Below are 57,225 nucleotides of genomic sequence, written 5' to 3' on the forward strand. Positions count from 1 at the left end.
CAGGCTCGCTCCCACTTCTGATTTCTGTTGATTGAAAGAATCAGCGATCCGAACGCATCAGCTCGGCAAAACCCTCTTCAGCTGTAAACACCGCCGCGCGATTGCGTCCGGCGTTTTTCGCCTGATACAACGCCGCGTCCGCGCGCTGGATAAACACTTGCGGGCTGTCGTTGCCATGCGGAATAAACGCATAACAGCCCAGGCTCACGGTGAGATAACCGGTCGGCGACCCACTGTGGATGATGTGCTTGTCGATCACGCTACGGCGAATCTGCCCGGCTATCGCCAGCGCGCCGTTGATGTCCGTGTCTGGCAACAGCACGGCAAATTCTTCGCCGCCATAACGCACCGCCAGATCCGACTTGCGCTGGCAGCAGGCCTTCACCACTTGCGCCACCTGCGCCAGGCATTGATCGCCGGCGACATGGCCGTAAGCATCGTTGTAACGCTTGAAGAAATCGATATCGAGCATGATCAGGCTGACCGGGCTGACCTGGCGCGCACCACGAGCAAACTCGATGTCCAGCGAGCGCTCGAACAAGCGCCGATTGGCCAATCCGGTGAGGCTGTCGTGGGTGGCGATCTGCTCCAGCGCCCGTTGCGCCTTGCGCAGATTTTTCTCGATACGCTCGCCGTCGCGCACTTGATGAATGAACACCCAGCCGAACAGGCCAACCCCGAGAATCACCAGCGCGACAATCACGCTGGACTGAAATGCGCGGTCATACCAGCCCTGCAGAATCGTGTCTTGCGACGTCGCAGCAGAGACCACCAGCGGATACGCGGCGAGCTGTCGATAGCCATACAAGCGGGTCACGCCGTCGACCACGGAGTTGAGCATCGCGGTGCCAGCGTTAGCGTTCGGCAGCAAGGTTTGATAGATCTCGCCGTGGGCCACCGAGGTATTGATCAACGACTCATCAAAGGGCCGTCGCGCCAGCAAGGTGCCGTCGGTCAGCGCCAGAAACATGATGCCGCTGTCATCGAGGCTGAAGCTTTTGAAGAACTGATCGAAGTAGGACATGCGGATGCCCGCCATCAGCACGCCCTGAAAGTTGCCGAGCTGGTCGTTGACGCGTCTGGAAATCGGAATGATCCACTCGCCGTTTTCGCGGCTGCGAATCGCTGGGCCGATGTGCGCAACCGTCGAAGCATTCTGCTGATGGAACTTGAAATATTCGCGATCGGCCACACCGTTGCCACGAGGCAGATCGGCAAACGAGGTGATGATCCACTGCCCTTCGCGATCAAAGAGAAAGATGCCATGCAGCTGATCCAGTTGCTGCGCGCGGCGGGCAAAAATCCGCTGCAACCGAGGTCGCTGCGCCGCTCCATAACCATCGTCCTGAATCCAGTCGACCAGGCTGGTCATCACCAGATCCGCCGCCCGCACGGTGTCCTCGGCCTGCTGCGCCATGGCCCGGGTCAGGTTGCCCGAAGCCATTTTCGCCACCGCCAGATCCTGACGCCGCGACTGCTCCAATTGCAGGTACAGCAGACCGCACAGGCACAGGCTCACCGCAACGATAAACAGCACCGCCGCTTTGCGAAGCGGCAACCGTTTGAGCGTGCCGGGGGCCTGATGCGGATCGTGAATGGGGATTGGCAAAAGCATTTCCTGGGCAGGTACGACAGGGGCGCGAGCCCGAAACCCTTGTATGTGTGAGCGTAGCCCACCGGGATGTACCGGGCAAACGCCCGCCTCCCGCCCAGTTATCGGCGTGTCGCGAGTTTGGATGATCGCTTTTCGTCGATTTATTTACGATTGCTTCTTTACGGTTAATCAGTTGTGCAGGGCCAGCCGCCGCATCGCGCTGGTCAGGTGCGCGCGAGCACTTTGCGCATCGCCTTCGCGCATTTGTTCATAGGCGCGCTGCGCAATCGCATGAGGCACCGGTTTCAATTCGCGCTGAGTGGCCATCGCCAGCAGTTGCACCTGCGCGGCGCGTTCCAGGTAATACAGGTCGTCCCAGGCTTCGGCGATGGTCGGCGCAGCGACAATCACACCGTGGTTTTTCAGAAAGAGAATGTCGGCGTCGCCCATAACGCTGGCGATGCGATCGCCTTCGGATGCGTCAAGTGCGAGGCCGTTGTAATCCTCGTCCACCGCTGTGCGTCCGTAAAACTTCAGCGCAGTCTGCCCCAGCCACAGCAGCGGCGGGCCTTGCAACAGGCACAACGCGGTGGCGTGCGGCATGTGCGTATGGAACGCGACTTTTATCCGTGGCAGTTGTTTGTGCAGGCGCGCGTGGATATAGAACGCGGTCGCTTCGGGCTCGCCATCGCCATCGACCACATTGCCGGCGAAGTCACAGACCAGCAGATTTTGCGCGGTCACTTCCGAAAAAGCGTAGCCGTATGGATTGACCAGAAACAGATCATCATGCCCCGGCAGCATCGCCGAAAAATGATTGCAGATGCCCTCCTCCAGCCCATGCAGCGCGGCCAGTTGAAAGCACGCGGCGAGTTCGTTGCGGGCGGTGATGATCGCCTCGGTGTCCAGGTTCAGCGTTGCGCTTGGTCTGGCTTTGCCAGTGCCGCTCAAGATATGAGCCATGGCAATTCTCCTTAGGTCCAGCCGAGGGATTTGAACAGCGGCAGCACTTGATCGAGGCTGGACAGGATCGCGTCGGGGCGATAGTCCGGCAACAACTGACGACCCGTGCCGCGATCGATCCACACGCAACGAAAAACCATGTCCCGCGCCGCCGTGTGATCGAGCATGGGGCTGGCGCAGATGTGCACCACTTCATCCCGGGTCACGCCCAATTGCTCATGAGCGTAGTCGAACAGGCGCGGCGCCGGTTTGTAGGCACCGGCCTGTTGCGCGGTGATCACCCGGTCGATATGGCCGCCGAGTTGCGCGACGTTGCCTGCAATGATCGCGTCGTCGGTGTTGGAGACGATGCACAGCTTGAATCCCATTGCTTTGAGCTGCGCGAGGGTGTCGACCACTTCGGCAAATGGCGGCATGTTCGGGATGGCCGCCGCCAGACGCTGACTGTCCTCGGGCTGGCTCGGCAAGCTCAATTCTTCCAGCGCCAGTTGCAGGCCAAGGGTGCTGAGTTCGCGAAAGGAACGGTGCGGCGGTGTTTGTTCCAGACGATGCTCGTGACGGTCGTAGACTTCGATCAACTTAGTGGCGTCGACTGCGTGCTCGCCCTTGTCGCTGAGCATTTTCTCGACCACGGCTTTCAGTCCTTCATCCCACTGAATCAGCGTGCCGTAGCAATCGAAGGTCAGCCAGTGCGGGCGTGGCGTGTTGTTCAAGGTCATCGGTCGATTCCTCCAGAGTGAGGACTTCAGCTTATGAGCGTGCGGTGATAGTGTGAAATTAAATAAATGCGTGATCGTCATTCGCAAATCAACTATCAGGAACGCCGCCATGCTGGATCTGGAATTGCTGAAAACCTTTGTCTGCGTAGTCGACGAAGGCAGCTTCACCCGCGCAGCCGAACGTGTGCACCGCACGCAATCGACGGTCAGCCAGCAGGTGCGCAAACTCGAAGATCTGGTCGGCCACCCGCTACTCCTGCGCGACCGCAGCGGAGTGAACGTCGCGGTCACCGAACACGGCGAACTGCTGATCCACTATGCGCGCCGGTTACTGGCGCTGTCCGCCGAAGCCACGCAAGCGCTGGCCAGTGACGTCGACCTGGAAGTGCTGCGCATCGGCATGCCGGAAGACTTCGACGCCCGGCGCATGGCACTGATCCTCGCCGGTTTCACCCGCAACCATCCGCAGGCGCGCCTGGAAACCATCAGTGGCATGAGCCTCGACCTGCGCCAACGCCTCGACGCCGGCGACATCGACATTGCCCTGATCAAACGCGAACCCGACAGCGGCCCGGCATGGGCCACCTGGCCGGAACGACTGGTATGGGTCAAAGGCACCGACTTCGACACCTCCAGCGGTGTGCTGCCGCTGGCACTGTTTCCGCAGGGCTGCCTGTACCGACAGCGGGCGATTCGCTTGCTCGATGTGGCGCAGCGACCGTGGCGAGTGGCGTTCGGCAGCCACAGCCTGACCGGGATCCAAGCGGCGGTGGCGTCTGGGTTAGGTGTTTCGGTGTTGCCGGTTTCGGCGCTATTGCCAGAGCATGAGGTGTGTACGGATCTGCCGGAGTTGGCGCCGACGGAACTGGCGCTGGTCAGCCGCGAGGGAGTGTTGAGCGGGTTGCAGCGGGGGCTGGTGGAGTTTTTGCGTGGGGAATTGGGGGTGGATGCGGGGGGATATGCCTGAATCCCCCGAGGATCTTTATTCGGGTTTGTTGATTTCGCGGAGCAGGTCGGCGGTGGGGATGTTCATGGTGTTTGAGTAGTAGCGTGGTTCGTATTCATATTCACATTTCCAAATCCTCAGGCCAAAAAAACAGGCGCTCACGGGAGCGCCTGTTTTCCCTGGCTCATTACGGATGGTTCACCGTACCGGCGGCACCCGAATATCCCCCGCCCGGCACTGCGTCTTCACCCCTTTGCCACACGCGCCGAACTGCAAATCCTTGTCCATGCACACCCGCACTTCCGACAGCTGCGGGCCGCTGCAAACCACCGCAATTCCGTCTTCGGGAATACCCGGATTGGCCTTGCGAAACAGATCGACAATCTCCTGCGCTTCGAAGTAGTACGACGTCGAGCCGAACGGCTGTAACGCCTGCGGAATCTTCACCGCGCCGAGGGCCTGATCGGACTTGTCCAGATAGCCCACCGCGCCAAGACCGCTGCAGGTACCGTGCTTGGACCATTCGTGATCGAGGAGTTTTTTCGTCGGGTACATCGTCAGGCCCTTGCTGGTTTCTGCCGCCGATAGCCTGGTCAGCGGCGGGCAGGATTCTGGCCAGCCGCCTTTGGCGTATTGCGGCCACAAACCGTGCAGGACAAAACCATAACCCTTGCCGGTGCACTGCGCGTCGTCCTTGTGCGACAGACAAAAAGTCGGGGACCAGGACAGCGCCAGCAGGTAGTAGTCGAACACCCCCGCCACCGATTTCGCCTGCGCTTTGTTCGACGCCGGCTGACGCGCCGAACTCATGCCGATGCTACCGGCCGTCAGCGCGATCAGCGCCAGAATTGTAAACAGCTTTTTCATTAACCCGTTCCTTGGGACGCCTGCGTCCGTGGTTTTCGTTGTTGGCCAGACCTGGCCAGTGCTGATTTCGACACGCTTGTATTGCAAGCGCATGACGCAAGGCAAGGCCCTGCGCCGTGCGAAGGTCTACGCTGAACAGGCAGACATCCAACAAGGGAACCGACATGAGTAAAGCAGACGAACTCGCCGCCAGACTCAAGCAGACACGGCATACCCAGGCTGATGCGGCGCTGGAAATCGATTGCTGGCCTGCTCAGGTGTACGACTTGTACCACCGCATCGAAGCCTGGCTACAGCCAGTCACCGAAGTAGGACTGAAGATTCGGCGCAATCCTACGCACGTTTGCGAAAGTTCGCCGGACGGCGAAAGCCACGACTACGCCATCGACCAGTTGGTGATCGAAGCGAACAATCACAGTCTGATTTTCGATCCGATTGCGCGGTTCACCGAGGACGGTTGCGGACGTGTCGAGATCAAGGTGCCGGGGCGCGATCAGTCGTTGCTGCGCACGGTTGACGAGCATGGCGAAAGCCATTGGTGGTTGCAGACTATCGAGACCGGCCAGGAGCTGGATGCGATCGCGCTGACGGAAAACAATCTGCTGCAGGTGGTGCAGCAAGGGTTAAGCCTGTAAGCCGCCCGGGTTAACTGACAAAACTGTAATGTTTGCCTCAGCCAACTGAAAGCCGGGGCTGGCTAGTCTCTCTGTCATGAGCCAGACGGGGATTTCCAGCGCATGCCTTCCATTCTCACAAGACGCACTTTTGTCAAAGGCCTGGCCGCCGGTAGCTTGCTCGGTGGCCTCGGGCTCTGGCGGACACCGGTCTGGGCGCTGAACGGCGCCGCGCCCGTCAACGAACTGAGCGGCAACGAATTCGAGTTGTTCATCGGCGAAACTCCGGTCAATTTCACGGGTTCGGCACGCACAGCGATGACCATCAACGGCAGCCTGCCCGGCCCGCTGTTGCGCTGGCGCGAAGGCGATACCGTGACGCTGCGCGTGCGTAACCGGCTCGCGGCAGACACCTCGATTCACTGGCACGGCATTCTGCTGCCGGCGAACATGGACGGCGTGCCGGGCCTGAGCTTCCACGGCATTGAACCGGGCGGCGTGTACGTCTACCAATTCAAGGTTCGGCAACACGGCACCTACTGGTATCACAGCCATTCCGGGTTACAGGAGCAGGCCGGCGTCTACGGGCCGCTGGTCATTGAGGCCAAGGAGCCGGAACCGTTCCAGTACGATCGCGACTACGTGGTGATGCTCAGCGATTGGACCGACGAAGACCCGGCCAGACTGATGAAGACGCTGAAAAAACAGTCCGACTACTACAACTTCCACAAACGCACCGTCGGCGACTTTATCAACGATGTCGGTGAGAAAGGCTGGGGCGCCACGGTTGCCGATCGCACGATGTGGGCGCAAATGAACATGAACCCCACCGACATCGCCGACGTCAGTGGCGCCACGTACACCTTCTTGATCAACGGCCAGGCCCCCGATAGCAACTTCACCTGGCTGTTCCGTCCCGGCGAAAAACTGCGCCTGCGCCTGATCAACGGCTCGGCCATGACCTATTTCGATGTGCGTATTCCGGGATTGAAAATGACGGTGGTGGCTGCCGATGGCCTGCACGTCAAACCGGTCAGCGTCGATGAACTGCGCATCGCAGTGGCCGAGACCTATGACGTGATCGTTGAACCTGAAACCGAGGCCTACACCCTCTTCGCTCAGGCGATGGATCGCAGCGGTTACGCCCGTGGCACTCTCGCCACACGCGCCGGCATGTCGGCAGCAGTGCCGGCGCTGGATCCGCGTCCGTTGGTGAGCATGGACGACATGGGCATGGGCGGCATGGATCACGGCAGCATGGACATGAGCGCCATGGATCACTCCACCATGGGCCCGATGCAAGCCCATCCCGACAGTGAAAACAATAATCCGCTGGTGGACATGCAGGCCATGATCACCGCGCCAAAGCTCGACGACCCAGGCCTCGGCCTGCGCAACAACGGCCGCCGAGTGCTGACCTACGCCGACCTGCGCAGCACCTTCGAGGACCCGGACGGCCGCGATCCGAGCCGCACGATAGAGCTGCACCTGACCGGCCACATGGAGAAATTCGCCTGGTCGTTCAACGGCATCAAATTCTCCGATGCCGAGCCTCTACGGCTGAAATACGGCGAGCGCATCCGCCTGGTGCTGGTCAACGACACCATGATGACCCACCCGATCCACCTGCACGGGATGTGGAGCGATCTGGAAGACGAAAACGGCAACTTTCAGGTGCGCAAACACACCATCGACATGCCGCCCGGCAGCCGCCGCAGCTATCGCGTCACCGCCGACGCCCTCGGCCGCTGGGCCTATCACTGTCATCTGCTTTATCACATGGAAACGGGCATGTTCCGCGAAGTGCGGGTGGAAGAATGAAGAGGCCGATCATGACTCGACTCAGCGTGTTTTCGCTGCTGCTCGCCGGCACCTCTGCCATGGCTGCCGACGCCATGCACGGCATGGACCACAGCCAGATGCCCGGGATGGATCATTCGGCAATGCAAAGCATGGACGACGGCATGATGCAGCCCGCCGCGCCCAGCGAAAGCCGCACGCCGATTCCGCCCGTGACCGACGCCGACCGCGCTGCGGTGTTCACCAGCCCCGGCGGTCATCAGGTGCATGACAGCGTCATAAACAGCTACTTTCTTGCCGACAAACTCGAATGGCAGAACGCCGATGACGGCAGCGCTTTGGCTTGGGATCTGTCCGGCTGGATCGGCGGGGATACCGATCGGCTGTGGCTGCGCTCTGAAGGCGAGCGCAACAACGGCAAGACTGAAGACGCGGAAATTCAAGCGCTATGGGGCCACGCGATTTCACCATGGTGGGACGTGGTCAGCGGCGTGCGTCAGGACTTCAAACCCGGCGCACCGCAAACCTGGGCCGCGTTCGGCGTGCAAGGCATGGCGCTGTACAACTTCGAGGCCGAAGCCACGGCTTTCCTCGGCGAGGGCGGCCAGAGCGCGGTACGTCTGGAGGGCGACTACGACATCCTGCTGACCAATCGACTGATCCTGCAGCCGACCGCTGAACTGAATATCTACGGCAAAAACGATCCGCAGCGAGGCATCGGCTCAGGGTTGTCCAATACCGAGGCGGGCTTGCGGTTGCGCTATGAAATCCGCCGCGAATTCGCGCCTTACATCGGCGTGACGTGGAATCGCACTTACGGCAACACCGCCGACTACGCCCGCGAAGAAGACGAGGATCGCAGTGAGGCGCGCCTGGTCCTCGGGGTCAGGCTGTGGTTCTGAATTCTTCTAAAAAACAAATCGGAGACCTTGCATGCGCACATTGACCCTGCCCCTGATATTCGCCAGCGGATTGCTCCTGAGCACCCTCGCCCAGGCCCACCCGAAACTGCTTTCGTCAACGCCGGCCGAAGGCGCGGAAGGTGCCGCGCCGAACAGGATCGAGCTGCACTTTTCCGAGAATCTGGTCACGCAATTCTCCGGGGCCAAACTGGTAATGACCGAAATGGGCGGCATGGCTCACTCGCCGATGCCGATGAAAGCCAAGGTCAGCGCCAGCAGCGATCCGAAAACCATGCTGATCACCCCGCTCGCCCCGCTGCCTGCCGGCACCTATCAGGTGCAGTGGCGCGCGGTGTCCGCCGACACGCACCCGATCACCGGTAACGTCACGTTCAAAGTGAAGTGAACAATGGCGGACCTGCTCAACATCATCCTGCGGTTCGCCTTGTATGTGGATTTGCTGCTGTTGTTCGGGCTGGCGTTGTTTGGCTTGTACAGCTTCAACGCGCTGCTGCGGTTCCGTCCGTTGTTGCGCGGCATGGCAGTGACAGGGGCATTGCTGTCAGTGGCCGGGCTGGTGCTGATGACCCGCGCCATGAGTGGCGAAACACAGCTCGCGGCATTGTGGCCACACCTGCAGATGATGCTGCTGGACACGGACGTCGGCCTGGCGTGGGTGCTGCGGATGACAGCGTTGGCCATCGTGGTGATCCGACCGGGTCTTTGGCCAGCGTCGTTGGCAGGCGCCATTGCCCTCGCTTCGCTGGCGTGGAGCGGGCATGGCGCGATGGACGAAGGATGGCTGCGGTTCTGGCACTTTCTCAGCGACATCTTGCACCTGCTTGCGGCGGGAGCGTGGTTGGGTGCCTTGCTGGCGCTGGTGTTGATGGCGAGCGGGCGGATCGGTGACACACGCCTTCGCCTGCTCGCCGGTGCAGTGAAACGCTTCGAATGGGTGGGCGCGGTGATCGTGCTGACGGTGTCGGTCACCGGCGTGATGAATTATCTTTTCATCGTCGGCCCAAGGCTCGACGGAGTGCTGTTCGGTACCTACGGGCAGCTGCTGGCGATCAAGGTGCTGGCGTTTGCCGTGATGCTGGTGCTCGCTGCGTTGAACCGCTTTCATCTTGGACCGTCACTGCAACAATCGCTGCGCGACGGCCAGCACCTCATCGCCGCGAACGCGCTGCGGCGCAGTGTCGTAATGGAGTTGGCCCTTGCCCTGCTGATCGTGGCGCTGGTGGCGTGGCTGGGCACATTGAGTCCGGACCCGGGATGACACCCGTGGAAGGCTTTCACTACACTGGGCCACCTTCCCTTTCAGAAGCCCGATCTCAATGACAACACTAAAAAGCACGATGATCCTCGGCGGCCTGCTGACCCTGGCGACTGGCGCTCACGCCGACCCCGCCACGTCCCACCTCGACAGCATTCAGCAACAAGGCCAGTTGCGCGTCTGCACTACCGGCGACTACAAGCCCTACACCTTCAAGCGCAGCGACGGCGACTTCGAAGGCATCGACATCAGCATGGCCCGCTCTCTGGCCGACAGCCTCGGCGTCAAGGTGCAATGGGTGCAGACCACTTGGAAAACCCTGATGCCCGACATGCAGGCCGGCAAATGCGACATCGGCATGGGCGGCATCTCGGTCACACTGGAACGGCAGAAAAAAGCCTACTTCAGCAACACCCTCGACACTGACGGCAAGATCCCGCTGGTGCGCTGCGCCGACCAGTCCAAATACCAGACCATCGACCAGATCAACCAGGCCAACGTGCGCCTGGTGGAACCTGCCGGCGGCACCAACGAAGCCTTCGTCCACGCCTTCCTGCCCAAGGCGCAACTGGCCTTGCACGACAACGTGACGATCTTCCAGCAACTGCTCGACAACAAAGCCGACGTGATGATCACCGACGCCTCGGAAGCGCTGTATCAGCAGAAACTCAAACCGGGGTTGTGCGCTGTGAATCCGCATAAGTACATGCAGTACGGGGAGAAGGCTTACTTGCTGCCGCGCGATGACATGAGTTGGAAACTGTATGTCGATCAGTGGCTGCACTTGAGCAAGGTCACTGGCAAGTATCAGCAGACGTTGGGTGAGTGGATTGCGGTGCCGCAATAAGCCACTGAACCCGGCCACCGCGCGCGTTTAGGGAACGGTTCGCTCAATGCACGCGGTGTCGGGAATCTGAACGTGCTCAAACTGAATGCATTCCTGGCCGGCCTGCTGTTCGGCGTCGGTTGGGGGATAGCCGGCATCTGCCCTGGCCCGGCAGTGACCATCCTGTTGACGGGCCACTGGCAGGCAATGGTTTTCGTATTGGCGATGCTCGCAGGCATGGGTTTATTTACGCTGCTGGAAACCCGACGCAACCCGTGACCGCAGAACAACCGGCATTCAGGCGCATGGCACCGACGGCAGTCAGTGTCGGTGGCGGTCAATGTTTTGCATAAGAGCGCGGATTGGATGATCTCCCCAGCCACGCACTCGTCGAGATCTGCGCCAACGATTTGAACGAGGGCCTGGCAAACCAGTAGCCCTGCATCAGATAAATGCCGCAATCGGCGAGAAAGTCTCTTTCCTCGGCATTTTCTATGCCCTCGGCGATCACTTCCACGCCCAACTCTCTGCACATGTTGACCACGTTGCGCACGATGGTCTGGCGTACGCGGTCACGGTGAATATTGCGGATCAGCGCCATATCCAGCTTGATCAGGTCCGGTTGAAAATCCGCCAACAAGTTAAGGCCGGAATAGCCTGCGCCAAAGTCGTCGATGGCCGTCTTGAAACCAAACTCACGATACTCACGCAAGATATTCATCAAGTGTTTGTTGCTTTCAACGTGCTCGCCTTCCACGGCTTCGAAGATCAGCCGCTCCAGCGGAAAGCCGTATGTGCGCGCCGCTTCCAATGTGCTGCGAATACACATCTCCGGCCGGTAAACGGCATTCGGCAGAAAGTTGATCGACAGGTACTGCGTCATGCCTAAGTCAGCCGCGGTGGAAATTGCCCGCACTCGACACAGTTGATCGAATCGGTAACGGTTCTGATCGTCCACCTGCTCGAGGACAGACAAGGCGCCTTCGCCGTTCACGCCGCGAACCAACGCTTCATGGGCAAACGTCGTTTGATCGCGCAGGTCCACAATGGGCTGGAAAGCGAAGGCGAAATCCATCTCTGGCACACCTTTGTTTCTACAGCCCTGGCAGCCACCGGGAGACGCGAATGATTTTGGAAAGTCGGTCATGACACCCCTGATAACGGGTTGTAACCTTCCATGGTGATAAATGATCAGTTGCAGGATTGCGTCATCTGCAAACCAGGCAACAACTGCAGCCCTGCGGCGCCTGAATATGCAAAGGCGCCGCGTGCTCGACGTTAAATGGTCAGGTGCGGAAATGCGCGGTCATTCGCTGCAGGTCCTGCCCCAGTGACGCCAACTCAATCGTCGCCGCCGCACTTTCTTCGCTGGCGACAGCCGACTGGTCAGCCACATCACGCACACTGACAATGCTGCGGTTGATTTCGTCGGCCACGGCACTTTGCTGCTCGGCGGCGGCCGAGATCTGCAGACTCATTTCCTGAATCGTACCGATGGACTGATTGATCTCGGTAATCGCCAATTCGGCCTTCTGCGCCAGTACCACCGTATCGAGGGTGCGTTCGCGGCTTGAGGTCATCAGCGTCGCGGCCGCTTGCGTGCCTTGTTGCAGAGTGACGATCAGCGCTTCGATTTCCTTGGTCGAGTCCTGCGTGCGCTGTGCCAGCGAGCGCACTTCGTCTGCCACCACAGCAAAACCACGACCCTGCTCACCCGCCCGCGCGGCCTCAATAGCGGCGTTCAACGCGAGCAGATTGGTCTGCTCGGCGACGGCTTTGATCACATCGATGACTTTGCCGATCTGCTCGCTGTCCTGAGTCAGCACGTTCATCGCACCGCCCAACTCCTCAATGGCCATGGCAAGTTCGCTGATCTGCACCGTCGCCTGCTTGACCACCGTGCTGCCGTGGCGCGCCTGCTGATCGGCGAGGGTCGCGGCAGCGGAGGCATCGGTGGTGTTACGCGCAACTTCCTGCACCGTCGAAGCCATTTCGTGCATCGCCGTGGCAACTTGATCCACTTCACTTTTTTGCTGACGTACACCTGCGCTGGTCTGCTCGCTCATAGCCGAGAGCTTTTCCGCAGAGGTGGAAATCTGCGTGACGCCATTGCCGATACCTTGCACCAGCGTGTTCAGGTTCTGCGCCATCTCCTGCATCGCATTTTGCAGATCGCCCAACTCATCTTTGCGCGCAGACCTGGCCTGGACCGTCAGGTCGCCTTTGGCAATCCGTCGCGCCAGATCAACCGTCAGCGCCAGCGGCGCAGTAATCTGGCGCGAGATGACCACCGAAGCCAACAGCCCGATCACCAGCGCCAGCGCAGTCAATACCGCCATCTGAATAAAAGCCGAATGCTGATCCTCATGTGCAAGGCGCTGCTGGGTGTCCATCAGGCCACTCATGATCTTGTCCATCGCCTTGCTTTCCTGGTCGACCTGCTCGCGCATGTTCTGCTTCTGCTCAAACAGCCCGGCCACTTCCACCAGTACTTCGCGATAACGCCGCATGCCGGCGTGGGCTTCTTCCAGTTGGCTCGACAGCGCCGTCGGCAGGCTGGTGCGCGCCTTGCTGATATCACTCAAGAAGGTATCGATGGTTTCCATCAGCAGTTTTTTGTTCACGTCGTTGGGCACCGCAATGTAACGACGCAACATCAGGCGAAACGTGGTCATGCCATTGCGCAAGTCGGCCACCGTACGCAGCTCCCGAACGCGTTCACCATCGGCAGACGCCAGTGCACTGGTCGTGGTGCCTTCAAGCATGCCGGCAAAAGTTTGCGCGTACTTGTCCGACAGCGCCGTCAGCGGTTTCAACGCATCCGTGGTCGACTGGTCGGCAGCGATCAGCCGTTTGACCTTCTGGTCGTAGGCAACAATCGTGGTTTGCAACGCCTTCAGGGCTTGCTGGTTTTCAGCGCGGGTCAAGGTGTCCAGCGCCTTGCCCACAAGGCCCTGCAAGACATTCAACTGCGCGTTATAGGACTCGGCGAACGCTGCGTCAGCGGCGGCTTCGTACTGTTTCTCGGACAGACGCATATTTTGCGTAGCGTCATTCAACGTGCCGATCAGACGCGTCGTACTCAAGCGATCAACCAGCACGCTGTTGCTGTTATAGCCAATGAAGGCAACCGCCAAAACGGCCAGCAGAAGAATGCCGAAGCCGGTTCCCAGCTTGCGGGAAACTTTGATGTCACCGAGGAAATTCGATGCTACTGCCATATTCAGCCTCAAACGTCCTGACGCGAACCGCCAGGCATAAAAATTGATCTCCGGTAACCACAGTCACCGTCCAGACATTCGGGGGTCGTCATCCAGGGCGGAATACGGGACGCTCCAGCTGTCCCGGAAATGCAAATGCCGATGCTGTTGAAGCGTCGAAAAGAGACCCGACGCGAGCACCGGCAGACAAATCCATCACGTCGCAACAGAGCATATGCAGGCTGGATTTATCGTTTCAGCAAAGGTGTCTGGAGGGATGCTATTAATTTTGCGAAAACTTGTACAACTTTATATTTTTGTATAATCGTTGAACTTTTTGCGCGGCGTGATGACGCATTGCCATCATGATTTGTGGCACATCGCTACTGCCGTGAAACGGGGGCTGAAAATGCGCATTCAAATGCTTGGCGACTCAATCCTTTACCAGGTGGGAATGGCAATACGCCTACCAGTCGTGGCCTCGCGCAAGCACGGGACTCAATAGAGACAATCCCCATCTGACGCCGGAGCACCTGCTCGATAAAGTTGCTGGAGCTATCAAGATCCTCGGCCAGCAATCCAGATCGCGTAGTCCGTTTCCGGGGCGAAAATGTGGCTGTCTTGGTAGACTTGCACTCCATTCCGCCGGATGCGATGTAGCGCATAGCTGCCATCGCCAGTTTTCATGTCCTGACAGCTGCCATAACCGAAAGTGGTACGCATTGGCTTCGAATGGGTACATCGTACCAACCAGATCTCGAAAACCCTTGAAAACGCCCAAAAGCACGCCGAAAACACGTTGAGTAAAATGGTCCAGAATCAGAGCTTCAGCCCGGTAAACTCCATGCCTGAGCCGTCCCGACGCTTCAGTGTGGCCCCCATGATGGATTGGCACGGCTAATTCTACAGGCCTGCAAACACGTGGCTTTCAGCGCAATCAAATAAACCTCGTACCAATTTCGTACCAACCGTCTGCCGTTTACTGCCCTGGCGGAGCGAGCAGCGTTCCTCCCGCATCAATCGCAAGCATGCCTGTCGCACCAATCCCCAGCACTTCCTACAAACGTCTCCGTACGGGCGGAAAAGACCTGCGTGAGAGCGTTTGTTCATCATCTGCGTAAGTGAGCTGCGCGGCCATCGGCTGACCCGCCTTATAGGTGATGCCCTTTTTCGGGTAAGGCATCGGAAAAAGGTAATTTTGGTAAGCCTAACGATCAATCGGGCTGAGAGCCTTGATTTTACTGGACGGCAAAGGATCGGCATGAAGTAATTTTTGAGTAATGTAGAAGTAAGGTAATTACCTTTAGAAGTAATATCTGTTTTTATGAATCTCTCATAAATCAACCACTTACAGCCACATTACCTTTTTCATTACTCAAAATTACTTTTCGAAGTAAGCCAGCAAAGCCAATGAATACGGGGCTTTCGCCGGTGCCCCGATATTCGAATTACCACATTACTTTTTTCCGATGGCGTTCCTGAAAAAACCCGCATAGAAAGATTTCGTCGACCTGCCTTCCGCTTCGCCAGGTCCGTCCTGTCAGACACCCACCCTTCGCAGGGATCCGCAGGCTTTTTAACCTTCGACGCCACTACTACAGCGCCCGGCTGTGGGGGCGCTTGGCCGGGTGCAGGACTGCGGAAAAAAAGACCCATTTAGCCCGCAGGCGAGGTGGGGGGACGACAGCGCGCGCCAAGGAGAGGATCACTAATCCGAGAAAATCAGATGAGAGGCCAGTGAACAGGAATGAAATCAAAAGGCCACTTCGTATATAGTCGGACGCTTTGCTGGACGGCTCTAGATCCGTTAGGCCGGTGGACTCGCTCATGGATAGCTTCGATGCCAAAAAATCCTTATAAGAAAATCGCTTTACAAGCCAAACATATTCCAGACTGCTTAGCGCGAAATGGAGCAACTGTAGTTGGTATTGATAAAGCCAAGGAAAGTCCACACATTTACGAGTACTCATTCAATGAAAAGACCCACAAATTCAGTCTTTTCATACTTGGCAATGGTGCATATACCATTGGCGAATGCACTGGTTATTGCAAAGACACCTTCAAGCACTTCGCTGACAAAATAGCTAACGAATGTGCTGCAGATGACACCCCATTTAATTACTCAAAATCCAACCTCTCCGATAGAGCGGATGAAATAATTGGATTTCTTGAGAATGGAGGCGCGATAATTGAAGAGGACGTGACAGATGCAACCGGCAGAAGAATTCGTTTACGCGGCCCTGAAAAAGACACTCTAACAATAAAAATACATACAAATAAAACCGTCCAATTTCAGGGCAAGCGCTTAGATCTTTCGACGAAACTGTCGGACTATTTGAGCAACATTTTGGCTCTTGATGATGTGCTTCAAAGCCAAATAGAAATTTTCTCCATTTCGCTAACTGTTAAACAAGTAAAAGATGAGCTTTCGGAAAAAATACCAGCCGCGTGCTCCTATATAAACGAAGCGGTCAGAATTCAGATGTCCTCCTCGCTCACACTTACCAAAGTTGACGTGGAAATTGAAGACCATTCTTATATCGCCTTTCCTGCTCTACGCGGACTAGAAGGCTTTATAAAATGCGTGCTAAAAGAAGTGGGCTACACTATAAAAGCCAAAGATGGGTTTGGAGAATACTTTGATCACGCAGCGCTGCGAAAAGACCATGCCAGCCACGTCGGTACCGTAAAAGCGAAAATTCTGAACCAATGCTATGCTTACTGGTCACATCAACGGCATAGGCTTTTTCACATGGATAATGTCGACACGCAGACCACACGTCGATTGAATGCTCAGGAAGCACGAGATATCGTAAATCATGTATTCGAGCTTATTGAAGAGTCATCAAAAACCTTACTTCGCGAGAAAGCATGAACAACTATCTTTGCACATTCGCCGAGACCCCAACCCCAGACGTGAGGGCAGTTGTATTTGCAATCTGCCCGCAAAACCCGTTTGATGAATTAAAAAAAATCGAACGAACGTTATGCAAGAGCAAAATAAAAGGAAAAATTCTTTTCGACATGTTACTCGCGAACGGATCGAGGACAAATAGATTTTTTATAGCCGACTTCGACGGGCAGCATATAGCCTTAAAAACTCTTAAAAATGCAGACGACAATTACTCTTCGTTTTCTGAGTACTGCACCTTAACTCTAAGCAAAAACACTAATCACTTGGATGACTCACTTTTGAGTAACGCAATGAAGTACGCACTTAGAATCGGCACACCTTTCTAAAATATTCCAAACTCGAAAACGGTACATCAAAAGCCCACTGACTGTAGGCTTCGTCAATATACGCCCCTGCAAGCTCACTCAGTTCCGAATACCTACTTCACTCTCCCAAAATACTTTCATATTTTTTGAAAGCTATGATTTCATCTCCGACCAGCTCATTCAATTGGCACATACGTGCTTGGATGGGTTCCAACTCGTTGCACGCATAAATCTGCGCGGCTTCACGTATTGATCCGAACCCCCCAGCATTGTGAGGGACGATGCCCATCAACTGCGGCGGAATGCGCAGACTCGCCAGCACATCATCCCGCGTCTGATTCTTGATCGAGTTAAATTCGTCCTTCGCCGCCACCTCGCTGACGGGGATCAGTTGAATCCCATCCTTCTTGCCTGTCGGCGAGTAGACGAACAAATTGCGGAAATTGCCTGGCCCCTTCGATTCCTTCAGAGCCTTGCGCAACGCGTCAATGTCCGCCTCGGTCTGCGCCGCATCTGTCATGTACAAGATGAACCCGGCATGACTTCCGTTCTCGTAATATTTGCGCCGAAACAACGTCGCCGATTCGTTCAGTAGCGCCGACTGCAACGCGCTGATCCACTCCGGCAGTCCATAAATCTCCTGATGCAGATCCGCCTCGCGCAAATGAAAAATGCTATCCGGCTCAAACGCATGCTCATCCTTCCATCCACGTACCTGGTAAAACTGGCCGTCCGGCCCCGCGCGCATGTACTTGGCCAACGGCGTCTCCAGCTTCCGAACTCCACCCAACCTCGAACGCCGGCCTTCCAGATAACCATTGCCCAGGCAAAGGAAGTCCAACGCAAACTGCTCAAACGAAGCCCGCGACAACAGCGGATGCGGGATAAACGTCTTGCTCAACAGGTTGCGCTTGAACATCAACCCGGAATGCAGATGCACGCTCGCCCCAACCGACCGGGCCAGCCCGTCCAGCGACAGCGGCGGCTCATACCACCGCCCGTTGAACCAGCACTCCAGATAGTCGAAAACCTCACGACCACCCAGCACCGGCGTCGGCTCGCCGAAGGAAAACACCTGCGTCCCGGCGCCGGTGGCGGGTGTGGTCGCTGGCAACGTCTGGTTGGCCATTTGTTCATTCATCAGTAAATCTCCATACGCCCGGTGTTGGCAGTGGTCTGCCCCTCAAGCGGTTGGTTACCTCAATCCAGTCCCACCTCTCCTCGGAGACCCTTTCGCCATTTTCCGGTAACCTTTCAGCACCCAGGCCAGTCCTGGCGTAAGTCAATGGACGATGGAAACAAGGATGATATTGAATGATTTCCTCTGCACGATTAGGCGACAAACACGTCTGCCCATTACCAGGTCACGGCACTACCCCGATCGCCTCCGCCAGCGGTGACGTAAACATCAATTTCATGGGCTCTGCTCGAGTCGGTGATACGTGTGGTTGCGGAGCGGTGATTACAACAGGCTTCCCATCTATTCAGGTCAACGGTCGCCCAATGGCCCACTTGGGCAGTCCGACCAGTCACGGCGGCACAGTCATAACCGGATCAGGTGACGTCGGTGGCGGCTTCGTGATGGGGGACGCAGGCGGTGCAACGATCATCAATTTCATGGCGCTCGGAGCCTTCCGCCCCGACGGATCCCTGGACGATGAGAAGATGGCAACGTTGCTGGCCGACCCGAAACTCACTGAAAAAGCCAAAGCAGCAAATGCTCTGGTTGAGCCAAAGTCCGCCGCAAAGCAGCCTGATAAAAAAACCGAAGAGAAACCCGAGCCAAAAGCCGCACCCGCTGCCTGTAAAGACCCGGACATGATGGAGCAACTGGCGACTTACATCGCGGCCGAGATGAACACCAACATAAATAGCCCAGCCGTTCGCCAGATGAAGGAACTGAACAGCTACGACGCACATGCAAAAACCAAGGAATACATGGCACTGCCCTTTTACCTTCAGCTCGGTCCCAAGCCAGACTTCTATAGCTTGGCGCTGGGAATGAAGGCAAAGGCTCTGGCTATCTGGACTGAGCGGGTTGGCCAGAATCGCCCATGGGACCACAAACCGATCATCCGCAGGACTATCGGGGGCGTTTGGCACAAGCAGGGAGAGTACGATTACTTCTACGATATTTGGTCGAACATTCATTACGGCTATGTGGGCAGGGCTGGCGGCCTATCCGAAAGTGCATTACTGGATGGTGCAGGTGGCGAGCAGATCGTTTCTGACGCTTTACGAAAAGCCCAGGAGGTCGTAACGAAACCAAAAGAACAGTGGGAGCTACCCGGCCCAAACCGTTCAGGCAATGTCGACGGTTTGAGAGCGTGGGACGATGCGCCCGACCGAATATCCATCAGTATCGGCGTGAAGCTCTATCGCCAACATCCCAATGCGGGCATTACCGCCAAAATGATCATGGATCAGGTGCTTGCAGTGCCCTCTAAAGAATGGGGAAAAGGAATCAAACTACATGAATGCAAATAAAACCAGACGCCGGTATGGGCGCTGGATCCTTCTGGCGCTCATTGCTCTTCCAATCGCTGTCTGGTACCTCGGCTCCCCCGTCGTAGCGGTCAATTTTTCCCCGAACAGTGAGGGAGAATTTCACTACGTTTGGAACACCCAGGACAGGATTCATAGAGGCGATATCAAGCATGGTGGCGCAGCCGTCGAGTTCGGCTACCTATTTCCTGATGACGATTTTTTCATGATGTTTGATTGGTGGACTGATAAAGGTTTTCAGAGGTGCATCGACATCAGCCCCAAATGGGGCCGAACCATTGATATTTATCTGGATGCAACAGGCAGGATCGATATTGCTAAAACCGGCCCGGACGTTATTGCTCGAATAAAACAATGCACTGGCGAACCTGACCCTTTCCGACCATGAGTTAGCCGTGAGCTCTCATGGAACAGCAAGTAGGCCACATCGATCGTCATAGATGGGGCGGCAGCGCCCAATCTACTCCGAGAATGTCATTCAGTCTTTCCAGCGCAACCAAGACTGGACGTAAGTGCAGCCATAGATGCACTCGAATCCTGCGTTATCGCCCGCTTGAGCGCCCGCTCATCCAGCTCTGATCCGCGCTCGTGTAGTTCGTTTCCGGGGCGCAAATCTCGCTCTCTTGGTAGACTTGCACTCCATTCCGCCTGATGTGGTGCTGCGCGGTGTAACGCACAGCTCACATTCGCCAGTTTTCGAGTCCCGACAACTGCCATAACCGAAAGTGGTACGCATTGAGTTCGAATGGGTACATCGTACCCATCAGATCCCGAAAACCCTTGAAAACGCCCAAAAGCACGCCGAAAACACGTTGAGTAAAATGGTCCAGAATCAGAGCTTTAGCCCAGTAAAACCAACGCCTGAGCCGTCCCGGCGCTTCAGTGTGGCACCCATGATGGATTGGACGGACCGCCATTGCCGTTTCTTCCTACGTCTCCTATCGAAGAACGCCCTGCTCTACACCGAAATGGTCACCACCGGCGCTCTGCTCAACGGCGATCACGAACGTTTCCTGCGTCACAACGAAGCCGAGCACCCGCTCGCGTTGCAGCTCGGGGGTAGTGTTCCGCTCGATCTCGCCGCCTGCGCGCGCATGGCGCAGGAACATGGCTACGACGAGGTGAACCTGAACGTCGGCTGCCCGAGTGATCGTGTGCAAAACAACATGATCGGCGCGTGCCTGATGGGGCATCCGCAGTTGGTGGCCGATTGTGTGAAGGCGATGCGTGATGCGGTGTCGATTCCGGTGACGGTGAAGCACCGGATCGGCATTAACGGGCGCGACAGTTATGCCGAGCTGTGCGATTTCGTCGGCACTGTTCGGGATGCCGGATGCACGAGTTTTACCGTGCATGCGCGGATTGCGATCCTCGAGGGGTTGTCGCCGAAGGAGAATCGCGACATTCCGCCGTTGCGCTATGACGTGGCGGCGCAGTTGAAGGCGGATTTTCCGGAGCTGGAGATTGTGCTGAACGGCGGGATCAAGACCATGGAGGCCTGCCATGAGCATCTGCAGACGTTCGATGGCGTGATGTTGGGGCGTGAGGCTTATCACAATCCTTATCTGCTAGCGGAGGTCGATCAGCAACTGTTCGGCAGTACCGCTCCGGTGATCAGTCGGGCTGAGGCGTTGGCGCAGTTGCGGCCTTATATCGCCGAGCATTTGCTGGCCGGTGGTGCGATGCATCACATCACTCGGCATGTGCTGGGCCTGGGCACAGGGTTCCCCGGGGCGCGCAAGTTTCGTCAGTTGTTGTCGGTGGATATTCACAAGGCCAAGGATCCGCTGGCGTTGCTGGATCAGGCGGCTGAGTTGCTTGAAGGGCGTTGATTGATGGTTTGAGTGTGCGGGCGGCGCATGAGCGTTGCCCGGTATTTTGATGTACTGACAGGATGTCTTTTGTTTATGCCCGCGTTTACTTTTTCAGGTTTCAAGCGTTTCACCCTCCTCGCCTTGTTCAGCTTCACTTCCGACGTTTATGCGCACTGCGATGGCTTTTGCATGGGCCGTACCGATACGCCGTGGGAGGTGACGCAGCTTTCCGGCTTCACTTTGGTGTCTTTAATCCTCGCACCTATTTCGTCTAGCCAGGAAACGACCGACAGTCACAAGCGTGTTTACTCTGCCGAGGAGCAAGAAGACGCGCGACTCTATCTGGCCAGCGACGGCATGCTGCAAGCCGCGTATTTCATCTCGGCCTTGCAGCGCTTTCGTCAGGAGTCGTCGGATTCGACGTTAAACGATCTCGCCGTGGCGGCGTTGATCAGCGCGCAGTGATCAGGCGGCCGCTGCGGCGGTCCAGTTGACCCAACCAAACAGCCACGTCGCCAGAATCAACAATCCAAAACCGATCCGGTACCACGCGAACGCGGCATAGCTGTGGTTGGCAATAAACTTGAGCAAGCCGCGTACGGCGATCATGGCGAAGATGAACGCGGTGACGAAGCCGAGGGCGAAGACTGGCAGGTCGTTGGGTTGGAACAGGTCGCGGTATTTGTAGCCGGAATAAACGGCGGCGCCAACCATGGTCGGCATGGCGAGGAAGAACGAGAACTCGGTGGCGGCTTTGCGCGATAGGCCGAAGAGCAGCCCGCCGATGATGGTCGAGCCGGAACGCGAGGTGCCGGGAATCATCGCAAGACATTGTACGAAACCGACCTTCAACGCGTGGGACCAGCGCATGTCGTCGACATGTTCGACGCTGACTACATGGCTGCGCTGTTCGGCCCACAACATGACGATGCCGCCAACAACCAGGGCCACCGCAACGGTGATTGGGTTGAACAGGTATTCATGAATCGCGTCGGCGAATAACACGCCGAGGATAACGGCCGGGAAAAACGCGATCAGCAGATTAAGGGTGAAACGTTGCGCGTTGCGCTCGGTGGGCAGGCCTTTGACGATTTCGAAGATCTTCGGACGAAATTCCCAGACCACAGCAAGAATGGCCCCCAGTTGAATAATGATGTTGAACGCCATCGCGCGTTCGCCGCCAAACTCGAGCAGGTCGGCGACAATAATCTGGTGGCCGGTACTTGAAATGGGCAAGAACTCGGTCAAGCCTTCTACCGCGCCTAATATCAACACCTGGAAAAGGGTCCAGAAATCCATTAATCCTCCGTCAGAGCACTCAGGGTGAGCGACCAGTCAATAACACTCAGGGGTTGAGTATCTGAGTTACACAATTGGCGCATATGAAGATCCAAAGATCGCAGCCTTCGGCAGCTCCTACATTTGGAATGCATTTCCATGTAGGAGCTGCCGAAGGCTGCGATCTTTTGATTTCGAAGAATAGGTCTAACGGACTGCCACACTCAAGTCATGTTAGTAATCGTCGGCCGACGAACTAAACGGAAAAAATTTACATCTATTACAACAAATATTTCAGTTCAGATATGAAGTGTGATCAAACTCACACATTGTTGACATGGCCAATCAGTGGCAAAAGGACATAGACAAAGCCATCGCCACAAGCTCAAAATAGTGGCACCATTGCATATAGCCATCATCTAAGCGCTAGTTCACAACCCCGAGAAAATCAACTAAAAGCTTGAAAAGCTTAGTTATTGTTAGAAATCTCGGGAGACACGTCTAAAATCCGCGCAAATGTTACCAATTGTCAGTCACAGATGAGAACCGGTGCTTTAACATCCCGATGTCAGCACCTAATTCGAGTCAACGCATGATGCTCTCAGGGAACTTGGCGACGAGAAGTCCGCGCCCGACAAATGATGAATCCGGTGTACTTGCGCTGGGTCGTACACTGGGTGTGGCTGATCATTTCAGATCGCTGATCGCAAAGCACGTGCAGCCCGATATGACCCTGGAAACAGGTGCTTTCACTAGTTCATATAAACAGCACGGCTACATAGGTTCCTATCGTGCCATTTTCGTCATCATCGATAGTCCACAAGCCATCGAAGAAAATCTGGCCCTGGTGCAGACCCTGCGCGATGACAACTTGAAGCCACTTATTTGCGCTGTCGTTACCGGCCGCGGTGCCGTCAACAAAATCAAATATTTCCTCGCCGGGGCGGATGCCTGTATCAAGCTCAACACATTGAGCGATGACAGCGAAGACTTGCTGGCGGAGTTCTTCAACAGCGAAGACTGGCAACGAGATATCAATCTCACGCTTGATCCGACGCGGATCTGCCTGATGGACAATCGGCGCAAACTGGATATCTCTTTCGCCGAAATGAAGATCCTCGAGGCCTTTGCGCACACCGGCAATCACATTCTGAGTCATGATGAAATCGCCAGCATCATGGGCCTCAACACCAATTTCTACGACCCTCGGGCACTGGAAAAATCAATCAGTCGCTTGCGTGGAAAAATCAAGGAAATGTATGGTACAAACGCGATTCAGAGCATCCGCGGCTACGGCTATCGCCTGATGCGGGGCCTGATATCGACTGCCTGAGTCTCGGGCAGTCTTCCCTTTTGCATACGTACGAAGGATCGTCTGATGCAGCCATATCGTTTCAATTGCGCCTCATACTTATTAAAACTCAAGCACTTGAATGAGCACGGCATCACGCCACATAACAATAAAACTCCATAACATAGCAGCAGATCGAGTGGAATTTATCGATGGCCATTTTCGGCCAGAACCCTGCCTACGATTACTTCCGAGGAAGTCATTGCTCGCCTGCCGATTTATCTTTTAGCCAATTTTGGTGTGTATTTAGGAGAGAGACATGGAAACGAGTACAACCCTCCCCAGAAAATATTTTGTTGTTGTGACGCACAGCACAACGTCGCAACGTGAACTGGAAAGTATCTTGTCCAGTGAGCGTTTCAATTCGTTTGGCACGTCGCAGGCACAAATGTTTGTTGAAGGTGTTGCTTCGCCCTCTTCCGCCCCGATGGTCATGGAGTTCAGTTACCCAAGCCTCAGCCGAAAGAATGTTGCGCGCAGTATCGAACATGATACTCAACGCATACTGGCCACTCTTGAAAATGAATGGCGAGCCGCGCAAACAGACAATCCGTTTCAAAGCTTCCCGACCCGCAGTGCAGAACGCGCTCATATCTCCAATGTCAGCGAGAGCACTGAGCCTTGCAGCGATACCTGGCATCTCGACGATGAACAAGGCGTGTTGCTCAAGGACAATGTTGCGATCAGCCTGACTGGCCTGGAAACCGCTCTGGTCAGGAAAATGCTGAGCCATGAAGAGCGCGTGGTCAGTCGTGATGACCTGATCATCAGCATTGGTCGGGAACCCGAGCAATACCGTGGCCTGGAAATGTGCCTGAGCCGATTGCAGGACAAGTTCAAGAGTGCGAGTAATGGCGAGCGATTGTTCCGAGCCGTAAGAAATCGCGGATATTGCCTGATCCAGGAAGTCGTTGCTTAATCACAAGCGACACACAAACCAAGACAAACAGATATAAAGTGCGACTACAACAATAAGAAGAGCACTCTGTTTGGGTTCACCCTCCCTGATTCGATTAAAGCTTCCCTGCCTCCACCCATCAACAGTAACAAATACACCCTCGCTTTTTCATCCCCCTCTCTACGACCTTTTCTAACAGCCATCTATTTAATTATTAAAAAGTTGGCATTGTGCCATCTTGTTAGAACTCGTCAGACACCATTCCCGACAATAACTTAGTCTATTGGCTGACGACAGTTCGGCTCTCGATGTTGTTACCTCAAGACACTCGCTAAAACAAAAACAATAAGTCTGCATAACAACTCGGCTTTCAACTGTTGAAACCTGAATGGACGTCTTTTGGGGATATCGTATGGATCTTTCTCTCAGTATTAATCGAAGCACGGGCCTCAAGGGACTGACCTTTTGGGGCCAATGGGCGCTGGCACAGGCTTTCGTTGTGACGCTGCTGTTCATTCTCGCTGAACAGCACACCGGCACCGTCGCGTTCTACTACCGAATGTGCGCCACCCTCGCCGTCCTGGCTTCGGTGCCGGCTTACACATTCAGCGGCGTTTATCGCAAACGCGACAACTACCTGACCGGCCTCGGCCGCTTGTTCATGGGCTGGTCGATGACCATGGCCGCGCTGGCGTGCATCGCGTTTGTCTGCCAGGCCGATGAGCTGTTTTCCCGTCAGGTGATTCTCAGCTGGGCGGTGTATGGCTTCCTCGGTCAGGCGTTCCTCTACGCGCCGCTGCATGCATTTTCCAAGTACTACCAGCGTTCGCGTAAAAGCGAACACCGAACGTTGATCGTCGGTACTGGCGAATTGGCGTTGGGCCTGGCGAAAAAGCTCAGCCAACTGGAAAACCTGCCGCTGATCGGTCTGGTCAGCAACGGTGACAAACCGGTCCTCGCTTCCGACGCACCGCGTGTCGTTGGCGCTCAGGACGAGTTGCTCGAGCTGATCGAAGCCCACGACATCCGCCGTTTGTACATCACACTGCCGCTGTGCGAAGCCGCGAAAATCGAAGCGATGTATGTCGATTTGCTCGGGGCCAACGTCGATGTGGTGTGGGTGCCGGACTTGAACAGCCTGACCCTGCTCAACCACTCGGTGAAAGTCGTGGACGGCTTGCCGGCGATCTACTTGAACGAAAGCCCGCTGACCAGCCGCCCCACCGCTGCCCTGAGCAAGAGTCTGGTTGAGAAAACCGTGGCATTCCTGGCGATCATCGCGCTCAGTCCGCTGCTGTTGATCATCGCTCTGGCGGTGAAAATCAATTCGCCCGGCCCGGTGTTTTTCAAGCAGGACCGCCATGGCTGGAACGGCAAGGTGATCAAGGTCTGGAAATTTCGCTCGATGCGTGTTCACGATGACCGTGAAGTGAAACAGGCCAGCCGTAATGACTCGCGCATCACCGCAGTAGGGCGTTTTATCCGCCGCACTTCCCTGGATGAGTTGCCGCAACTGTTCAACGTGTTGCAGGGGCATATGGCGCTGGTAGGTCCACGGCCGCATGCGGTGGCGCACAACAATTACTACTCGGGCAAGATCCTCGCTTACATGGCCCGTCACCGAATCAAACCGGGGATCACTGGCCTGGCACAGATCAGTGGCTGCCGCGGTGAGACCGACACCATCGACAAGATGCAAAAGCGTGTCGAGATCGACCTGCAGTACATCAACAGCTGGTCGTTGTGGCTGGATCTGAAGATCCTCGTGAAGACGCCGTTTACGTTGTTGTCGAAGGATATTTACTGAGGCTTAGCGCTGCAGATCACAAGGGGACGAAAGTCCCCTTTTTTGTGGGCGGGATTTGGGTAATCAGTGTCGACAACAGGTGCGCCCCCGGTAGGAGCGAGCCTGCTCGCGAAAGCGCTGTGTCAGGCACTGGAGATATTGGATGTGCCGGACCATTCGCGAGCAAGCTCGCTCCCACAGGGATTCGGGTGATGACCAGGATGTGTGGCGTGACGCCGATCAAGTGTAGGAGTGAGCCTGCTCGCGAAAGCGGTGTGTCAGGCGATGGCGATGTTGAATGTGTCGGCGCCTTCGCGAGCAGGCTCGCTCCCACAGGGATCAGGGTTAGGGTCGAAAACTGTGCTGTAACACAACACCCTGTGGGAGCGAGCCTGCTCGCGAAAGCGTTGTGTCAGGCACTGAAGATGTTGGATGTGCCGGGCCATTCGCGAGCAGGCTCGCTCTCACAGACCAGCGCTTACTCGGTAATCTTCTCGAAGTTGCGATAGAACATGTCCCCTTCCCGGCTATCCGTCATCGAGTGCAGTTGATAGCTGCGGCTCAGTCTGGCGCCGCCATCTCGGGTCAGTGGCGCCCAGACCAAATTGGCGCGGCGCATGGTCGACATGCTCATCATTTCGTCGAACGGGATCGACAGGTACAAGCCTTTGTCGAAACTACCTTCGCCATATTCCGCGCTGCTGGCCGTGGTGATGGTTGCCCAGGCACCGACGCGCACGCCGTTAAAAAACTCGCGCGAGATGTCCACGGTCGTGCCCCAGTCTCCGGCCAGATAGCGACCAACACTGACCGCCGCCAGCGTGTCGAACGGCAGATCGGTATAGCCGGTGATATGCCCGGTCACGACCGAGTAATCGCGCAAGGCAAAGCCCTGATCGAAATCACGTTGGCGCACCCAGTTCAGATCCGCGCCCAGCGACCAGCGCTCGCCGGTCGGGCGGAACAACACTTCCGCACCGACGCCGGCAAACATCGATTCCAGATAACCGCCATAAACCATGCCGTAGAGATCCTTATCCAACTGCTGGGCATGGCTGAGCTGGAACAACGGCATGGTCGTGTTGGAGGTGGTCAGGTACTGGCGCAGATCCGTGCGCACGCGGGGCAATCCGCTCGGCGCGTCGTAGACGAATTTGTCGAAGTTGTTGACCAGGTTGGCGCTGAGCAAGCCGCTCCACCAGGTGTTGCGGTTGAAGCGATATTCCGCGTCCGCGTCAGCACTGAATTGATAGAGCAAACCATCCGGGCCGCCGACGTTTTGCTTGAAGCCCAGACCCACGCCATAGCTGAAATGCTGCGGCGCTTCGGTGTAGAGGGTTTTCTCGTTGTGCGGCATCGCCGGGTTGATTTCGGTGGTGCGGTGCAGCGCCTCCAAGGGTTCCTCGTTGTTGATCACTTCGCGAAAGGTCTGGCGCGGCAGGCTGGTTTCTTCCAGCGGCAAGTCATAGCGCTTGTTGACCACGGTGAACCAGTCGATGTCGTCGTTGACGCTGTTGTCGAGAATCCGGCTCGCGCGGCCAACGGCTTTGGACGAATGGAAATAACGCTGCTGCTCGCCATAGACGATCAGTTCGGAATCGCGCTGGCTGATGCGCTCGACCTTGTACCCGGCATTCTGCTGCAAACGCCGCGACACATCGGCCCAGTTGACCTGCTCCATCGAGGTCGTCGGCGCCTTCGCCGGCAGCGGTTCGGGGGTCGGGTCGTAGGTCTTGGCCGGCGCCTTGCGGCTGACGAAATTGGTGTGAAAGGTCACGCCGAACATCGCCGTGTTGCCCCGCTCCCACGCGGCGCTCAGGTCGATCGAATCCGTCACCTTGAACACCGCGCCAAGGTTGATTGGCGAGTCCTGTTTGATCTCGTTGTCCTTCGGCTCGTTCTTGTAGTCGTTGCCTTCGAATTCCAGCTTCAGGCTCAGCCGATCCCACGGCGTCTGGTAGCTCACGCCACCGAACAGTGAAGGCTTGCCGCGAAAGTACGAGCCGGAGTTGACGTCGCCGGTGCCTTCCAGCGCCGGGCGCGTATCGAAGCGGCTGCTGACGTAGCCCAGCGGGTTGTCGAAGTCGCCGCGATTACCGATGTAGCCCCAGGCAATGCCGGCGCTGAAGTCGAAATTGTCGAAGCGCTTGTTGGCGACGAAGAATTCGCTGGAGAACAAACCGGTACCACCGATATCTCGAAAGCCCAGCGCCACTTCCGGCGCCCAGTGGCTTTCCTGCCACAGGCGCACTTTGGCGTCGACCGCCTTGTCCTTATAGCTTTGACTGCCGCTGAGGGCCTCCGAGCCGTACGGCCGGTTGGTGATCGCGGTGTAGCGGAACGAACCTTCGAGCCAGTCCAGCGGTTGCAACGACACGCTGTAGCGGCTGTAAGGATCGGTGCGGTTGGCGTTGACGCTCAGCTCGCCGGCCGGGGCCATGCGCGCCGTCGGCGTCTGCAACAGACCGGCGCCGCCGAAGTCATTCTGGGTGACGCGCGGCTCGGCGTGAGCCAGACCGCAGGGCAATAACAACACAGCTGCAAAACGTAACTTCAACGAACCACCTCGGCCAGCTGCGTGGCAATGAATTCGGCCAACTGCTGATTCAGTTCAGGAAGAGGCGGATCTAGATCATCATTTTTAATCGGCACCAGAATCCTGCTGCCGGCCACCGGAAACTGCCCGGACTCGCGATTCCAGTGCGCAATGCCGACGCGCCGCGACACGCCGTTGGGCTGGATCAACCACAGGTAATCGGCCTCGGCATCGTCGAGAATCGAGCAGCCTTCCAGGTATTCGCGGGCCTCCTGCAACGGCTGATAGGGCAAGTGGCACGGCTCGGTGACCGCGCCCAACACCTGCACTTCATCAACCCGTTTCGGATAGATCAGCCGATCGCCGTCATCCAGACGAATGTTGCGCGCGAAGCCGACTTCCACCGCTACCGGATCGAGGTCAGCGATCTGCCGTCCGGTCACTGGCATTTGTCGGACTTCTTCAGCAACGCGCTGTGCCAGTGCCGCGCGGCTTGGCCGATCAAACAGCGTCGCCATGCGTTGCAGGACCTCGAGATCGAACAGCACGCCAACCTTGAGCCGTGTCTGTTCCTCGATCAGCGACTGGCGCAACAAGCCGCCCGCCAGCCAATAACCCTCTGCATTGGGCACGGCTTCGCTGATCACATCGAACAGGCGTCCACCCGGCGGCAATGCGATCGGACCGGGATTGGCGACGTCGCCGGACACGATGACGGCGGCCTGACTCGCCCCTGCGACCAGCAAAAAACCCGCCGCGATTAGGCTTAAGCGCTTCACGGCAGATGCCTGCGGTCAGGAGTCAATTGCACCAGCTTCACGCGCAGTTGCGAGGTCAGTTGTTGCTCGCTCTGCAGAATGAAACCGTCTTGCGGGTCGACCCAGTAACGGTTGGTCGCACTGAGGCCGATGGCTGGGGCGTCGATCTGTTCATCGACGCGCAGCACCGAGTAAGCCTTGTCGAGAATTTCCAGGGTCTCGGTGGAACGGCGCGAAAAGCGGCTGTTGACGATCACGCCGACTTCCTGGCCCTTGTACAGATCAATCCAGCGCCGTGTGGTGAAACCGTCGGCGACGTGATGCAGGCCTTGCTTGAACGGCGAGTCATCAGCCAGCCGCGTGCCATCCAGATCACCTTGCAGGCCGAGGCCGATGCTGCGCACGGCGAGGCCATCGCGCAGCAGCAAAACCTGCTTGCCGGAGGCGACCCAGAATTGCAGGTCTTCACGCTCGCGCACCAGCGCCAGCACGCCTGAGCCGGATGGCGTGGTCAGTTTCAGTTGCGGGTAGTTGACCCCGGCGACTTCGGCCGCTGTCACATCAACCTCGTCGGGGCCGACGACGGCGGCTTTGAGGTTGTTCAGCGATGCGCTCATCAGCGGGTTACAGCCGCACAGCAACGAGGCCGCCATCAGGCAGACGCCCACTTTCAATAGGTTCACAGTCGGGCGGCCTTATTTGCTGTTGTTGCTGTATTCGCTCCAGTTCTTCGCTGCCGAAGCCCCGGTGCCGACAATCGACGCCGACGGCACCAACTGGCTGATGAAACGGTTCCAGCGCGTAACGTTGGCCGGGCCGACGTAGACGACATCCTGCGGCCGCACCTGAAAGTGCGAGGCCAGCGCCATGGCGGTCGGCGATTCGGCTTCGAGCTGATAGATCTTCGCCGGCTCGACGTCGAGATTTTCCACGCCGCGAATCACGTACACCGCGTTGCCGTTGGAACTGGTCTGACTCAGGCCACCGACCGAACCGAGCACGTCGGACAAGTTCATGGTTGCGGTCTTGAAGCTCAGCGCGCGCGGCTGGTTGACCTCGCCCATGACGTAGATGCGCTTGTTGTCGTTGTACGGCAGATACAACTGATCGCCGCCCTTGAGGTAGACGTTCTGCAGTGCGGAATCCTGCTGATTGAGCGTGTCGAGATTGAGTGGATAGACCCGCCCGTTGCGCGTCAGCAACAGCCCGGACAAGTCAGCATTGTTGGTGTCGATGCCGGCGGAACCGAGGGCCTCGACCACGCTCAGCGGATTGGTCGAAATCGCTTGCGGGCCGGCCTTCGTGACGGCGCCAGTGACCACGACTTTCTGACTGGCGAAGCGCAACACCGCGACGTCGACCTGCGGCTCGGCGATGAACGCCGACAAGCGCTGTTCGATGTCCGCGCGCAGTTGCTGGATGGTCCGGCCGGCGGCCTGGACTTCCTTGATGAACGGGTAATACAGCGTGCCATCGGAGCGCACCAGACGGCCGTTGGCATCGATCTGTTGTTGCGCGCCGGAGGGGGCAGTCAGCTCCGGGTGATCCCAGACGGTGATGTACAGCACGTCATTGTTGCCGATGCGATATTCCGCCGGCGTCACCAGCAGCTCCGCCGGCAGCGACTCACGCTTCTGCGTGGCGCGGTTCATGGCGATCAGTTTCGGGGTGATCGGAATCAGCTCGACCCGACTGCTTTCGCTGGCACCCTGGCGGGTGATATCGCTGGTGCTCAGGTACTGGCCGGGGGAAAACATGCAACCTTGCAAAGCGAGACTTGCCAACATTAAAAGATAAACACTACGAGTCATAATGGCACTACGCTATTCAAGGGCGAATCCAAAAAACAAAGTCACCCGACTTGCGTCGGGCGACTCTGTACTGCACTAACAAATGTTCCTGTTAGTTATGCGTGCCGGTTGTACCGGTGGTACCCGTCGTACCGGTGGTACCGCCGTTGGCACTGCCACCGCTGTTGGACGCCGCTACAGCACTGGCAACCATTGCAGTACTGGCCGCGGGCGCTTGCGAAGCCGCCACACTGCCACCTACATTGGTTACCGCTGTCAACGGCGCTTCAGCGGCGGCAGCCCAGTTGCTCAACATCGTCAACAGGGCAACTGCCATCACTTTTTTCATAACAACTCCTTTCTAACATTCGAACTGTTAAAAAACAGATCTGTGTCAGAGCTGGTAGCTTTCAAGTCCGCAAAGAGCGCGAACAAGATCCGTTGTTCTTTCACAGTCCTGTGCAACTGCTAAAGTCGAACGGCAGGTTTATATCTACGGATTTGCAAATGGCATTGCCAGTGTAATTTCCCGACGTTATCTAACAACCTGACTGAAACTAACATCGGACTAAATGGCCATCATCGCGAATAACCATTGGGATGATTCGATTGCCAGCGCCAAGTGTCGGCGACCATGTCCTGCAAGTTGCGCGTGGCTTTCCAGCCGAGCTCTTTCGCCGCTTTCGAAGCATCGGCAAAACTTTCGGCGATATCACCGGCGCGGCGCGGCATCATCCGGTACGGCACCGGCCGCCCGCAGGCCTGTTCGAACGCATGCAGCACTTGCAGCACGCTGTAGCCATCGCCGGTGCCGAGGTTCCAGGTGTGGATGCCGGTGCGCTCGCTGATCGACTGCAACGCTTTCAAATGCCCATCCGCCAGATCGACGACATGAATGTAATCGCGCACGCCGGTGCCATCGGCGGTCGGGTAATCGTTACCGAAGATCGACAGCTCGCGCAGGCTGCCGACCGCGACCTGGCTGATATACGGCACCAGATTGTTAGGAATGCCGTTGGGGTCTTCGCCCATGTGCCCGCTGGCGTGGGCGCCGATCGGGTTGAAATAGCGCAGCAGCGCAATGCTCCAGCGCGGCTCGGCGAGGCTCAGGTCGCGCAGCACGTTCTCGACGATCAGCTTGGACTGACCGTAGGGATTGGTCGGATTGCCCGTAGGAAAATCCTCGCGAATCGGCATCTCTTCAGGCTCGCCGTACACCGTCGCCGAGGAACTGAACACCAGCCGGAACACCCCCGCCGCTGCCATCGCCTGACACAGAGTGATGCTGCCGCCGACGTTGGTTTCGTAGTATTCGAGCGGCTTGCGCACACTCTCGCCCACGGCTTTGAGCCCGGCGAAATGCAGCACGGCGTCAATCTGATGCTCGCGGAAAATCCGGTCGAGCAGCGGCCGATCGCAGACATCGCCGCGAATCATCCATGCACTTTTGCCGCAAATGGCTTCAACGGCGTGAAGTGCTGCGTCGCTGCTGTTACAAAGATTATCCAGAACGACAACTTCATAACCTGCCTCAAGCAATGCAAGTGTGGTATGCGAGCCGATATAGCCGGCACCACCCGTTACCAGAATCTTCATAGCGCGGTCCGTCATTGAATAAATACCCGGTAGCGTGTCAAGCCATGCCTGGTGGATATGCGGAGCAATTCACACAAACAGGGCGACAACAACCTCAAACAAATTTAGTTCAACCACTGGCAATAATTATTTTTGCCGATCAAACTGTTTGACGGGTACTTATTAGCACTCCCTGGATACTTATCACTATCGACAGATACCGACTAAAAATAACTTACAACCAAGTAGTCGACATCTCATAACATTAGCGCTTTTTAACAGCGCAACTAATTGCCAGCAACAACCTGACTCGGGTATTAAAGTAAGCCTTCAATAATCATTGAAACTTGCCGCCACTTTGTGGTGCGCAACCGTCGCCTGTGTTCCATGACTGTCCAGGATACTTTTATGATTCGTAAATGTTTGTTCCCCGCTGCCGGCTACGGCACGCGTTTCTTGCCGGCGACCAAAGCCATGCCGAAAGAGATGCTGCCGATCGTCAACAAGCCGTTGATCGAATATGCCGTTGAAGAAGCACGGGACGCCGGCCTGCAACACATGGCCATCGTCACCGGCCGGGGCAAGCGCGCGCTGGAAGACCACTTCGACATCAGCTACGAACTCGAGCACCAGATCCGTGGCACCGAGAAAGAGAAATTCCTCGCCGGCACCCGCGAGCTGATCGACACCTGCACCTTCTCCTACACACGTCAGGTGGAAATGAAAGGCCTGGGCCACGCCATTCTCAGCGGTCGCCCATTGATCGGCGACGAGCCGTTTGCCGTGGTGCTGGCCGACGACCTGTGTCTGAACCTGGAAGGCGACGGTGTGCTGTCGCAGATGATTCAGCTGTACAAGAAGTTCCGCTGCTCGATCGTCGCCATCCAAGAAGTCCCGGCCGACCAGACTCACAAGTACGGCGTGATTGCCGGTGAGCTGATTTCCGAGGGCATCTACCGGGTCAACAACATGGTGGAAAAACCGGCGCCGCAGGACGCGCCGTCGAACCTGGCGATCATCGGGCGCTACATCCTCACCCCGGACATCTTCGACCTGATTGCCGACACCGAACCGGGCAAGGGCGGCGAAATCCAGATCACCGACGCACTGATGAAACAGGCGCAGAACGGCTGCGTGCTGGCCTACAAATTCAAAGGCCTGCGCTTTGATTGCGGCGATGCCGAGGGCTACTTGCAGGCGACCAACTTCTGCTACGACAACGTGTACCTCAAGGGCCGCTGAGACGCCCCCCATCACCAGAGGCAGGCAACCATGAACATTGCACAACATTCGACAGAGATTGAACGTGAGGTGGGCAACCTCGGGGTGATGAGCTGGTTGTCGCGCCATCAACCGCTGCCCAGCGCCAATGAGACCTGGCTGGGCACGATTCTGCTGGTGGAGCGGATCGGTGTGTTTCCTGCGTCCGGCGATATACGCCGGCCGATGCGCGATCCTTATCCGCTGCTCGCGCACCTGAAGGCGTTGTATGGCGAACAGGCGCTGGAAATGGATGACCGCGATGGCCTGAAAGTGATCTTCAGCGACTGGCGCTTTCGCGTGCGCATCTGCTGCAACGATCCGGCGATCATCATTAATGTTGAAACCCGCTGCGATGCGCGGTTGATGCCGCGCAAGCTTGACGAACTGCTGGGGCTCATCGACGCCTTCAAGCACGACGCCTGATCACCCGGGCGTCACGCCGATCCATTGTGGGAGCGAGCCTGCTCGCGAAAGCGGCGGCACAGTCAGCATTGATCGTTCCCACGCTCCGCGTGGGAATGCATCCAGTGACGCTCTGCGTCACGCTGCGGAGGGACGCGGAGCGTCCCGGGCGGCATTCCCACGCGGAGCGTGGGAACGATCAGGGTGGCGAGTCGTCGCAACCGGTACTCGTACCCGTTATCCAGCCATAAAAATAATCGGCAATCACCTTCCCGCCCGTGGCCGGCAACGGATGAATCTTGTCCGGGCCGATCATCGCGCTGGCGTAGCGTTTGACGTCGGGACCGAACGCGCATTGCAGGTTGGCAAAACCGAGCTGCTGTTCACGCGCCCACGGTTCGAGCACCTGCGCATAGGCCGACATCGGATAAGCACTGGAGCGCGTGGTGTCCTGACGCATGATCAGGTTGATGCTCGCCGCCGGCTGAATCTCGCGCAGCATGCTCACCAGGCCCTGGACGTTTTGCAGGTACTGCGCAGGTTTGACGCCGAAGCCCTGATCGTTGCCGCCGAGCATGATCAGGTAAACGTCGGCCGGGATCTTCGACACCACGGCTTTCCATTGCGTCTGCCACTGTGGATCGGCGTGATAGAAATCCGCGGATGCCGCGCCGGAGGCCGCCAGTTTCGACACCCGAATGCCCTTCTCATCATTCGTCATCCAAAGGCCGAACAATGTGGGCGCGCCCTTCACCACTTCCAGTCTGAATGACCAGTCTGCGGCTGATGGTGCGCCGGCTAGCGCGACTTCCTGAACGCCTGAGCCTGCGAGTTTCAATGGTTGCCAGGCTTGCGCGGGCGACCAGCGATAGCGCAACTCATCGGATTCGCCATTGCCCAGATACAACAGTTTCGCCTGAGTGACCGTGGTATCGATGCGCGGCGAAGGGCTGGCATCGACTTGCAACCAGGCGCCCGGCTTGCCGCTGATCGTGCGACTGTCCGGACTGGCCTGGCCCAGCTCGGAAACCTTCCAGCCGCCGCCGAAGTATTTGTCGCTGCTGCGGGTGTATTTGAAATGCGTGCCGCCCAGCGCCGCGCCGTGGTTGAAACCGACGTAACCGGGGCCGGCGAAACCCGCTTCGGCAGCCACTCGCTGCACCAGTTTGTTCAGATAGAAATCCTGCCCGGCGGTGTAGCTGTCGCCGATCACCGAAACCGCCAACACCTTGCCGGCCTTGCCCTCGCGCCACTGCGCAAAGCGCTGGCGGGCATCGTCTATCGTGATGGCCGAGGTGGCGACTGGTTGAGGGGCGTCTACTGGCATCATTGAATATTTTCCTTTGTTCGGGATGGCCCCTTCGCGAGCAGGCTCGCTCCCACAAAAGACCTTGTGCAATTCACACAACCTCTATGGGAGCGAGCCTGCTCGCGAAGCTTTCAGCTGTTCTGCGTCTGCACCACCGGAGCGACAATCACCGGTGCTTTTTTCTTCGCCGCGCGCTCGCCAAGGAACAGCACCGAAGTGAAGTTGAAACGACTGAACACCATCGCCAACAGCACCGGCCCGAGCAATCCACAACTCAGACCACCAAGCACCAGCAAGCTCTCATCCTTCACGCCGAGGCGCCCAAGGACAAACCGCGAGGTCGCTGCGAACAGCACATGAAAAAGGAAAATCGCATAGGAATACCCGCCGAGCCAGGTCAGCGCTTTCGAACGCATGTCACTCGACAGCAATGCGATACAAGACACGCACCCCACCGTCAAACCAATCAGGCTGCGGCGATCGACAATCAGCTCACGATCAATCGCCGCGACATACAACAGCGTCAGCGAGATCAGCACAAACAGCAGCGGCCCGATCACTTTGAAACGCTGTTTCAAAACATCGACATTTTCCTGACCGATCATCCCTGCAACAAAAAACGGCAGCAGGTAAATCGCACCGTTGATACCGAACGCATCCAGCGGCAACGGCGGCAGCAGGAACAACACTGCCGCAAACGCAAACAAGCCATACAGCCGCGTTGCTGAATGCAACAGGCCGCGCCACTCCAGCAAGCCGACGAAGATAAAAATGCTGAAAACCGCCTGCAGGAACCAGAAGTGGTTGATCGGCACCCAGAACGACAACAACGCATCGATCACGCCGACGTCCTTGTTCACCCCCGGCCCCACCGCTTGCAGCACCGAGAACGGCACGCCGACGCAGAACAGCGGCACGATCAGCCGCCGCACCTTGCCGGCGAAGAACGCGGAAAAGTCATTGCCGCGAATCTTGTAGATCGAATAGATGTAGCCGGAGATGAACGTGAACAGCGGCATGCGCACGTACACCATCGAGTCGGCGATGACCCGGAACGGCGAGCCGATGTCGATCTTCAAGCCGCCGCCCAGCGGGCCGATGACGTGATAGAGCACCAGCAGCAGGCACGCCAGGCCGCGCAGGGTTTCGATCTCCAGGGATTTTTTCTTGCTCGACATAGAGCACCTGCCTTAAGTGAGAATTCTTGATTCGACCTGCACCGGTTTGTTCGCGCGCAGCATCAAGCCCAGGCCGACGAACAACACCGGCACGACCATCGAGAAGTGGCGGGCGAAGGAGCCGAAGTCCGGCTCGAACAAGCCTTGCACCAACAGAAACGCCAGCGGAATCGCGATCAGTTCCTTGGGTTTGGTCTGGATCGGCGCGCCCTTGTAGTCGGTCGAAGTGATGACTTTGAACAGCAGCAGCGCGGTCATGATCATCAGCGCAACGAAGATCACCTGCCCCGGCCCGGACAGCAGAATCAGCTCAACCGGGAACGACAGGCGGAAGAAAATGATCATCGAATCCAGTGCCTGGGAGACGAAGTCGCTGCCGCTGAGCCACGAGACGATCAGCGACTTCGAGCCCTCCTCGCCCGCCGTGCGCAGCTCGTTGTTGCTCGCCCGGATCGATGACACCGGAAAGCCCAACGCCAGCTGAATGGCCATGGCCACCGCCAGATAGAACAGGAACAGCATCAGAAAGAAGGTGAAGCGCGAAACGTACTTTTTCATCACGCAGACGCCGACCCACGACAGCGAAAACAGGATCCAGTACGGCCGGATCAGCACCCCGTAAATCACCGCCGAGAGGAAAAAACCGCCGCGATATTTGCGCGTCAATGCGCTGAGCAGAATGCTCAACACCGCCACCGACACGATGATTTCCTTGGTCAGGTTCTCGAGGAAAAACGAACGCACGATGCCCCACAGGCACAGGGTGCCGAAAATGGTCAGCGGCATGCGCCGAAACACCACCACCGGAATTGCAGTGAGGAAGAAATTGCAGAACATGCCGTAGGCCCAGGCGTTGGTCAGGTTGATCCCGGTGGGCCGCAGCAGGAACGCCGAACATTCGTAGGACGAGCGATCCGGCGAGAACGGGTTCCAGAAATTGCAGTTGTCGGCGCGCGCATATGACGACCACAAGGTCATCGCATCCGGCCCCGGATCACGCGGCACCAGCAACGGCATCGCCACTGACAGAAACAGCCCAGTGAACAGGATCAGAAAGGAAATCGACGAATCGAATTTGCGCCCACGAAACTCGATGCGCGGCAGTTTCAGGCCCATGACAGCGCAGCCTTTTTCGCGCCGGTGACACGGGTCAACACTGCAATCACACTGAGCTGCACGACGATGGCGAAAACGTTGCCCCACGCCGCGCCATAGATCGAGTAATGCTTGATCAGCACATAGCTGACCGGCACCGAAATCAGCAGGCAGAGCGCCGCGCTGGCCAGCGACACCCGGCTGTTTTTCGAGGCAATCAAACCGCCCCAGACGATGTCGCCGATCGCCCGCAAAGCAAAGGAAAAGATCAGCACCGCGAGGAGCGCGTTATCCGGGCGCGGCACGCTGCTGGCGACGTAATCGAGCAGCACATTGAAAAACACATAGATCGCCACGGCCACAACGGCGGAAACCACCAGCGAGCGCATCACCCATTTGTTGACGAACAGTTGCTTGACCGTGAATGCCTGCTGATCGGCCTGGAAACGCTTGGCCAGCACCGGAATGCCGACCACCGCCACCACCGCATACGACAATGCCTGCAAAGTGTTGGCCGCTGACCACGCGTACACGTATTTACCGAGGCTGGCGTAGGGCTCGAGGTCGATGATCAGAAAGCGCTCGGCATACTGACTCAGGGCGATCAGACCGGTGCCGAGATAGAACGGCAACCCGGCCTTCCACACCGTCGCGGTGTCCAGCGGCGCGGCTTCGCGGCCCTTGTGCACGTTCACCACGATCAAATAACCGGCGATGATTACCATCACGTTGGCGGCGACCCACAGCCACAACACACTGGCGATGCCCTCGACCCAGCCTAGCACCATGCCGCCCACCGCCAACACCGCCCAGAGGCCGGTCTTGATGAAGAACAGCAGAGCACCGGCGGTGGCTTTCTGCGCAGAAAACACGAAGGAATTGATTTCGAACGACAGGTGCTCGGTGAGCAGTACCAGGGTCACGCACAGGATCAACGTGGCGGTTGCTTCCACCGACTGGAACAGCGAATAGATCAGCACCGTCAGCACCGACAACAACAGCCCCACCGCCAGATACAGCAGCAGAACCTTGTCGACCATCCGCCGCGAACTGCCGCCGACGCTGATCAGCCGGTTGATTTCGGAACTGAAGCCGACGCTGTAGAACTTCGACGCGATCAACGACGCTGCGACCACCACACCATAAAAACCCAGCGCCTCGTAGCCGAGGTAATGGGTGATGGCCAACACCAGCAAGAACTTCGCGCCCAAGGCTCCGCCGCGAAGCAACAGCCGAAATATCATCGAACGACACCCTTGATGATTTCGTCCATGGCCACGGTTTTCGCTTCGATTTCGCGGCAAGTGTCGGTCAGGCGCTTGCCGAAATCCGCCAGCGCATTCGGTGCGTAAACGGTGTTGATGATGGTGTCGACGTCGATGTCGCCGCCGTTGATCACCCAGTCCTCGACACCCATGTCCTGATAGGCGCCAAAGCCTTTGCGCTCGTAGCTGATGTGATACGCCGGCACGCCGGAGAGCAGCGATTCGATGGCGCCGTGCAGACGCACCGAGATCACCAGGTCCGGTTGGTATTTGGCGATGGTTGCCTTCAGCGACAGCAGATCTTCGTTGATGCCCAGCTCGCGGTAGAACGCGCCGTCATCGTTGCCACGTACGGCGCTTTGCACGGCGCAGACCACTTTGCTTTTGTTCTTCAGACGCTGCAGCAGCAGTTTCAGATTGGCCACGTAGGCGACCTTCTTCTCTTTGCTCCACTCCGGGGGCTTGCGCAGCACCACGCAGACTGTCGCCGGCGAGGCGGCGCAGCGGGTGAATTTCGGTTGCTGAAGAATCTTGCTCGCCAGCGACTGCACCGCCAGATCCGGCGCGCGGTAGACGTTTTCGCAAGCATCAAAAATTGCCGAGGAACGGTTGTCACGCACGAACACCGCATCAGCGCTGGCGTAGTGTTCAACGATCTTGCTGCTCTCACCGTGGAACGGGCCGATGCTCTGCGGCAGGTAAACCGAAGGCACTTTGCTGAGAATCGCGGTTTCCAGTTGCTTGGCGTGGCCAAGCTTAAGCTTGATGTGCTCGAAGGCGCTTTTCGAACGCATGTAGCCGCCGCCGACACCGACGATCAGATCGGTCTTCTTCAGCAGATCGGCGAGCCCGGCGTAGGACTGATTGAGAAACACCGCTTGCTTGACCCGCCCCAGACCTTTGGCCGCCATCACCGGCGCATCGAAACGCGGGTGCGGCAAGTAGTTGAACGACTCGGGATCGGACGCCACGACACTGATCGCGGTGTCGTCACCGAAGTTACGCTGCACCAGAGCAATGGCCAGATCGACGAGCAGACCGTCACCGGAGTTGGACGCACTGTAGCCATGCAAAATCGTTACGTTCATAAGCTTGAGTTCTACTTAATAAGTGGGAGCGTGATACAGGTCGTAGGTCTGGCGGATCATCAACGCGGCGCTGAAGCGTTCGCGGACAATGCTCCGGCCTTCGTTGCCGAGGTCGAGCAGGCGCGGCTTCTGGATGATCGTCAAAACATCGGCCAGCGCCTGGTGATCGCCGGACGGAAACACGTAGCCGGACACTTCGTTGGTGACCAGTTCCGGCAGCGAGGTGCAGTTGCTGGCAATCACTGGCAGCCCCATGGCCATGCCTTCCAGCGGCACCATGGCAAAGCCTTCCCAGCGACTCGGCACGATCAGCGCATCGGCTTTCTGATACAGCGCCTGCACTTCACTCGGGGTCACCCACGGCAGGTACTCGACCGAATCCATCGGCGGGCACTCGACCGAGTCTTCGTTGACCGCACTGCCAACCACCGTCAGTTTGAGGTCGTTGCGATTGACCTTGGCGTAGGCCTTGAGCAGCACGTCGAAGCCTTTCTGGTAATCCAGGCGCCCGACGAACAGCAGATGAATCGGCTCGGCGCCAGCGCTTTTCGGCGCGTCATCCTTGTGATGAATGCCGTTGTAGATCAGCTTCATGCGCTTGCGCTCGATGCCGAAGCGCGCGGCTTTATCCAGCTCGTACTGGCTGACGCAGATGATCACGTCGGTGACTTTCTGCAGCACGCGCTCGATCCACGCATAGACCTTCTGCTTGGTCGGCGAGCTTTCCATCAGGAACGAAAACGCATGCGGGCAGTAGACGATTTTCGGCTTGCGCCATGGTCGCAACAGCACACACACCACACGGCCGATCACCCCGGAAAAGGTGCTGTGCAAATGCACCACGTCGGGCTTTTCCTTGAGCAGCACCTGGCTCAGACGCCAGGCGAAACGCAGCAGCGACGGCACGTTGCGACCACTGCGTGGAAAGGTGCGCACCTGCTGCGGGGCGATGCCGTGCAGCTCCTTGGCCTGATCCTCGGGCACCAGATAGACCAGTTGATAATTCGCTGCGTCATCTTCGGGGGATGCCGAGATCGTGCGGATCACCGTCGCCACGCCACCTTTGATCGTCTCTGCCACGTGCAGTATTTTTTTCACAGCTCACCCACTTCAAACAGGAAAGAACAATCGGCAACCATCAGGATTTGTCGGACGCGTATTCGTAGTTGTAATAGCCAGTGCCGCCGTAATAGCTGGCCGCACGCTTCTCGACGCCGTTGAACACCGCGCCTTTCAACTCGATGCCGTTCTGGGCGAAGCGGCGAATGGTCAGTTCGATCTCTTTGGCCGGGTTCACCCCAAAGCGGGTGACGATCAGGCTGATGCCGGCCTCGCGACCGACGATGGCGGCATCGGTCACTGCCAACAGCGGCGGCGTGTCGATGATCACCAGGTCGTAGCGCTCGCTGAGTTCTGCCAGCAGTTCGCGGAAGTTGGCGTGCATCAGCAGCTCGGAAGGATTAGGCGGCACCTGTCCCCGGCTGATGAAGTGCAGGTTGTCGACTTCGACTTTGTTGATCGCCTGTTCAAGGGTGCAGCGCTTGACCAGCAGGTCGGACAGACCGTTGCTGATCGGCGTGTTGAGGGTTTTGTGCAGGTGCCCTTTGCGCATGTCGGCATCGATCAGCACCACGCGCTGGCCGCTCAGGGCCATGACCGCCGCAAGGTTGGACGAGACGAAGGTCTTGCCGACCTGCGGGCTCGGCCCGGAAATCATGATGCGGTTGTTGGTCGAATCGAGCCCGGCAAAATGCAGGCAGGTGCGCAGGCTGCGGATCGATTCGATCGACAGATCGGTCGGGTTGCGCAGCGCCAGCAGGTACGCAGGTTTGTCGACGCCGTCGCGGGCGCGGCCCTTTTTGTTGTCCTCTTCTTCCTGCAAGGCGCTGTAGGGAATCGACGCATAAACCGGCAGGCCCAACTGCTCGATGCCCTCCGGGCCTTCAAGGCCTCGGCTGAGGGATTTGCGCAGCAGCACCAGCGCCACGCCGACAAACGCGCCGAGCAATGTCGCGATCAGCACGATCAGTGGTTTTTTGGGTTTGATCGGATTGGTCAGGTCGACATCGGCAGTGTCGATCAGGCGCACGTTACCGACGGCCCCGGCGCGGACGATGTCGAGTTCTTGCGATTTGTTCAGCAACTGCGTGTAGATCTGCGAAGCCACCTCGACGTCGCGGGTCAGGTTGAGCAATTCCTGCTGGGTGGCCGGCAAGTCCTGAACCTTGCCCTCGAGGGATTTCTGCTGCTGGGTCAGCTCGCCGATCTGCGTCATCAAGGCGCGGTAGGCCGGGTGCTGTTTGGTGAACTTGCGATCGAGTTCGGCCTGCTGCATTTTCAGCTCGGAGATGCGCGTTTCCAGCGCCACCGACTGGCCCAGCACCGACTGGGTTTCCAGCGAGATGTTCACGGTCTTGCCGTGGGTCTGGTAGGCATTCAAGGCGTCGCTGGCCTTGGCCAGATCACGCTTGACCTGGGGCAACTGGCTTTGCAGAAAGGCCAGGCTCTGCGCGGCTTCCGCCGAGGTGCGCCGTACGTTCTGTTCGACGTAGAGCGAGGCGATCTTGTTGAGAATCTTCACCGCCTCGGCCGCGTCGGAGCTGGCCAGCGCCAGACGAATGATCCCCGACTCCTTGCCTTGTTCGGAGATATCCAGCGCGTCCTGATAGCCCTGGATAGTCACGATGCGTGGATTGCGCACTACCTGAAAACGCGTGCCGGGGTTGGCCGACAAGTGCGCGATCTGCCCTTCTACACCGTCATTGGCAAACGCCTCGCCGGCGACGCCTTCGGCGAGCAGATTGTCGTTTTCATCGAACAGTTGAAAACGCTGCTGCTCGCCGGCGATCAGGGTGAGTTTCTTGCCGAGCAGGTCTTTCGGCAATTGCAGCCGGTTGAACTCCAGACGCTCCCCACCCCAGGCGTAACTGTTCAGGCCGAAACGCGGCGGCGCGACGCTGGTCTCGCTGTCACCGCGATAGCGCCGTGAGAGAAAGCCGCCGATCAACGGGAACGTGTTGGGGGTGACGTCGATATCCAGGCGCAGGTCGTCAACGGTTTTGCCGATCACCGCGCGGGATTTGATGATGCCGATTTCGGTCACCGACGGCGATTGCCCGCCGAGCATGCTGTTGAGGTCGGAGAAACCGAGCATGTCGTTCTTTTTCGGTTCGACCTGCACCAGCGCGTTCGCCAGGTAAACCGGCGTTGCCAGAACCGCATAGGCGACGCCGGTGACCATGAAGGCACCGGTCAGCGCGCCGATCAGCCACTTCTGGTCGATCAGGCTGCCGAAGATGCCGAGCAGATCAATACTGTCTTGATCATTGTCGCGGGTGCCGATTACGGACGGTAACTGCATAAGTCTGTTCTTACCATTTACTGTTCTGAAGAAGATTCATCAATGCCCGAGACGCTTTGCCCATGAACTAACAGCATCTTCAATCAATGCGTGGGCATGAATAAACGCGGCTTTGCCTTGACGATACGGATCATGTATTTCGCGCTCGCTCTGCCACTTGCCGAGCAGAAACACTTTGCCTCGGGCGTGCGCGGCAATCTTCAGCACTTGATTGACGTGGGCCTTTTCCATGACCAGGATCAGGTCCGAGTCATTGACAATGTCCGAAGTCAGTTGCCGCGCCTTGAAGGCCTCGGCGCAATGCCCGTGTTCTTCGAGAACCTGCCGCGCCGAGGCTTCCACGCCCTCGCCGACGCGGGCGGACAGGCCGGCGGAGGACACCGTAATGGCGGACTGGCCCAGCGCGTTGCGCAGCAGCAGTTCGGCCGTCGGACTTCGGCATATATTGCCCACGCAGACAACGAGGATCTTTTTGAACAAGTCTTGCTTTCCTGTGTAATATCAAACAGCCAACATGTCGTTAAAGTTAATGAACCCTCACGACTTTCCTGCACTCAGAAATAGCTTCGCCCTATTAGTACAGGAACATTAAGTACCACAGCGTTTTAAGCCGCCCCAACCACAATTAGCGGACTAAAAATAACTGTGATTTTCAGTTGCTGTTTTCCTGACAAAAAATAACATTCGCGCACTTAGTGCCATCACCGTTATCGGAAATTGAGTAACGGAATAAATATTCGTAGTTGTCATTCTCTTCAGGAGAGCAGACATGAAAACAGCACAGCGCAATAAACTCGCCGCCCTCGCCCTGATGGCGCTCGGTGCCGCCAGCCAGGTTCACGCCAGTGAGCTGTTCCCCAACCTTCCAGCAAAAACCATCGGCGTGCAGGTGAAGATCCAGAGCTTCACCGCCGCCGATGCCGCACAAATCAAGGCCGCCGGCTTCAGCTTTGTGCGCTTTGGCGTGTGGAGCGACAGCCTCACCGCCAAGACGTATCAGAAACAGGTCAGCGACGCCTTTGCCGCCGCCGCTTCCGCCGGCCTGCCGGTGCTGCTGACGGTGCGCGCGATCAAGGCATTGCCGGCCACGTCGCCCGAGGAGCTGACCGCCGCCGGCGGTAAGTTCGCCAACACCGTGACCGGGCTGGAAAAAACCTGGAGTTCGCAACTGGTAGCGATCGAAATATGGAACGAGCCGGACCTGGAAACCTATTGGCCGACGCGCAATTTCGACACCACCTTCGTGCCGTTCATGGCTGGCATGTGCAAGGCCTTCGAAGCCCAGCCGCAGACGACGCCACGGGTCGGCTTCGGCTTCGCCCGGCCGCCAAGCGCGGGCTCGGCGTCGACGGTAGCGATGAAAAGTATCGTCAGCGATTACCCGAAATGCCTCAACGCGGTTTCGTATCATCCTTATGGGATGACCGCGACGCAGATCAGCAACGCACAGACCTTCATCCAGCAGAACTTCAATCTGCCGGGGGTCATCAGTGAATGGGGGGTGTCGGCCCTCGCCTCCAACGGTGGTCCCGAGGGGCAAGCGACCAAGATCAACGCGTTTATTACCGACGTTAAACGCCTGAATATTCCCCTGACGTCTATCTATGAATGGCGGAACAGTGATTCCGGCAGCAACGATCGCGAAAAGAACTTCGGCTTTCTCACCTCTGACGGCCAGCCAAAACCGGCGCGCTTGTCGGTAGAAGGTCTGTTGAACGCTGAGTAGGCATTGGGCAACCGGTCTGTTCACAGGTCGGTTGCTTTGAACCTGTGGGCTGTTTTGGCATCGTATTCAGCGACACCGCGCCCCACCTTTCAAACAATCGTTTTCAGGTTGTTGCCGCAGGGGCCATCGATCCACGAATGCACCCTTGAGTGCCCGTCAGCGCTCGGGTAATGTCTTCAGACCCATAGGATAGAGCACGCCCATGACTTCCAAGCTGGAACAACTCAAACAGTTCACCACCGTGGTTGCCGACACCGGCGACTTCGAAGCGATCGCCCGAGTCAAACCGACCGATGCCACCACCAACCCTTCCCTGCTGCTCAAGGCTTCGGCCATTCACGGTTACGCCGAACTGCTGAACGATTGCGTTCGCGACTGCAAGGGCGATGTCGGCCTGGCCAGCGACCGTTTCGGCGTGGCAGTGGGCAAGGAAATTCTCAACGTGGTTCCGGGCCGCATCTCCACCGAAGTGGATGCGCGCCTGTCCTTCGACCAGGATGCGATCCTCAAGCGTGCGCATCGTCTGATCGAGCTGTACGACAAGGCCGGCGTCGGCCGCGACCGCGTGCTGATCAAGATCGCCTCGACCTGGGAAGGCATCCGCGCCGCCGAGATCCTCGAGAAGGAAGGCATCCAGACCAATCTGACCCTGCTGTTCTCTTTCGCCCAGGCCGCCGCCTGCGCCGACGCCGGGGTGTTCCTGATTTCGCCGTTCGTGGGCCGTATCTACGACTGGTACAAGAAAGCCAACGGCAACGACTACACCGGCGCTGATGATCCGGGCGTGCAGTCGGTGACGCGCATCTACAACTACTACAAGGCCAACGACTACAAGACCGTGGTCATGGGCGCGAGCTTCCGTAACATCAACCAGATCGAACAACTGGCTGGCTGTGATCGCCTGACCATCAGCCCGGAACTGCTGGAGAAGCTGGCCGCCGATACCGGCAAGCTGGAACGCAAACTGGCACCGGGCAATGCCGGTGAAGCGCGTCTGAGCCTCAACGAAGCGCAATTCCGCTGGTTGTCCAACGAAGACGCGATGGCCACCGAGAAACTGGCTGAAGGCATCCGTCAGTTCGCCCGCGACCAGGAGAAGCTGGAAGCGTTGCTGCAGGCCAAGCTGTGATTTGAGTTTGTAGAACGCAAAAAGGGCGAACCTTCACAGGTTCGCCCTTTTTCATTCTGCATTGAGAGGCGCGTTGACCGAACTGAAGCCTTCGCGAGCAAGCTCGCTCCCACAAGGGGATTTGTGATCGAACTGATCCAGTGTGGGAGCGAGCTTGCTCGCGAAGAGGCCAGCCCAGACACCATCAATTCACGAGATCAGTGTCTTTCCAGCGCATTCACCAGATCATGAAACGCTTCACGATTGGAATCGTTCAGGCCCATGAGAATCTTGTGCGCTTCCAGCACCTTGATTCGCACCACTTCTTCGGATTGGTCCTGATCCGGCAGGTCGTCCAGGCACTCCGGGCACGGCACCGGGTGGTTGACGATGTTGAACACCTGCTCGAAGCCCATCGACTGCAAAAGCCGAGTGATGTCTTCGTGGGTGGTGACAACCGTCGGCAACAGGCCGACCTTCTGCCGCGACAGGATCGACAGTTTGGCCAGCAGACCCAAGGTGGTGCTGTCGATGCTGCGGGTTTCGGTCAAATCGATCACGATCGCGTTGAAATTCAGCGCGGTGAAGATTTTCTCAATAGTCGCATCCAACGCCGAACACAGGGTCAGGCGAACTTCACCGACGAACTTCAGGACGAAGGTGCCGTCCTGCTCGGCGAACTGGATTCTACCGGTACTCATTAAAGATTCCTGCTCAACACCAACAGGGCGATATCATCCGGCATCTCCCCTAGCGTGGCCAAACCAAACACTTGCCGCAGACCATCCAGGCTGCCGCCCGCTGACTTCACCCGTTCGGGCAAAGCAGCCTCTTTTTCTTTGAGCGTTGCTTCCGGCAAAAGGTCCAGAATGCCATCAGACATCAGCGTCAGGCTGAACGTCGGCGGCAGCTCAAGCACGTGGTCTTCGTAAGTGGCTTCATTGAAAAGCCCCACCGGCAGGCCACGGCCTTCGAGATAACGAACACTGTCAGGCGTGTACAACACAGGCAAAGGCAGATGGCCGCCAATGCTATAGGTCAACAAACCGGTCTCCTCGTCGATGACTCCACCGACCATTGTGACGTGTTTACCCAGCTTACAACTGATCAGCCCCCGGTTGATATGACCGAGCACTTCCGAAGGCTTGAACTCCGGCAAGGTACCGCTGCGTTTCGATTCGAAAAGCAACCGCGTGGTCATGAACTTCAACAGCACAGTGACGAAGGCTGATGACGCGCCATGCCCGGAAACATCCGCCAGATAAAACGCGACCCGGCGCTCGTCAACGCGGAAATAGTCGACAAAATCACCCGACAGGTACAGCGACGGGATGATCTGGTGGGCAAAATTGAATTCGTCAATGCTCCACGGGCTTTCCGGCAGCATGTTCATCTGCACCTGGCGACCGGCGTTCTGGTCTTCCTGGAGCAGGTTCAGGCTGGCTTCGAGCTCGCGGTTGGCCTTTTCCAGCTTCTCGCTGTAGCGCTGGTTTTCCAGCAGCAGCCGCGCACGATCCAGGGCCCGGCGCACGGAGTGCTCGAGCACAGCCAGATCTTCGAGAGGCTTGATCAGGTAATCCGCCGCGCCCAGGCGCAGGGCCTCGACCGCGTCGTTCATCACCCCGGCACCCGAAACCACGATCACCGGCGTATCGGGTGAGCGCTCGGTGACCTGACGGATCAGTTCGAGACCGCCCATCTGCGGCATGCGCAGATCGCAGATGACCAGATCGGGCTCGTCTTGCTCGAATACCTGAAGACCCTGTTGACCGTTGCCGGCCTGCAGGACGCTGAAACCACTGTCTTCCAGATAGGCCGCGAGGCTCGCGCGCACTACCTCGTCATCATCGATTATCAGCAGCGTGGCACTGGTTTTTGGCATGTGGGCAAACGGCGCCAGAATTAGGTTGGCGTAGTGAGCGGGGCAACGGCCCTGCGCAGACTACTGGATTCGCTTTCTAGCCTCTCTGTTGCAGCGCTTTCAAGCATTCGCCTGGCGCGCGGTTTTAAACAGAGGTGCCCTTCTAAGGCGCAGACGGTACTCCCATCCGCAGAGCGTTTCAAGCATGCGCCGATTGTCGCTTGACGACTTTGTTTGTCAAATCACCGGGAGTTATAAGAACCGCTTCAACGGTAACCCGATGGAAGGTAGCGGCAGTCGCCGGTGACGCTCTGGCACGGACAAAAAAGGCGACCCGAGGGTCGCCTTTCTGTCGCCGGTCGAAATCAGAAATCGTCTTCGACCTGACCGTCCTTCACCTTGAACTCGCGGTTTTGCAGGTAAGCATTGCGGATGAAGGTGTATTTGTCGCCGCTGATCAGCTTCTCGCTCGACAGCAGGCTGGCGCGGGTGTCGACGATGTTCAGGCCGAAGATCGAGTTACGTGTCGGCACGTGGTCGATGTAGCGGTACGCGCCGGTGAAGCTGTCGACGTATTTCGACGGTGCGTCACGCAGGGTGCTCGGGCCCATCAGCGGCAGCATCACGTACGGGCCGCTGCCCACGCCCCAGTAACCGAGGGTCTGACCGAAGTCTTCGTCGCTGCGGTTCAAGCCCATCTTGGTGCCGACGTCGAAGAAGCCGAGCAGACCGAAGGTGGTGTTGAAAATCAGTCGGGCGGTATCAACGCCCGCTGCAGCCGGTTTGGCCTGGAGAATGTTGTTCGCCAGGTTGGTCACGTCACCGACGTTGCGGAACATATTGTGAATGCCGTCTTCAACGAACTGCGGGGTGATGAACTCATAACCCTGCGCCAATGGCTTAAGCGCGTAGGTGTCAACGAAGTCGTTGAACTGGAAAATCGGCCGGTTGACGCTTTCCCAAGGGTCTTCTTCGGTGGCCGCCTGGGTGGCGAACGGCGCCAGCAACAGGCTGGCACATACACTTAGCTGAGTGAGCGAAGGGCTCCAGCGCATAGAAAAACTCCTTGGATTTGATACTGGCGCGGACCTCTCGGCCCAAGCATTAAGGCCGCTAGTATAAGCATAAACGGCGATTTGGGCAGTGCGCCGCTGCAAGGATATGCAGGAAGTTTCCCACGCAGGCTTTCACCCGCCTGTCATGCAACTGTCACCCGCGCGCCCTAGTCTTGAGCGTTATTTCAGGGACGTTGCCATGACTCACGCCGAAACCTTGCCCGTCGCCGCGCCCGGCCTGACTGCCGTGCTGTTCGGCCTGAGCGGTTGCCTGGTGGATTTCGGTGCCCGCGCCGCGCAAGAGCTCAACGCCGAGCCGGAACATGCCAAAACTACACCCGGCGCACTCGATAGCCTGAAAAGTTTGCAGCGCCAGGGAATTCCCTGCGCGTGGCTCGACGAACTGCCCCCTACCCTCGCTCAGCCACTGGCCGCCTCGCTGCCAGACTGGATCAAACCGACGCAACATTCAGCAACAATGAATCCGTGGCCCGCCCCTAACGCCTGCTGGCAAGCGTTGATGAGTTTGAACATCGACCGCCTCGACGGTTGCGTGCTGGTCAGCGGTGAGCCGCGCCTGTTACAGGCCGGTCTGAATGCCGGGTTATGGACGATTGGCCTGGCGTCCTGTGGCTCGCTATGCGGCCTGAGCCCGAGCGAGTGGCAGGCTTTGTCACAAAAGGAACGCGAAAAGTTGCGCGGCAAGGCAACCGTGCAATTGTTCGGCCTGGGCGTGCATTCGGTGATCGATCATCTCGGCGAACTGGACGCCTGCCTCGCCGACATCAGCCTGCGCCGCGCCAAAGGCGAAAAGCCCTGATCGGCGTCATGCAGGTTTACCAAGAGTGGATTAATCTAAAGGTCAGCCATAGACCTTTGGCGCGTGGCTGCGGTCAATGCCAGTGCCTATTGATAAAAGGAAACCACCATGCCCGCCCAAGAACTGCAAAAACAGCTCGATACCCTGCGCGAGCAGCTGGAACACAATCCACCGCTGTCGGAAGCCGAGCGTGAGGATCTGCATGCGCTGATGGCGCAGATCGAATCGGAAATCCAGCTGGAAACTGCCACCCAGGACGCGAGCATCGCCGACGGCGTGAACCTGGCGGTCGAGCGCTTCGAAGTCGAACACCCGGCGATCGCCGGCACCCTGCGCAATATCATGAATACGCTGGGCAGCATGGGCATCTGACGCCCCGCCGCACAAAAAAGCCCTGCCAGCGATGGCAGGGCTTTTTCATTTGCAAAATGTGCATGCAAGCCCCTGTGGGAGCGAGCCTGCTCGCGAAGGCGTCGTGTCAGTCGACATCATCGTTGAATGACACACCGCATTCGCGAGCAGGCCCGCTCCCACAAGGGATATCGCACATTCCGTTTCTTTATTGACGTACGAGCCGGTGATTCGGCAGCTGCATTTCTTCAGTGCTGCGATACGGGTTGATATCCAGCCCACCCCGGCGCACATAGCGCGCAAACACCGTGAGTTTCTCCGGCTTCAACAACCGCTGCAGATCGAGAAAAATCCGCTCCACGCATTGCTCATGGAAATCCGAATGCTGGCGGAAGCTGACGATGTACTCCAGCAGGCTGGCGTGATCCAGCGCCGCGCCGCGATATTCCACCACGACGCTGCCCCAGTCCGGCTGGCTGGTCACCGGGCAGTTGGATTTGAGCAGATGGCTGTGCACGCTCTCCTCGACCACGCGCGAATTGTCGCAATGCAGCAGCTCCGGACGCGGGTGCTCATAATTGCTGACGCTGATATCCAGATCGTCGATGCACACGCCCGGCAACGCCACCACGCTTTCAGCTTCCACGTCTTTCAGACTGCGCACCCGCACGCCCACCGGTTTGCCGGCAGCGGCGGACAGATCTTTGACCAGCGTCGCTTGCAATGTGGCGACGTCGGCGAACGGCGTCTGGTTCAGCGAGTTGAGGTAGAGCTTGAACGACTTCGATTCGATGATGTTCGGCGAGTCCGCCGGGATGCTGAATTCAGCGATCGCCACCACCGGCTTGCCCGAGGGCAGCAGCCACGACAGCTCGAAGCAGTTCCAGAAATCCACGCCTTTGTACGGCAGGGTTTCGGCGGTCAGGCCCAGCTCGGCCCATTTCGCGGTGCGCGGAATCGGGAACAGCAGGGACGGCGTGTACGTGGCGATGTATTCGCTGGATTTGCCCAGCGGCGAATGTTCGGCTGCGGGATGCATGGCGGAAACCTGACTGAAGAATCAGCGGATTCTACCAGCCTTTGCCCGCGCCTTTGAGTGCTTACTGACTGACTGTCAGTTTGCCGACCATGCCCGCCTGATAATGCCCGGGGATATTGCAGGCAAACTCGAGCGCCGTGGCCTTGCTGAAGGTCCAGGTCAACTCGGCGGTTTTGCCCGGTTCGACCAGTACGCTGTTGAGGTCGTCATGCTGCATGCCATGGCCCATCGCTGCGTGATCCATGCCTGCCATGTCGTGGGACATTTCTTTCATGCCGGTAGGCGTAAGCATGCCGCTTTGCTGCATCTGCAACATTTCCTGCTGGTGACTGGCATGCATCGCCGCATCACCGAGGTTGAATTCGTGCAGTAACTGGCCTTTATTCACCAGCACAAAGCGAATGGTCTCACCGGCCTTGACCTGTATGGCTTTCGGGTCGAAGTTCATGTCGCCCATGACGATTTCGATAGTCCGCGTGGCCTGGCTCGCCGCTGCCGGCTGGCCGAAGGCGAAGGTGTGCACCGGTGTCGCCCAAGCTGGCGTACTCAATGCCAGCAGACAGGCGGCTATTTTCAGGGAGGTGCGCAAAAACATGGTCGTACTCCAACAAGAGAAGGTTCAGCCTGTGGGAAACTCTAACCACCCAGGGCTGGCATCGACCTGACAGGCAGATTACAACTTTGTCAGCTTGGCGCTAACCGCCGGATCTCACGGTATAACGCCTTCGCCCTTCCAAATACCAACCCCGGCCGAGTCGCCCATGAAACTGTTGATCGTCGAAGACCAAGCGAAAACCGGCCAGTACCTGCGTCAGGGCCTGACCGAGGCCGGATTCAATACCGAGTTGGTGGCCGACGGAATCAGCGGCCAGCAATTGGCCTTGAGCGGCGACTACGCGCTGTTGATCCTCGATGTAATGCTGCCCGGGCGCAGTGGCTGGCAGATTCTGCAAGCGGTGCGCAGCGCCGGCCTCGAAACGCCGGTACTGTTTCTCACCGCCAAAGACGCGGTGGAGGACAGGGTTCACGGCCTCGAACTGGGCGCCGACGATTATCTGGTCAAGCCATTCGCCTTCTCCGAATTGCTCGCCCGAGTGCGCAGCCTGTTGCGACGCGGCAGCGCGATCGCCCAGGAAACCAGTCTGCAACTGGCCGATCTGCGCCTGGATCTGATCCGCCGCCGGGTCGAACGCAGCGGCCAGCGCATCGACCTGACCGCCAAGGAATTCGCCCTGCTGGAAATGCTCCTGCGCCGTCAGGGTGAAGTCCTGCCCAAATCGCTGATCGCCTCGCAGGTCTGGGACATGAATTTCGACAGCGACACCAACGTCATCGAAGTGGCGATCCGCCGTTTGCGCCTGAAGATCGACGATGATTTCCCCAACAAGTTGATCCACACCGTGCGCGGCATGGGTTACGTGCTCGAAGAGCGTTCGCTGTGATGCGTCGTTGGTCCTTGAGCACGCGCCTGGCGCTGTTGTTTGCCGCTTGCACTGCGGTGGTCTCGCTGTTCGCCGGGGTACTGTTCGACCGCGCCAGCGAGGCGCACTTCATCGAACTCGATCAGCAACAACTGGAGACGAAACTGATCGGCCTGCGCCGCGCCTTGCAGGATGTCCAACCTGCCCAGCGCGAGGCGCGGCTGGCCGATGAACTCAGCCGTCAGGCCGATCTGTCGTTGCGCATTACCAGTGGCGACGGTCAGCACTGGTATGACAGCTCGATGCAGATTCCGAAGAATCTGCCCCTGCAAACCGGCCTGTCGACCATCAGCCATGACGGTACCGATTACCGCGTGCTGCGCGCCCCGCTCTACCCGGACGCAGCGGATTCGCCACAACTGACGCTGCTGCTGGACATCACCCATCACCAGCATTTTCTTACGCGCATGCAGCATCTGATCTGGCTGACCGTCGGCCTGTCGGCGCTGGCTACTGCCCTGCTCGGGGCCTGGGCGGCGCGCAGCAGTCTGCGCCCGTTGCGGCGGATGAGCGCAGTGGCCCGTGGGATTTCCGCGCAATCGCTGAATGCCCGACTGCCTGAAGAGAAGATGCCACCAGAGCTTGCGGAAATGGCCCACAGCTTCAACGCCATGCTCGAACGCCTCGACGACTCGTTTCAGCGCCTTTCGGCGTTCTCCGCCGACATCGCCCATGAGCTGCGCACACCGTTGTCGAATCTGCTGACCCACACCCAGGTCACCCTCACCCGCCCTCGCGCACTGGAGGACTACCGCGAAGCGCTGCACAGCAACCTCGAAGAACTGCAATGGATGGCGCAACTGGTCAACGACATGCTCTATCTGGCCAAGGCTGACCACGGCTTGCTGATGCCCAAGCGCGAACCGCTGGAACTGGCGGATGAGGCCGACATGCTGCTGGAGTTTTTTGCGCCATTGGCGGAAGACGCTGGCGTGAGTTTGAGCCGTGAAGGTGAGGCGCGAATCGAAGGTGATCGCGGCATGTTGCGCCGGGCCTTGTCGAACCTGCTGGATAACGCACTGCGGTTTACCCCGGCCGAGGGTTATGTGCGCTTGAGCATCGTCGACGAGGGGGAGATCGTGCGCGTCTGCGTCGAGAACAGTGGCGAGGGTATTTCCGCGCAATTACTGCCAGGTCTGTTCGACCGCTTCTATCGAGCGGATCCGGCGCGGCAGGAAGGTAGCAGTGAGCATGCGGGGTTGGGTCTGGCGATCACCCAGTCGATCGTGCGGGCACATGGCGGGACGATTCATTGCGAATCTGAAGCGGGTTGGACGCGGTTTGTAATCGAGTTGCCTCGGACCTGATCGTTCCCACGCTCTGCGTGGGAACGAGCATGGACTCGCTTACGAATATCTCAGCGCATGCGCCGGTTCGATCTTCGCCGCCCGCCACGCCGGATACACCGTCGCCAGAAAACTCAGAATGAATCCCGCCGAGCAGATCAACAGCACATCCCCACCCTGCAGTTCCGAAGGCAGGTTGCTGACGAAATACACGTCCGAACTGAAGATATGCTGGCCGGTCACACGCTCGACCCAGCCGACCAGCTCACTGACATTGAGCGCCGCAATCACGCCCAGCACGCCGCCAATGATGGTGCCGACAATACCGATCACCGTGCCCTGCACCATGAAGATCGCCATGATCTGCCGGGGCGTAGCGCCGATGGTGCGCAAGATCGCGATGTCGGCGCCCTTGTCGTTCACCACCATGATCAGCGTCGCAATGATGTTGAACGCCGCCACCGCGACGATCATCAGCAACAGCAGGCCGATCATGGTTTTTTCCATCTTCATCGCGCTGAACAGGCTGCCCTGGGTGTGGGTCCAGTCGTCAGCCTTGAAGTCAGCGCCGAGGCCACCGGCAATGTCCGCAGACACCTTCGGCGCCGCGTACAGGTCCTTGACTGCCAGCCGCACGCTCTGCACCTGATTCGGCTGCCAGTGCTGCATGGTCGCGGCATCGGCGACGTGGATCAGGCCCATCGAGCCGTCCAGCTCGGCGCCGACCTTGAACACGCCGACCACATTCAGGCGCTGCATGCGCGGGGTGATACCGCCCGGCGCGGTGCTGACTTCCGGGACGATCAGAGTGATCTTGTCGCCGACATTGAGGCGGAAACGCCGCGCGGTGATTTCACCGATCACCACACCGAATTCGCCCGGCTTCAAGGCATCCAGACGACCCTGGACGATGTGCTGGGCAACGATCGACACCTTGCCTTCCTGGGCCGGATCAACGCCGCTGATCTGAATCGGCTGCATCGACCCCTTGTAGGACAGCATGCCTTCCATCTCGGTGAACGGCACGGCGGCCGTCACTTCGGGATTTTTCATCGCCGCGGCGGCCACTGGCTGCCAGTCATCGATCGGCTTGACGCCAACGATGGTCGCATGGGGCACCATGCCGAGGATGCGCGAGCTCATTTCGCGCTGAAAGCCATTCATCACCGACAGCACCACGATCATCGCCAGCACGCCGAGGGCGAGGCCGATCATCGAGGTCATCGAAATGAACGAAACAAAGCGATTGCGGCGCTTGGCGCGGGTATAGCGCGTGCCGATAAAGATCGATAACGGTCTGAACATTCGCTGGGGCACCGTATAGAAATAAAAGACCCGGCGCCGTTACGGGCGCCGGGTTTCAGCCAGTCAGATGGGAGTCAGGCAGCCTTCCTGCAGCTGCAGAACGCGGTCCATCTGGCGAGCCAGGTTCATGTCGTGCGTCACCACCAGGAACGCCGTGCGCATCGAAGTGCTCAGCTCCAGCATCAGGTCCTGAATGCCTTCGGCGGTATGCAGGTCAAGGTTGCCGGTTGGCTCATCGAGCATCACCAGCCCCGGGTTGTTGACCAGGGCACGGGCGATGGCCACGCGCTGACGCTCGCCGCCGGACAGTTCCGCCGGTTTGTGTTCCAGACGATGGCCGAGACCGACGCGCTCCAGCAATGCCGTGGCACGCTGACGCGCCTCAGGGATGGCGGTCTTGCCGATCAGCAGCGGCATGCAGACGTTTTCCAGCGCGGTGAATTCCGGCAGCAAATGGTGAAACTGATAAACGAAACCAAGCGCGCGATTGCGCAGCAGGCCACGCTTTTTCTCGCTCAACGCAGACAGTTCTTCACCGTCGAGCCAGACGCTGCCCTTGCTTGGCGTATCGAGACCGCCGAGCAGGTTGAGCAAGGTACTTTTGCCGGAACCGGATTTACCCACGATCGCCACACGCTCGCCTGGGTGCAACTCCAGTTGCAGGCCGGCCAGCACTTGTACCGACTCCGGACCCTCCTCGTAGGATTTGCCCAGATTACGGCAGCTCAGAATTGCTTGTTCACTCATGCCCGACTCACTCATAACGTAACGCCTCCGCCGGCTGGGTGCGCGCGGCACGCCAGGCGGGATACAGGGTGGCGAGGAAACTCAGGACCAACGCAGCGGCGCAGACCATGACGACGTCCTGGCTCTGGACCTGCGAAGGAAGATAATCAATGAAATACACGTCAGCATTAAGGAACTTGTGGCCGATCAGCCCTTCAAGCGCCGAAATGGCCGCACTGACATTCAGTGCCGCGAGGATCCCGACCACCGCGCCGATGGCCGTGCCGAC

Annotated in this window: 54 protein-coding genes and 4 pseudogenes (1 of these 58 only partly in view); 26 read left to right on the forward strand and 32 right to left on the reverse strand. The window is 58.1% G+C overall.

Annotated features, from left to right (window positions below; genetic code table 11):
* Positions 1-40 precede the first annotated feature (40 nt).
* From OK411_RS18980 to OK411_RS18990, 3 genes are all read right to left on the reverse strand, one after another.
* A complete protein-coding gene (locus tag OK411_RS18980; protein ID WP_264365526.1) occupies positions 41-1,609 on the reverse strand; it encodes a sensor domain-containing diguanylate cyclase in 1,569 nt (522 codons plus the stop codon).
* 174 nt (positions 1,610-1,783) lie between these two features.
* Positions 1,784-2,557, reverse strand: coding sequence for an aldolase (locus OK411_RS18985; RefSeq protein WP_125918365.1), 774 nt, complete (start codon positions 2,555-2,557; stop codon positions 1,784-1,786).
* 11 nt (positions 2,558-2,568) lie between these two features.
* Positions 2,569-3,276, reverse strand: a complete 708-nt coding sequence (locus tag OK411_RS18990; RefSeq protein WP_264365527.1) for a haloacid dehalogenase type II — start codon at positions 3,274-3,276, stop codon at positions 2,569-2,571.
* A gap of 109 nt (positions 3,277-3,385) precedes the next feature.
* On the opposite strand from OK411_RS18990, the gene OK411_RS18995 reads away from it, so the two are divergent.
* The gene (locus tag OK411_RS18995; RefSeq protein ID WP_264365528.1) at positions 3,386-4,243 is read left to right on the forward strand and encodes a LysR substrate-binding domain-containing protein; all 858 of its coding nucleotides are present in this window, start codon (positions 3,386-3,388) and stop codon (positions 4,241-4,243) included.
* A 177-nt stretch (positions 4,244-4,420) separates the two neighbouring features.
* Here OK411_RS18995 and OK411_RS19000 read toward each other — a convergent pair whose 3' ends face one another.
* The gene (locus OK411_RS19000; RefSeq protein ID WP_264365529.1) at positions 4,421-5,089 is read right to left on the reverse strand and encodes a ribonuclease T2; all 669 of its coding nucleotides are present in this window, start codon (positions 5,087-5,089) and stop codon (positions 4,421-4,423) included.
* A gap of 164 nt (positions 5,090-5,253) precedes the next feature.
* Here OK411_RS19000 and OK411_RS19005 point away from each other — a divergent pair, with 164 nt between their 5' ends.
* The 7 genes and pseudogenes from OK411_RS19005 to OK411_RS19035 form a co-directional block, all read left to right on the forward strand.
* Entirely contained in the window at positions 5,254-5,724 is a 471-nt protein-coding gene (locus OK411_RS19005; protein ID WP_071173016.1) for a hypothetical protein, read from the forward strand.
* 102 nt (positions 5,725-5,826) lie between these two features.
* Complete coding sequence (locus tag OK411_RS19010; protein ID WP_136493809.1) at positions 5,827-7,524, forward strand: copper resistance system multicopper oxidase; 1,698 nt, start codon at positions 5,827-5,829, stop codon at positions 7,522-7,524.
* Between the two features lie 11 nt (positions 7,525-7,535).
* Positions 7,536-8,405 carry a copper resistance protein B gene (locus OK411_RS19015; protein WP_051600759.1) on the forward strand — a complete coding sequence of 290 codons (870 nt, stop codon included), beginning with the start codon at positions 7,536-7,538 and terminating at the stop codon, positions 8,403-8,405.
* A gap of 31 nt (positions 8,406-8,436) precedes the next feature.
* Positions 8,437-8,811: a copper homeostasis periplasmic binding protein CopC gene (copC, locus tag OK411_RS19020; protein ID WP_137214691.1), complete on the forward strand. Its 375-nt coding sequence runs from the start codon at positions 8,437-8,439 to the stop codon at positions 8,809-8,811.
* 3 nt (positions 8,812-8,814) lie between these two features.
* Entirely contained in the window at positions 8,815-9,684 is an 870-nt protein-coding gene (gene copD / locus OK411_RS19025; RefSeq protein WP_264365530.1) for a copper homeostasis membrane protein CopD, read from the forward strand.
* 58 nt (positions 9,685-9,742) lie between these two features.
* Entirely contained in the window at positions 9,743-10,528 is a 786-nt protein-coding gene (locus tag OK411_RS19030; protein WP_217878565.1) for a transporter substrate-binding domain-containing protein, read from the forward strand.
* A 102-nt stretch (positions 10,529-10,630) separates the two neighbouring features.
* A pseudogene (locus OK411_RS19035) lies at positions 10,631-10,786 on the forward strand (DUF6691 family protein); the annotation flags it as partial.
* A 58-nt stretch (positions 10,787-10,844) separates the two neighbouring features.
* Here the strand turns inward: OK411_RS19035 and OK411_RS19040 are convergent.
* From OK411_RS19040 to OK411_RS19050, 4 genes and pseudogenes are all read right to left on the reverse strand, one after another.
* Complete coding sequence (locus tag OK411_RS19040) at positions 10,845-11,654, reverse strand: EAL domain-containing protein (RefSeq protein WP_071173021.1); 810 nt, start codon at positions 11,652-11,654, stop codon at positions 10,845-10,847.
* Between the two features lie 139 nt (positions 11,655-11,793).
* Positions 11,794-12,666: a methyl-accepting chemotaxis protein gene (locus OK411_RS27190; protein WP_370695147.1), complete on the reverse strand. Its 873-nt coding sequence runs from the start codon at positions 12,664-12,666 to the stop codon at positions 11,794-11,796.
* A pseudogene (locus tag OK411_RS27195) lies at positions 12,652-13,728 on the reverse strand (methyl-accepting chemotaxis protein); the annotation flags it as partial. The pseudogene OK411_RS27195 and the gene OK411_RS27190, both read right to left, overlap by 15 nt.
* Before the next feature lie 420 nt (positions 13,729-14,148).
* A pseudogene (locus OK411_RS19050) lies at positions 14,149-14,285 on the reverse strand (Lrp/AsnC family transcriptional regulator); the annotation flags it as partial.
* 1,262 nt (positions 14,286-15,547) lie between these two features.
* Here OK411_RS19050 and OK411_RS19055 point away from each other — a divergent pair.
* Positions 15,548-16,582 carry a type II toxin-antitoxin system RnlA family toxin gene (locus OK411_RS19055; RefSeq protein ID WP_264365531.1) on the forward strand — a complete coding sequence of 345 codons (1,035 nt, stop codon included), beginning with the start codon at positions 15,548-15,550 and terminating at the stop codon, positions 16,580-16,582.
* Entirely contained in the window at positions 16,579-16,947 is a 369-nt protein-coding gene (locus tag OK411_RS27200; RefSeq protein WP_413694518.1) for a type II toxin-antitoxin system RnlB family antitoxin, read from the forward strand. The genes OK411_RS19055 and OK411_RS27200 overlap by 4 nt, the downstream gene beginning before the upstream one ends.
* Positions 16,948-17,044: 97 nt before the next feature.
* On the opposite strand, the gene OK411_RS19060 is transcribed toward OK411_RS27200, so the two are convergent.
* Positions 17,045-18,055, reverse strand: a complete 1,011-nt coding sequence (locus tag OK411_RS19060) for a phage portal protein (protein ID WP_264365553.1) — start codon at positions 18,053-18,055, stop codon at positions 17,045-17,047.
* 185 nt (positions 18,056-18,240) lie between these two features.
* Here OK411_RS19060 and OK411_RS19065 point away from each other — a divergent pair, with 185 nt between their 5' ends.
* The 4 genes from OK411_RS19065 to OK411_RS19080 all read left to right on the forward strand — a co-directional run bounded on the left by OK411_RS19065 (position 18,241) and on the right by OK411_RS19080 (position 21,710).
* Complete coding sequence (locus tag OK411_RS19065; protein WP_264365532.1) at positions 18,241-19,413, forward strand: polymorphic toxin type 44 domain-containing protein; 1,173 nt, start codon at positions 18,241-18,243, stop codon at positions 19,411-19,413.
* Positions 19,400-19,819: a hypothetical protein gene (locus OK411_RS19070; protein ID WP_016775446.1), complete on the forward strand. Its 420-nt coding sequence runs from the start codon at positions 19,400-19,402 to the stop codon at positions 19,817-19,819. The genes OK411_RS19065 and OK411_RS19070 overlap by 14 nt, the downstream gene beginning before the upstream one ends.
* A gap of 433 nt (positions 19,820-20,252) precedes the next feature.
* Positions 20,253-21,263 (forward strand): tRNA dihydrouridine(20/20a) synthase DusA, encoded by a 1,011-nt coding sequence (gene dusA / locus OK411_RS19075; RefSeq protein WP_129999660.1) that lies wholly within the window; start codon positions 20,253-20,255, stop codon positions 21,261-21,263.
* A 75-nt stretch (positions 21,264-21,338) separates the two neighbouring features.
* Positions 21,339-21,710, forward strand: a complete 372-nt coding sequence (locus OK411_RS19080) for a DUF2388 domain-containing protein (RefSeq protein WP_264365533.1) — start codon at positions 21,339-21,341, stop codon at positions 21,708-21,710.
* On the opposite strand, the gene OK411_RS19085 is transcribed toward OK411_RS19080, so the two are convergent.
* Positions 21,711-22,544, reverse strand: a complete 834-nt coding sequence (locus tag OK411_RS19085; RefSeq protein ID WP_016775449.1) for an undecaprenyl-diphosphate phosphatase — start codon at positions 22,542-22,544, stop codon at positions 21,711-21,713.
* 571 nt (positions 22,545-23,115) lie between these two features.
* Between OK411_RS19085 and OK411_RS19090 the strand changes: the two genes are divergently transcribed.
* From OK411_RS19090 to OK411_RS19100, 3 genes are all read left to right on the forward strand, one after another.
* Positions 23,116-23,856 (forward strand): winged helix-turn-helix domain-containing protein, encoded by a 741-nt coding sequence (locus OK411_RS19090; protein ID WP_264365534.1) that lies wholly within the window; start codon positions 23,116-23,118, stop codon positions 23,854-23,856.
* A 277-nt stretch (positions 23,857-24,133) separates the two neighbouring features.
* A complete protein-coding gene (locus tag OK411_RS19095; RefSeq protein ID WP_041477289.1) occupies positions 24,134-24,793 on the forward strand; it encodes a winged helix-turn-helix domain-containing protein in 660 nt (219 codons plus the stop codon).
* 391 nt (positions 24,794-25,184) lie between these two features.
* Positions 25,185-26,579 carry an undecaprenyl-phosphate glucose phosphotransferase gene (locus OK411_RS19100; RefSeq protein ID WP_016775452.1) on the forward strand — a complete coding sequence of 465 codons (1,395 nt, stop codon included), beginning with the start codon at positions 25,185-25,187 and terminating at the stop codon, positions 26,577-26,579.
* A gap of 457 nt (positions 26,580-27,036) precedes the next feature.
* On the opposite strand, the gene OK411_RS19105 is transcribed toward OK411_RS19100, so the two are convergent.
* The 6 genes from OK411_RS19105 to galE form a co-directional block, all read right to left on the reverse strand.
* A complete protein-coding gene (locus tag OK411_RS19105; protein WP_264365535.1) occupies positions 27,037-29,115 on the reverse strand; it encodes a YjbH domain-containing protein in 2,079 nt (692 codons plus the stop codon).
* Entirely contained in the window at positions 29,112-29,873 is a 762-nt protein-coding gene (locus tag OK411_RS19110; RefSeq protein ID WP_207809366.1) for a capsule biosynthesis GfcC family protein, read from the reverse strand. The genes OK411_RS19105 and OK411_RS19110 overlap by 4 nt, the downstream gene beginning before the upstream one ends.
* Positions 29,870-30,535 carry a YjbF family lipoprotein gene (locus OK411_RS19115; RefSeq protein ID WP_264365536.1) on the reverse strand — a complete coding sequence of 222 codons (666 nt, stop codon included), beginning with the start codon at positions 30,533-30,535 and terminating at the stop codon, positions 29,870-29,872. The genes OK411_RS19110 and OK411_RS19115 overlap by 4 nt, the downstream gene beginning before the upstream one ends.
* A gap of 12 nt (positions 30,536-30,547) precedes the next feature.
* Complete coding sequence (locus OK411_RS19120) at positions 30,548-31,609, reverse strand: polysaccharide biosynthesis/export family protein (RefSeq protein ID WP_264365537.1); 1,062 nt, start codon at positions 31,607-31,609, stop codon at positions 30,548-30,550.
* Positions 31,610-31,754: 145 nt separating this feature from the next.
* Positions 31,755-31,991 carry a hypothetical protein gene (locus OK411_RS19125; protein ID WP_016775457.1) on the reverse strand — a complete coding sequence of 79 codons (237 nt, stop codon included), beginning with the start codon at positions 31,989-31,991 and terminating at the stop codon, positions 31,755-31,757.
* Between the two features lie 230 nt (positions 31,992-32,221).
* Complete coding sequence (gene galE, locus OK411_RS19130; protein ID WP_016775458.1) at positions 32,222-33,238, reverse strand: UDP-glucose 4-epimerase GalE; 1,017 nt, start codon at positions 33,236-33,238, stop codon at positions 32,222-32,224.
* Between the two features lie 387 nt (positions 33,239-33,625).
* On the opposite strand from galE, the gene galU reads away from it, so the two are divergent.
* Both galU and OK411_RS19140 read left to right on the forward strand, forming a co-directional pair.
* Positions 33,626-34,459, forward strand: coding sequence for a UTP--glucose-1-phosphate uridylyltransferase GalU (galU, locus tag OK411_RS19135; protein WP_024013613.1), 834 nt, complete (start codon positions 33,626-33,628; stop codon positions 34,457-34,459).
* A 30-nt stretch (positions 34,460-34,489) separates the two neighbouring features.
* Positions 34,490-34,903 carry a mannose-1-phosphate guanylyltransferase gene (locus tag OK411_RS19140; RefSeq protein WP_071173032.1) on the forward strand — a complete coding sequence of 138 codons (414 nt, stop codon included), beginning with the start codon at positions 34,490-34,492 and terminating at the stop codon, positions 34,901-34,903.
* A 178-nt stretch (positions 34,904-35,081) separates the two neighbouring features.
* On the opposite strand, the gene OK411_RS19145 is transcribed toward OK411_RS19140, so the two are convergent.
* The 8 genes from OK411_RS19145 to OK411_RS19180 all read right to left on the reverse strand — a co-directional run bounded on the left by OK411_RS19145 (position 35,082) and on the right by OK411_RS19180 (position 44,658).
* Positions 35,082-36,212 (reverse strand): SGNH/GDSL hydrolase family protein, encoded by a 1,131-nt coding sequence (locus tag OK411_RS19145; RefSeq protein WP_264365538.1) that lies wholly within the window; start codon positions 36,210-36,212, stop codon positions 35,082-35,084.
* Between the two features lie 110 nt (positions 36,213-36,322).
* Complete coding sequence (locus OK411_RS19150; RefSeq protein WP_016775460.1) at positions 36,323-37,369, reverse strand: acyltransferase family protein; 1,047 nt, start codon at positions 37,367-37,369, stop codon at positions 36,323-36,325.
* Between the two features lie 12 nt (positions 37,370-37,381).
* Positions 37,382-38,485 carry a hypothetical protein gene (locus tag OK411_RS19155; protein ID WP_016775461.1) on the reverse strand — a complete coding sequence of 368 codons (1,104 nt, stop codon included), beginning with the start codon at positions 38,483-38,485 and terminating at the stop codon, positions 37,382-37,384.
* On the reverse strand, positions 38,476-39,708 hold the full coding sequence (locus OK411_RS19160) for an oligosaccharide flippase family protein (RefSeq protein ID WP_319636917.1): 1,233 nt from the start codon (positions 39,706-39,708) through the stop codon (positions 38,476-38,478). The genes OK411_RS19155 and OK411_RS19160 overlap by 10 nt, the downstream gene beginning before the upstream one ends.
* On the reverse strand, positions 39,705-40,817 hold the full coding sequence (locus OK411_RS19165) for a polysaccharide pyruvyl transferase family protein (RefSeq protein ID WP_041477306.1): 1,113 nt from the start codon (positions 40,815-40,817) through the stop codon (positions 39,705-39,707). Before OK411_RS19165 ends, OK411_RS19160 begins: the two co-directional genes overlap by 4 nt.
* 15 nt (positions 40,818-40,832) lie before the next feature.
* Positions 40,833-41,915: a glycosyltransferase gene (locus OK411_RS19170; protein WP_016775464.1), complete on the reverse strand. Its 1,083-nt coding sequence runs from the start codon at positions 41,913-41,915 to the stop codon at positions 40,833-40,835.
* Between the two features lie 40 nt (positions 41,916-41,955).
* Entirely contained in the window at positions 41,956-44,178 is a 2,223-nt protein-coding gene (locus OK411_RS19175; RefSeq protein ID WP_110603456.1) for a polysaccharide biosynthesis tyrosine autokinase, read from the reverse strand.
* A gap of 39 nt (positions 44,179-44,217) precedes the next feature.
* Complete coding sequence (locus OK411_RS19180) at positions 44,218-44,658, reverse strand: low molecular weight protein-tyrosine-phosphatase (protein ID WP_217878577.1); 441 nt, start codon at positions 44,656-44,658, stop codon at positions 44,218-44,220.
* 289 nt (positions 44,659-44,947) lie between these two features.
* Here OK411_RS19180 and OK411_RS19185 point away from each other — a divergent pair, with 289 nt between their 5' ends.
* Positions 44,948-45,904 carry a glycosyl hydrolase family 5 gene (locus OK411_RS19185; protein ID WP_264365540.1) on the forward strand — a complete coding sequence of 319 codons (957 nt, stop codon included), beginning with the start codon at positions 44,948-44,950 and terminating at the stop codon, positions 45,902-45,904.
* Between the two features lie 202 nt (positions 45,905-46,106).
* Positions 46,107-47,033, forward strand: a complete 927-nt coding sequence (tal, locus tag OK411_RS19190; protein WP_016775468.1) for a transaldolase — start codon at positions 46,107-46,109, stop codon at positions 47,031-47,033.
* Between the two features lie 197 nt (positions 47,034-47,230).
* Here tal and rssC read toward each other — a convergent pair whose 3' ends face one another.
* The 3 genes from rssC to OK411_RS19205 form a co-directional block, all read right to left on the reverse strand.
* Positions 47,231-47,713, reverse strand: coding sequence for an anti-sigma factor antagonist RssC (gene rssC, locus OK411_RS19195; RefSeq protein ID WP_003226553.1), 483 nt, complete (start codon positions 47,711-47,713; stop codon positions 47,231-47,233).
* Positions 47,713-48,894: a two-component system response regulator RssB gene (gene rssB, locus OK411_RS19200; protein WP_024013622.1), complete on the reverse strand. Its 1,182-nt coding sequence runs from the start codon at positions 48,892-48,894 to the stop codon at positions 47,713-47,715. Before rssB ends, rssC begins: the two co-directional genes overlap by 1 nt.
* Before the next feature lie 344 nt (positions 48,895-49,238).
* Positions 49,239-49,928: a VacJ family lipoprotein gene (locus OK411_RS19205; protein WP_016775470.1), complete on the reverse strand. Its 690-nt coding sequence runs from the start codon at positions 49,926-49,928 to the stop codon at positions 49,239-49,241.
* Positions 49,929-50,127: 199 nt separating this feature from the next.
* Here OK411_RS19205 and OK411_RS19210 point away from each other — a divergent pair, with 199 nt between their 5' ends.
* The 3 genes and pseudogenes from OK411_RS19210 to OK411_RS19220 form a co-directional block, all read left to right on the forward strand.
* Entirely contained in the window at positions 50,128-50,748 is a 621-nt protein-coding gene (locus OK411_RS19210; protein WP_264365541.1) for an HAD family phosphatase, read from the forward strand.
* A 108-nt stretch (positions 50,749-50,856) separates the two neighbouring features.
* Complete coding sequence (locus OK411_RS19215; protein WP_016775472.1) at positions 50,857-51,120, forward strand: DUF4404 family protein; 264 nt, start codon at positions 50,857-50,859, stop codon at positions 51,118-51,120.
* A gap of 56 nt (positions 51,121-51,176) precedes the next feature.
* A pseudogene (locus OK411_RS19220) lies at positions 51,177-51,284 on the forward strand (metal ABC transporter ATP-binding protein); the annotation flags it as partial.
* A gap of 23 nt (positions 51,285-51,307) precedes the next feature.
* Here OK411_RS19220 and queF read toward each other — a convergent pair.
* Together queF and OK411_RS19230 are read right to left on the reverse strand one after the other, a co-directional pair.
* On the reverse strand, positions 51,308-52,138 hold the full coding sequence (gene queF / locus OK411_RS19225; protein ID WP_264365542.1) for an NADPH-dependent 7-cyano-7-deazaguanine reductase QueF: 831 nt from the start codon (positions 52,136-52,138) through the stop codon (positions 51,308-51,310).
* Between the two features lie 61 nt (positions 52,139-52,199).
* Complete coding sequence (locus OK411_RS19230) at positions 52,200-52,733, reverse strand: cupredoxin family protein (protein ID WP_264365543.1); 534 nt, start codon at positions 52,731-52,733, stop codon at positions 52,200-52,202.
* 166 nt (positions 52,734-52,899) lie between these two features.
* Between OK411_RS19230 and OK411_RS19235 the strand changes: the two genes are divergently transcribed.
* Complete coding sequence (locus OK411_RS19235) at positions 52,900-53,580, forward strand: heavy metal response regulator transcription factor (protein WP_130903103.1); 681 nt, start codon at positions 52,900-52,902, stop codon at positions 53,578-53,580.
* Positions 53,580-54,926: a heavy metal sensor histidine kinase gene (locus tag OK411_RS19240; RefSeq protein WP_264365544.1), complete on the forward strand. Its 1,347-nt coding sequence runs from the start codon at positions 53,580-53,582 to the stop codon at positions 54,924-54,926. Before OK411_RS19235 ends, OK411_RS19240 begins: the two co-directional genes overlap by 1 nt.
* 39 nt (positions 54,927-54,965) lie before the next feature.
* Here OK411_RS19240 and OK411_RS19245 read toward each other — a convergent pair whose 3' ends face one another.
* The 3 genes from OK411_RS19245 to OK411_RS19255 all read right to left on the reverse strand — a co-directional run.
* Positions 54,966-56,210, reverse strand: a complete 1,245-nt coding sequence (locus tag OK411_RS19245; RefSeq protein WP_024013627.1) for a lipoprotein-releasing ABC transporter permease subunit — start codon at positions 56,208-56,210, stop codon at positions 54,966-54,968.
* Between the two features lie 63 nt (positions 56,211-56,273).
* On the reverse strand, positions 56,274-56,972 hold the full coding sequence (lolD, locus tag OK411_RS19250; RefSeq protein ID WP_024013628.1) for a lipoprotein-releasing ABC transporter ATP-binding protein LolD: 699 nt from the start codon (positions 56,970-56,972) through the stop codon (positions 56,274-56,276).
* A protein-coding gene (locus tag OK411_RS19255; RefSeq protein WP_024013629.1) for a lipoprotein-releasing ABC transporter permease subunit crosses the window boundary here: on the reverse strand, positions 56,965-57,225 show its 3' portion. It continues 990 nt past the right edge of the window; only the last 261 of its 1,251 coding nucleotides appear in the window; its start codon lies off the right edge, out of view — the gene reads right to left on this strand; the stop codon is at positions 56,965-56,967. The genes lolD and OK411_RS19255 overlap by 8 nt, the downstream gene beginning before the upstream one ends.

Source organism: Pseudomonas sp. RG1 (assembly GCF_025910115.1).
GTDB classification, from domain to species: domain Bacteria; phylum Pseudomonadota; class Gammaproteobacteria; order Pseudomonadales; family Pseudomonadaceae; genus Aquipseudomonas; species Aquipseudomonas atacamensis.

Coding starts and splice junctions, on each gene's coding strand:
- OK411_RS18985 (WP_125918365.1), bottom strand. CDS start 2,557: ATGGCTCATATCTTGAGCGGCACTGGCAAAGCCAGACCAAGCGCAACG.
- OK411_RS18990 (WP_264365527.1), bottom strand. CDS start 3,276: ATGACCTTGAACAACACGCCACGCCCGCACTGGCTGACCTTCGATTGC.
- OK411_RS18995 (WP_264365528.1), top strand. CDS start 3,386: ATGCTGGATCTGGAATTGCTGAAAACCTTTGTCTGCGTAGTCGACGAA.
- OK411_RS19000 (WP_264365529.1), bottom strand. CDS start 5,089: ATGAAAAAGCTGTTTACAATTCTGGCGCTGATCGCGCTGACGGCCGGT.
- OK411_RS19005 (WP_071173016.1), top strand. CDS start 5,254: ATGAGTAAAGCAGACGAACTCGCCGCCAGACTCAAGCAGACACGGCAT.
- OK411_RS19010 (WP_136493809.1), top strand. CDS start 5,827: ATGCCTTCCATTCTCACAAGACGCACTTTTGTCAAAGGCCTGGCCGCC.
- OK411_RS19015 (WP_051600759.1), top strand. CDS start 7,536: ATGACTCGACTCAGCGTGTTTTCGCTGCTGCTCGCCGGCACCTCTGCC.
- copC (WP_137214691.1), top strand. CDS start 8,437: ATGCGCACATTGACCCTGCCCCTGATATTCGCCAGCGGATTGCTCCTG.
- copD (WP_264365530.1), top strand. CDS start 8,815: ATGGCGGACCTGCTCAACATCATCCTGCGGTTCGCCTTGTATGTGGAT.
- OK411_RS19030 (WP_217878565.1), top strand. CDS start 9,743: ATGACAACACTAAAAAGCACGATGATCCTCGGCGGCCTGCTGACCCTG.
- OK411_RS19040 (WP_071173021.1), bottom strand. CDS start 11,654: ATGACCGACTTTCCAAAATCATTCGCGTCTCCCGGTGGCTGCCAGGGC.
- OK411_RS27190 (WP_370695147.1), bottom strand. CDS start 12,666: ATGCAGGAGATGGCGCAGAACCTGAACACGCTGGTGCAAGGTATCGGC.
- OK411_RS19055 (WP_264365531.1), top strand. CDS start 15,548: ATGCCAAAAAATCCTTATAAGAAAATCGCTTTACAAGCCAAACATATT.
- OK411_RS27200 (WP_413694518.1), top strand. CDS start 16,579: ATGAACAACTATCTTTGCACATTCGCCGAGACCCCAACCCCAGACGTG.
- OK411_RS19060 (WP_264365553.1), bottom strand. CDS start 18,055: ATGGCCAACCAGACGTTGCCAGCGACCACACCCGCCACCGGCGCCGGG.
- OK411_RS19065 (WP_264365532.1), top strand. CDS start 18,241: ATGATTTCCTCTGCACGATTAGGCGACAAACACGTCTGCCCATTACCA.
- OK411_RS19070 (WP_016775446.1), top strand. CDS start 19,400: ATGAATGCAAATAAAACCAGACGCCGGTATGGGCGCTGGATCCTTCTG.
- dusA (WP_129999660.1), top strand. CDS start 20,253: ATGGTCCAGAATCAGAGCTTTAGCCCAGTAAAACCAACGCCTGAGCCG.
- OK411_RS19080 (WP_264365533.1), top strand. CDS start 21,339: ATGCCCGCGTTTACTTTTTCAGGTTTCAAGCGTTTCACCCTCCTCGCC.
- OK411_RS19085 (WP_016775449.1), bottom strand. CDS start 22,544: ATGGATTTCTGGACCCTTTTCCAGGTGTTGATATTAGGCGCGGTAGAA.
- OK411_RS19090 (WP_264365534.1), top strand. CDS start 23,116: ATGATGCTCTCAGGGAACTTGGCGACGAGAAGTCCGCGCCCGACAAAT.
- OK411_RS19095 (WP_041477289.1), top strand. CDS start 24,134: ATGGAAACGAGTACAACCCTCCCCAGAAAATATTTTGTTGTTGTGACG.
- OK411_RS19100 (WP_016775452.1), top strand. CDS start 25,185: ATGGATCTTTCTCTCAGTATTAATCGAAGCACGGGCCTCAAGGGACTG.
- OK411_RS19120 (WP_264365537.1), bottom strand. CDS start 31,609: ATGTTTTCCCCCGGCCAGTACCTGAGCACCAGCGATATCACCCGCCAG.
- OK411_RS19125 (WP_016775457.1), bottom strand. CDS start 31,991: ATGAAAAAAGTGATGGCAGTTGCCCTGTTGACGATGTTGAGCAACTGG.
- galE (WP_016775458.1), bottom strand. CDS start 33,238: ATGAAGATTCTGGTAACGGGTGGTGCCGGCTATATCGGCTCGCATACC.
- galU (WP_024013613.1), top strand. CDS start 33,626: ATGATTCGTAAATGTTTGTTCCCCGCTGCCGGCTACGGCACGCGTTTC.
- OK411_RS19140 (WP_071173032.1), top strand. CDS start 34,490: ATGAACATTGCACAACATTCGACAGAGATTGAACGTGAGGTGGGCAAC.
- OK411_RS19145 (WP_264365538.1), bottom strand. CDS start 36,212: ATGATGCCAGTAGACGCCCCTCAACCAGTCGCCACCTCGGCCATCACG.
- OK411_RS19150 (WP_016775460.1), bottom strand. CDS start 37,369: ATGTCGAGCAAGAAAAAATCCCTGGAGATCGAAACCCTGCGCGGCCTG.
- OK411_RS19155 (WP_016775461.1), bottom strand. CDS start 38,485: ATGGGCCTGAAACTGCCGCGCATCGAGTTTCGTGGGCGCAAATTCGAT.
- OK411_RS19160 (WP_319636917.1), bottom strand. CDS start 39,708: ATGATATTTCGGCTGTTGCTTCGCGGCGGAGCCTTGGGCGCGAAGTTC.
- OK411_RS19165 (WP_041477306.1), bottom strand. CDS start 40,817: ATGAACGTAACGATTTTGCATGGCTACAGTGCGTCCAACTCCGGTGAC.
- OK411_RS19175 (WP_110603456.1), bottom strand. CDS start 44,178: ATGCAGTTACCGTCCGTAATCGGCACCCGCGACAATGATCAAGACAGT.
- OK411_RS19185 (WP_264365540.1), top strand. CDS start 44,948: ATGAAAACAGCACAGCGCAATAAACTCGCCGCCCTCGCCCTGATGGCG.
- tal (WP_016775468.1), top strand. CDS start 46,107: ATGACTTCCAAGCTGGAACAACTCAAACAGTTCACCACCGTGGTTGCC.
- rssC (WP_003226553.1), bottom strand. CDS start 47,713: ATGAGTACCGGTAGAATCCAGTTCGCCGAGCAGGACGGCACCTTCGTC.
- rssB (WP_024013622.1), bottom strand. CDS start 48,894: ATGCCAAAAACCAGTGCCACGCTGCTGATAATCGATGATGACGAGGTA.
- OK411_RS19205 (WP_016775470.1), bottom strand. CDS start 49,928: ATGCGCTGGAGCCCTTCGCTCACTCAGCTAAGTGTATGTGCCAGCCTG.
- OK411_RS19210 (WP_264365541.1), top strand. CDS start 50,128: ATGACTCACGCCGAAACCTTGCCCGTCGCCGCGCCCGGCCTGACTGCC.
- OK411_RS19215 (WP_016775472.1), top strand. CDS start 50,857: ATGCCCGCCCAAGAACTGCAAAAACAGCTCGATACCCTGCGCGAGCAG.
- queF (WP_264365542.1), bottom strand. CDS start 52,138: ATGCATCCCGCAGCCGAACATTCGCCGCTGGGCAAATCCAGCGAATAC.
- OK411_RS19230 (WP_264365543.1), bottom strand. CDS start 52,733: ATGTTTTTGCGCACCTCCCTGAAAATAGCCGCCTGTCTGCTGGCATTG.
- OK411_RS19235 (WP_130903103.1), top strand. CDS start 52,900: ATGAAACTGTTGATCGTCGAAGACCAAGCGAAAACCGGCCAGTACCTG.
- OK411_RS19240 (WP_264365544.1), top strand. CDS start 53,580: ATGCGTCGTTGGTCCTTGAGCACGCGCCTGGCGCTGTTGTTTGCCGCT.
- OK411_RS19245 (WP_024013627.1), bottom strand. CDS start 56,210: ATGTTCAGACCGTTATCGATCTTTATCGGCACGCGCTATACCCGCGCC.
- lolD (WP_024013628.1), bottom strand. CDS start 56,972: ATGAGTGAGTCGGGCATGAGTGAACAAGCAATTCTGAGCTGCCGTAAT.